The sequence below is a fragment of the Micromonospora sp. U56 genome (assembly GCF_018070095.1).
Lineage (GTDB): Bacteria > Actinomycetota > Actinomycetes > Mycobacteriales > Micromonosporaceae > Micromonospora > Micromonospora purpureochromogenes.
In genome coordinates, this window is the sequence record NZ_JAGPYL010000039.1 from 1 (window position 1) to 48,359 (window position 48,359).

General features: G+C 70.3%; 42 protein-coding genes and 2 pseudogenes. 19 read left to right on the forward strand and 25 right to left on the reverse strand.

From position 1 onward, the window contains the following. Nucleotides 1–662 (reverse strand): hypothetical protein (locus KBX37_RS15390; protein ID WP_374103754.1); only part of this gene is annotated, 662 nt, incomplete at its 3' end. Between the two features lie 203 nt (nucleotides 663–865). Here KBX37_RS15390 and KBX37_RS15395 point away from each other — a divergent pair. From KBX37_RS15395 to KBX37_RS15405, 3 genes are all read left to right on the forward strand, one after another. Beyond that, nucleotides 866–1,594 carry a dienelactone hydrolase family protein gene (locus KBX37_RS15395; protein WP_210776638.1) on the forward strand — a complete coding sequence of 243 codons (729 nt, stop codon included), beginning with the start codon at nucleotides 866–868 and terminating at the stop codon, nucleotides 1,592–1,594. Then, nucleotides 1,591–2,130: a DUF1697 domain-containing protein gene (locus tag KBX37_RS15400; RefSeq protein WP_210776639.1), complete on the forward strand. Its 540-nt coding sequence runs from the start codon at nucleotides 1,591–1,593 to the stop codon at nucleotides 2,128–2,130. The genes KBX37_RS15395 and KBX37_RS15400 overlap by 4 nt, the downstream gene beginning before the upstream one ends. A 133-nt stretch (nucleotides 2,131–2,263) precedes the next feature. Continuing rightward, nucleotides 2,264–2,491: a TM2 domain-containing protein gene (locus KBX37_RS15405; protein ID WP_307849083.1), complete on the forward strand. Its 228-nt coding sequence runs from the start codon at nucleotides 2,264–2,266 to the stop codon at nucleotides 2,489–2,491. Between the two features lie 59 nt (nucleotides 2,492–2,550). Here the strand turns inward: KBX37_RS15405 and KBX37_RS15410 are convergent, their stop codons facing one another. Together KBX37_RS15410 and KBX37_RS15415 are read right to left on the reverse strand one after the other, a co-directional pair. Then, nucleotides 2,551–3,519, reverse strand: a complete 969-nt coding sequence (locus KBX37_RS15410) for an MBL fold metallo-hydrolase (protein ID WP_210776640.1) — start codon at nucleotides 3,517–3,519, stop codon at nucleotides 2,551–2,553. Between the two features lie 154 nt (nucleotides 3,520–3,673). Beyond that, on the reverse strand, nucleotides 3,674–4,561 hold the full coding sequence (locus tag KBX37_RS15415) for a serine hydrolase (protein WP_210776641.1): 888 nt from the start codon (nucleotides 4,559–4,561) through the stop codon (nucleotides 3,674–3,676). A 38-nt stretch (nucleotides 4,562–4,599) separates the two neighbouring features. Here KBX37_RS15415 and KBX37_RS15420 point away from each other — a divergent pair, with 38 nt between their 5' ends. From KBX37_RS15420 to KBX37_RS15430, 3 genes are all read left to right on the forward strand, one after another. Continuing rightward, nucleotides 4,600–5,559: a LysR family transcriptional regulator gene (locus tag KBX37_RS15420; protein ID WP_210776642.1), complete on the forward strand. Its 960-nt coding sequence runs from the start codon at nucleotides 4,600–4,602 to the stop codon at nucleotides 5,557–5,559. Between the two features lie 152 nt (nucleotides 5,560–5,711). Beyond that, nucleotides 5,712–6,563, forward strand: coding sequence for an aldo/keto reductase (locus KBX37_RS15425; protein ID WP_210776643.1), 852 nt, complete (start codon nucleotides 5,712–5,714; stop codon nucleotides 6,561–6,563). A gap of 94 nt (nucleotides 6,564–6,657) precedes the next feature. Beyond that, nucleotides 6,658–7,350 (forward strand): hypothetical protein, encoded by a 693-nt coding sequence (locus tag KBX37_RS15430; protein ID WP_210776644.1) that lies wholly within the window; start codon nucleotides 6,658–6,660, stop codon nucleotides 7,348–7,350. Nucleotides 7,351–7,359: 9 nt separating this feature from the next. On the opposite strand, the gene KBX37_RS15435 is transcribed toward KBX37_RS15430, so the two are convergent. Further along, nucleotides 7,360–8,613: a hypothetical protein gene (locus KBX37_RS15435; RefSeq protein ID WP_247658123.1), complete on the reverse strand. Its 1,254-nt coding sequence runs from the start codon at nucleotides 8,611–8,613 to the stop codon at nucleotides 7,360–7,362. A 224-nt stretch (nucleotides 8,614–8,837) separates the two neighbouring features. On the opposite strand from KBX37_RS15435, the gene KBX37_RS15440 reads away from it, so the two are divergent. Further along, a complete protein-coding gene (locus KBX37_RS15440) occupies nucleotides 8,838–10,373 on the forward strand; it encodes an NAD(P)/FAD-dependent oxidoreductase (RefSeq protein WP_210776645.1) in 1,536 nt (511 codons plus the stop codon). A 3-nt stretch (nucleotides 10,374–10,376) separates the two neighbouring features. Here KBX37_RS15440 and KBX37_RS15445 read toward each other — a convergent pair whose 3' ends face one another. Beyond that, the gene (locus KBX37_RS15445) at nucleotides 10,377–11,204 is read right to left on the reverse strand and encodes a helix-turn-helix transcriptional regulator (RefSeq protein WP_210776646.1); all 828 of its coding nucleotides are present in this window, start codon (nucleotides 11,202–11,204) and stop codon (nucleotides 10,377–10,379) included. A gap of 102 nt (nucleotides 11,205–11,306) precedes the next feature. On the opposite strand from KBX37_RS15445, the gene KBX37_RS15450 reads away from it, so the two are divergent. After that, complete coding sequence (locus tag KBX37_RS15450; RefSeq protein WP_210776647.1) at nucleotides 11,307–12,056, forward strand: SDR family oxidoreductase; 750 nt, start codon at nucleotides 11,307–11,309, stop codon at nucleotides 12,054–12,056. A 63-nt stretch (nucleotides 12,057–12,119) separates the two neighbouring features. Continuing rightward, nucleotides 12,120–13,106 carry an aldo/keto reductase gene (locus KBX37_RS15455; protein ID WP_210776648.1) on the forward strand — a complete coding sequence of 329 codons (987 nt, stop codon included), beginning with the start codon at nucleotides 12,120–12,122 and terminating at the stop codon, nucleotides 13,104–13,106. A gap of 9 nt (nucleotides 13,107–13,115) precedes the next feature. Here the strand turns inward: KBX37_RS15455 and KBX37_RS15460 are convergent, their stop codons facing one another. The 4 genes from KBX37_RS15460 to KBX37_RS15475 all read right to left on the reverse strand — a co-directional run bounded on the left by KBX37_RS15460 (nucleotide 13,116) and on the right by KBX37_RS15475 (nucleotide 17,036). Next, entirely contained in the window at nucleotides 13,116–13,616 is a 501-nt protein-coding gene (locus KBX37_RS15460) for a GNAT family N-acetyltransferase (RefSeq protein WP_210776649.1), read from the reverse strand. Between the two features lie 150 nt (nucleotides 13,617–13,766). Further along, nucleotides 13,767–14,162 carry a GIY-YIG nuclease family protein gene (locus KBX37_RS15465; protein WP_210776650.1) on the reverse strand — a complete coding sequence of 132 codons (396 nt, stop codon included), beginning with the start codon at nucleotides 14,160–14,162 and terminating at the stop codon, nucleotides 13,767–13,769. A 162-nt stretch (nucleotides 14,163–14,324) separates the two neighbouring features. Further along, nucleotides 14,325–15,482 carry a serine hydrolase gene (locus tag KBX37_RS15470; protein ID WP_210776651.1) on the reverse strand — a complete coding sequence of 386 codons (1,158 nt, stop codon included), beginning with the start codon at nucleotides 15,480–15,482 and terminating at the stop codon, nucleotides 14,325–14,327. 240 nt (nucleotides 15,483–15,722) lie between these two features. Beyond that, complete coding sequence (locus tag KBX37_RS15475) at nucleotides 15,723–17,036, reverse strand: AAA domain-containing protein (protein WP_210776652.1); 1,314 nt, start codon at nucleotides 17,034–17,036, stop codon at nucleotides 15,723–15,725. 249 nt (nucleotides 17,037–17,285) lie between these two features. Between KBX37_RS15475 and KBX37_RS15480 the strand changes: the two genes are divergently transcribed. Beyond that, a complete protein-coding gene (locus KBX37_RS15480; protein WP_210776653.1) occupies nucleotides 17,286–20,564 on the forward strand; it encodes an NACHT domain-containing protein in 3,279 nt (1,092 codons plus the stop codon). A 39-nt stretch (nucleotides 20,565–20,603) separates the two neighbouring features. Here KBX37_RS15480 and KBX37_RS15485 read toward each other — a convergent pair whose 3' ends face one another. The 6 genes from KBX37_RS15485 to KBX37_RS15510 all read right to left on the reverse strand — a co-directional run bounded on the left by KBX37_RS15485 (nucleotide 20,604) and on the right by KBX37_RS15510 (nucleotide 26,037). Beyond that, nucleotides 20,604–21,410: a hypothetical protein gene (locus tag KBX37_RS15485; protein WP_210776654.1), complete on the reverse strand. Its 807-nt coding sequence runs from the start codon at nucleotides 21,408–21,410 to the stop codon at nucleotides 20,604–20,606. A gap of 125 nt (nucleotides 21,411–21,535) precedes the next feature. Continuing rightward, complete coding sequence (locus KBX37_RS15490) at nucleotides 21,536–21,859, reverse strand: hypothetical protein (protein WP_210776655.1); 324 nt, start codon at nucleotides 21,857–21,859, stop codon at nucleotides 21,536–21,538. A gap of 101 nt (nucleotides 21,860–21,960) precedes the next feature. Beyond that, nucleotides 21,961–24,204: a hypothetical protein gene (locus tag KBX37_RS15495; RefSeq protein WP_210776656.1), complete on the reverse strand. Its 2,244-nt coding sequence runs from the start codon at nucleotides 24,202–24,204 to the stop codon at nucleotides 21,961–21,963. Between the two features lie 113 nt (nucleotides 24,205–24,317). Next, nucleotides 24,318–24,584 carry a DivIVA domain-containing protein gene (locus KBX37_RS15500; RefSeq protein ID WP_210776657.1) on the reverse strand — a complete coding sequence of 89 codons (267 nt, stop codon included), beginning with the start codon at nucleotides 24,582–24,584 and terminating at the stop codon, nucleotides 24,318–24,320. Then, nucleotides 24,581–25,828, reverse strand: a complete 1,248-nt coding sequence (locus KBX37_RS15505; protein ID WP_210776658.1) for an FAD-binding oxidoreductase — start codon at nucleotides 25,826–25,828, stop codon at nucleotides 24,581–24,583. The genes KBX37_RS15500 and KBX37_RS15505 overlap by 4 nt, the downstream gene beginning before the upstream one ends. Next, nucleotides 25,825–26,037 carry a hypothetical protein gene (locus KBX37_RS15510; RefSeq protein ID WP_210776659.1) on the reverse strand — a complete coding sequence of 71 codons (213 nt, stop codon included), beginning with the start codon at nucleotides 26,035–26,037 and terminating at the stop codon, nucleotides 25,825–25,827. Before KBX37_RS15510 ends, KBX37_RS15505 begins: the two co-directional genes overlap by 4 nt. A 203-nt stretch (nucleotides 26,038–26,240) precedes the next feature. On the opposite strand from KBX37_RS15510, the gene KBX37_RS15515 reads away from it, so the two are divergent. Continuing rightward, the gene (locus KBX37_RS15515) at nucleotides 26,241–27,293 is read left to right on the forward strand and encodes a DUF5919 domain-containing protein (RefSeq protein ID WP_247658124.1); all 1,053 of its coding nucleotides are present in this window, start codon (nucleotides 26,241–26,243) and stop codon (nucleotides 27,291–27,293) included. After that, the gene (locus KBX37_RS15520; protein ID WP_210776660.1) at nucleotides 27,290–28,096 is read left to right on the forward strand and encodes an inositol monophosphatase family protein; all 807 of its coding nucleotides are present in this window, start codon (nucleotides 27,290–27,292) and stop codon (nucleotides 28,094–28,096) included. The genes KBX37_RS15515 and KBX37_RS15520 overlap by 4 nt, the downstream gene beginning before the upstream one ends. A gap of 13 nt (nucleotides 28,097–28,109) precedes the next feature. Here KBX37_RS15520 and KBX37_RS15525 read toward each other — a convergent pair whose 3' ends face one another. The 4 genes and pseudogenes from KBX37_RS15525 to KBX37_RS15540 form a co-directional block, all read right to left on the reverse strand. Further along, on the reverse strand, nucleotides 28,110–28,319 hold the full coding sequence (locus KBX37_RS15525; protein WP_210776661.1) for a hypothetical protein: 210 nt from the start codon (nucleotides 28,317–28,319) through the stop codon (nucleotides 28,110–28,112). 169 nt (nucleotides 28,320–28,488) lie between these two features. Then, nucleotides 28,489–28,722 (reverse strand): annotated as a pseudogene (locus KBX37_RS15530) (hypothetical protein); the annotation flags it as partial. Then, nucleotides 28,719–28,982, reverse strand: coding sequence for a DivIVA domain-containing protein (locus KBX37_RS15535; protein WP_210776663.1), 264 nt, complete (start codon nucleotides 28,980–28,982; stop codon nucleotides 28,719–28,721). The pseudogene KBX37_RS15530 and the gene KBX37_RS15535, both read right to left, overlap by 4 nt. Further along, entirely contained in the window at nucleotides 28,979–29,224 is a 246-nt protein-coding gene (locus KBX37_RS15540) for a hypothetical protein (RefSeq protein ID WP_210776664.1), read from the reverse strand. The genes KBX37_RS15535 and KBX37_RS15540 overlap by 4 nt, the downstream gene beginning before the upstream one ends. Before the next feature lie 365 nt (nucleotides 29,225–29,589). Here KBX37_RS15540 and KBX37_RS15545 point away from each other — a divergent pair, with 365 nt between their 5' ends. Next, entirely contained in the window at nucleotides 29,590–29,820 is a 231-nt protein-coding gene (locus tag KBX37_RS15545; RefSeq protein WP_210776665.1) for a winged helix-turn-helix domain-containing protein, read from the forward strand. 33 nt (nucleotides 29,821–29,853) lie between these two features. Continuing rightward, nucleotides 29,854–30,066 carry a hypothetical protein gene (locus tag KBX37_RS15550; protein ID WP_210776666.1) on the forward strand — a complete coding sequence of 71 codons (213 nt, stop codon included), beginning with the start codon at nucleotides 29,854–29,856 and terminating at the stop codon, nucleotides 30,064–30,066. 319 nt (nucleotides 30,067–30,385) lie between these two features. Here KBX37_RS15550 and KBX37_RS15560 read toward each other — a convergent pair whose 3' ends face one another. Beyond that, the gene (locus tag KBX37_RS15560; protein ID WP_210776667.1) at nucleotides 30,386–33,409 is read right to left on the reverse strand and encodes a TrlF family AAA-like ATPase; all 3,024 of its coding nucleotides are present in this window, start codon (nucleotides 33,407–33,409) and stop codon (nucleotides 30,386–30,388) included. 182 nt (nucleotides 33,410–33,591) lie between these two features. Beyond that, nucleotides 33,592–33,864: pseudogene (locus KBX37_RS15565) on the reverse strand (helicase); the annotation flags it as partial. A 424-nt stretch (nucleotides 33,865–34,288) separates the two neighbouring features. Here KBX37_RS15565 and KBX37_RS15570 point away from each other — a divergent pair. Further along, a complete protein-coding gene (locus tag KBX37_RS15570) occupies nucleotides 34,289–35,887 on the forward strand; it encodes a restriction endonuclease (protein WP_210776668.1) in 1,599 nt (532 codons plus the stop codon). 118 nt (nucleotides 35,888–36,005) lie between these two features. On the opposite strand, the gene KBX37_RS15575 is transcribed toward KBX37_RS15570, so the two are convergent. Next, the gene (locus tag KBX37_RS15575; protein WP_210776669.1) at nucleotides 36,006–37,187 is read right to left on the reverse strand and encodes a DNA sulfur modification protein DndB; all 1,182 of its coding nucleotides are present in this window, start codon (nucleotides 37,185–37,187) and stop codon (nucleotides 36,006–36,008) included. Between the two features lie 256 nt (nucleotides 37,188–37,443). Between KBX37_RS15575 and KBX37_RS15580 the strand changes: the two genes are divergently transcribed. The 3 genes from KBX37_RS15580 to KBX37_RS15590 all read left to right on the forward strand — a co-directional run bounded on the left by KBX37_RS15580 (nucleotide 37,444) and on the right by KBX37_RS15590 (nucleotide 44,001). Then, nucleotides 37,444–40,518: a DUF3427 domain-containing protein gene (locus KBX37_RS15580; RefSeq protein ID WP_210776670.1), complete on the forward strand. Its 3,075-nt coding sequence runs from the start codon at nucleotides 37,444–37,446 to the stop codon at nucleotides 40,516–40,518. 428 nt (nucleotides 40,519–40,946) lie between these two features. After that, the gene (locus KBX37_RS15585) at nucleotides 40,947–42,386 is read left to right on the forward strand and encodes a hypothetical protein (RefSeq protein WP_210776671.1); all 1,440 of its coding nucleotides are present in this window, start codon (nucleotides 40,947–40,949) and stop codon (nucleotides 42,384–42,386) included. A 169-nt stretch (nucleotides 42,387–42,555) separates the two neighbouring features. Continuing rightward, nucleotides 42,556–44,001, forward strand: a complete 1,446-nt coding sequence (locus tag KBX37_RS15590; protein WP_210776672.1) for a SagB family peptide dehydrogenase — start codon at nucleotides 42,556–42,558, stop codon at nucleotides 43,999–44,001. 144 nt (nucleotides 44,002–44,145) lie between these two features. Here the strand turns inward: KBX37_RS15590 and KBX37_RS15595 are convergent, their stop codons facing one another. Beyond that, complete coding sequence (locus KBX37_RS15595; RefSeq protein WP_210776673.1) at nucleotides 44,146–46,299, reverse strand: MMPL family transporter; 2,154 nt, start codon at nucleotides 46,297–46,299, stop codon at nucleotides 44,146–44,148. Between the two features lie 152 nt (nucleotides 46,300–46,451). Beyond that, nucleotides 46,452–47,225 carry a sterol desaturase family protein gene (locus KBX37_RS34505; RefSeq protein WP_210776674.1) on the reverse strand — a complete coding sequence of 258 codons (774 nt, stop codon included), beginning with the start codon at nucleotides 47,223–47,225 and terminating at the stop codon, nucleotides 46,452–46,454. Between the two features lie 125 nt (nucleotides 47,226–47,350). On the opposite strand from KBX37_RS34505, the gene KBX37_RS15605 reads away from it, so the two are divergent. Continuing rightward, nucleotides 47,351–47,704: a nitroreductase/quinone reductase family protein gene (locus tag KBX37_RS15605; protein ID WP_210776675.1), complete on the forward strand. Its 354-nt coding sequence runs from the start codon at nucleotides 47,351–47,353 to the stop codon at nucleotides 47,702–47,704. Nucleotides 47,705–47,712: 8 nt separating this feature from the next. Here the strand turns inward: KBX37_RS15605 and KBX37_RS15610 are convergent, their stop codons facing one another. Then, the gene (locus KBX37_RS15610) at nucleotides 47,713–48,162 is read right to left on the reverse strand and encodes a hypothetical protein (RefSeq protein WP_210776676.1); all 450 of its coding nucleotides are present in this window, start codon (nucleotides 48,160–48,162) and stop codon (nucleotides 47,713–47,715) included. Nucleotides 48,163–48,359: the final 197 nt, after the last annotated feature.

The window sequence follows — 48,359 nt, forward strand, 5'->3', positions numbered from 1 at the left end:
CCGGGTGGGAGAAGCCGGCCGACGGCCAGGCCGACCCCGCCGGCCAGCACGAGGCCGAGCGCCCACCACCGGCGCTCCCGGCCGGGCGCGGGGGCGGCGGCGAGTGCGCAGCCCAACGACGCGGCGAGCGACAGCGCCGCCGCGGCGAGGCAGGCCCAGGTGAGCTCGGGCTCCCGGTCGGTGGGCGACCGCAGCGCGCCGGCCACCACGACCAGCGTCGCGGCGACGGCCGCCGCCATGGCCAAAGCGCGGCGGTGCTGCCAGTGGACCGGCCGGCCGGGTCGCCCGTGCCGGCGGACCAGGAACGCGGTGAGCAGGCCGACCGCCGCCCAACCGCCGGCCACCAGCAGCACGGTCGCCGGGACGCCGGTGACGTCGGCCCGGTCGAGCAGCACGTCCGCCACCACCGCCCCGGCGCCGAGCACCAGCGCGGGGTGGGTCCACCGGCGGTCGCCCCCGCCGGCCAGCACCAGCCCGAGGACGACCAGCAGGATGGCGAGGAAGCGGACGTCCCGCGCCCAGTAGGTGTTGATGCCCGCCAACCGTTCCGGCCACGGCCCGATCGGCTCGGTCAGCGGTTGCAGGACGGTCATGCCGACCGCCCAGAGCACCACGGCGGTGGCCGCGAGGAGCAGGCCGGCGACGGGGCGTAGGGCGCGCATCCTGGCACGGTAGTCCCCTGCCGCCGTGATCGCCGTCCCCGCCCGGGCCGGGCCACGTACCTCCGCCCAAGGCGCTTCCCGGGCGCTCCGCCGCCATCCGCCGACTCTGAGGAGACCCGACGCCAGGGCGGTTCGCGCCTTCACGTGAGTGCAGAGTCTGCCTAGGCTGGGCGGTACCGGACGTCGACAGGTGAGGAGGCTCCGTGGCCGACGTGGAGATCCTGACCGCACAGGGGACGCTGCCCGCGTACCTGAGCGAACCGGAGGGTGGCCGGCCGCGGCCCGGCGTGGTCGTCGTCCACGACGCCTTCGGCCTGACGCCGGATGTCCGCCGCCAGGCGGACTGGCTGGCGGGCGCGGGTTTCCTGGCGGTGGCTCCCGACCTCTACTCGTGGGACAAGCGGGGCCGCTGCGTGCGCGCGACCTTCCGCGCGCTGCTCAGCGGCACCGGCCGCGCGTTCGACGAGCTGGACGCGACCCGCGCCTGGCTCGCCGGACGGCCGGACTGCACCGGCCGGGTCGGGGTCATCGGCTTCTGCATGGGCGGCGGCTTCGCCCTGCAACTCGCGCCCGGGCACGGGTTCGCCGCCGCGAGCATCAACTACGGGCAGGTACCGAAGGACGCCGAGCGGCTGCTGGCCGGGGCGTGCCCGGTGATCGGCAGTTTCGGCGGAAAGGACGTCAGCCTCCGGTCGGCCCCGGCCAGACTGGAGTCGGCGCTGACCACCAATGAGGTCCCGCACGAGGTCACCGTCTACCCGCCGGCGCGGCACGGCTTCCTCAACCACCACCGGCCGGGCGAGCTGCCCCGGATGCAGCAGGTGGTGGCCCGGGTCGGTGGTGGGCCGCACGAGCCGTCGGCGACCCAGGCCCGGCGCCGCATCGTCGCCTTCTTCGACCGGCACCTGAGCACCGCCGGGGAGCCGGCATGATCCGGTACGCGGGGCTGCTGCGCGGCGTCAACGTCGGCACCACCCGGCTGTCCATGGCCGACCTGCGCCGCCTGGTCGCCGACCTGGGGCACGCCGACGTGAAGACCTACCTCCAGTCGGGCAACGTCGTGTTCGGCAGCACCTCCACCGACGCCGCCCGGCTGGCGAAGGGCATCGAGCAGGCGCTCGCCGGCGAGCTGGGGTTGACCGTGCCGGTACTGGTCCGCAGCGGCGCGGAGCTGGCTGCGGTGGTCGACGGCAGCCCGTACGCGGGCCGGCAGGACGACCCGACCCGGTTGCTGGTCGCCTTCCTGGCCACGGCCCCGACGAAGGCGAAGGTCGCGGCGCTGGCCGTGCCCGGCAACGAGAACGTCGAGTTCACCGTGGTCGGTCGGGAGGTCCACCTGCACTTCCCCGACGGCGGGTACGGCCGGTCGAAGTTCACCAACGCCTACCTGGAGAAGCAGCTCGGTGTGGTGGCCACGACCCGCAACTGGAAGTCGGTGCGGGCCCTGCGGGACCTGACCGCGCCCTGACCGGGGCGGCCGGGGCCACCAGATCGGCCCGGAACTGCTCGTCCGTCCGGCTGGTCGGCGGTTTTACGATCTTGCCTCGGGTCGGTGCCTCTCGATACGCTCCCGCGGCTATCTCACCTGAGAAAGGATCGCAGTGACCACTCCCGTTACCGTCGGCACCCAGAAGTCCTGGGTCGTCGCGCTGCTGCTCTGCTTCTTCGTCGGCTTCCTCGGCGTGCACCGCTTCTACGTCGGCAAGGTCGGCACCGGCGTCCTCCAGCTGGTCACCTTCGGTGGCCTCGGGATCTGGACCCTGATCGACTTCATCATGATCCTGGTCGGCTCCTTCAAGGACAAGCAGGGCCAGCCGCTCGCCAAGTGATTCGGGCGTACGCCGGCGGGGCCGGGATCCTCGCGATCCCGGCCCCGCCGCGTCCCCGCTCAGAAGTGGTACGCCGTCCCGTACTCCGGCACCAGCACGCGGGTGCGGGGCGAGGCCCGGCGGACGGCGGCGACCAGGTCGTCGAGGCGCCGCCGGTCGGCGGGGCCGACGACCGGCGGGTTGACCAGCGGGGTCTCGAAGTTGTCCCAGTGCACCGGCACCACGACCTTCGGGTGGTCCAGGGCCGCCATCAGCCGGGGCACGTAGTCCGCGGTCGCGGTGGTGGACTGCAACGCCACCATCGCCACGTCCGGGGCGAGCCCGGTGAGGTTGCGCTCGGCGAAGTCGCTGGCACCCATGAAGAAGACCGACGGACCGCCGTCGACGCGCACCTGGTACGCCAGCGTGTCCCCCTCCGGCAGGTCGGCGATGGTGGCGGGCCGGGTGGGCTGGGTGACCCGTACCCCGGGGAAGGCCATGGACCAGCCGGCGTTGCGGCTGTGCAGGGAGCTGACCACCTCGACGGTGTGGTCGCCGAAGTCGAGCACCTCCCCGCCCTTGACCGGGCTGAGCTGACTCGCCGGCAGCCCGTATGCCAGCCCGAGGTGGTACGCGGTCAACGTGCCGAAGACCCGGGCGCCCGTCTTCCTCGCGATGTGCGGCACGTCGTTGTAGTGGTCCCAGTGGGTGTGGGTGACCAGCACGGTGCTGGCCCGGTCCACGAGGGAGTCGACGACGGCGGTGTCGACGGTCAGCGGGGTGGCCGGGTCGAAGGCGCCGCGGAACAGCCCGGTGTCGTAGCGGCTCAGGTACGGGTCGACCAGGACGGTGCGGTCGCCGATGTCGATCCGCCAGCCGGAGGTGCCCCACCAGCGAAAGCTCACCGCACCCTGGCGGGTGCGGCCGGCGGCGGCGGTCGGCGCGGCCTGCGCCGGCGTCCCGGCGGCGAGTCCGCCGGCAGTCACCACGGCGGCCCCGGCGGCGGTGGTGCGCAGGAAGCGGCGGCGGTCTAGCGGGCGTGCGGACATGGTGGATCCTCCCCGTCTGCGGTGTGCGCGGTCGGTTCCCACCCCACCACCGCGCCCGCCGCCACGTCCAAGATCAAAGGCCGGCGCGGGCGATATCCGCAGCGATATCGGTCCAGCTCACCGCCGCCTAAGTGGCGGGTCGGTGTGCGGAAAATCAGGCCGCCCGCGACGCCTCCACCGCCGTCCGGGCGGCCTCCCCCATGGCCAGGTCGACGTCGATCCGGCGGGTGGCGAGGCGCTCGGTGCGGGCGAAGACCGCCAGCGCGTACCGGCTGCCGTCCGGGTACTCGGCCACCCCGGCTTCCAGGTGCAGCCCCGGCAGGGTGCCGGTCTTCGCGGCGACGCGTACCCCGGCCGGGAAGCCGGAGGCCAGCCGGGTCCAGAAGAGCTGCCGCGACATCAGCTCCCGGACGGTGGCGCAGGCCGCGGCGGGGCCCGCCTCGTCCCGCCAGATCAGGCCGAGCAGCCGGGTGATCTCCCGGGCCGTGCTCGACGTGGTGTGCGCGGGGTCGAAGACCCGCATCGCCCGGACCCGCTCCTCGGGCAGGGTCGGGAAGATGCGGGCGAAGTCCGCCTCGGTGGGGGCGCCCACGTCCGCGAGCATCAGCTCCACCAGCTGCCTCGGTCCACCGAGGATCCGGGTACGCGGCAGGTCCAGCTCGGCGGCGAGCATCGGCAGCACGTCCGCGCCGACCCGGCGCAGCAGCAGGTCGGCGGCGGTGTTGTCGCTGACCGACATCGCGAAGTACGCCAGGTCGCGCAGGGACAGCTCGACGTCGTCGGCGCAGCCGGCCACCCCCCACCCGCCGAGCCGGTCGCCGGCCCGGACCAGCACCCGCTCGCTCGCGTCGAGCTGCCCGGCGGCGACCTGCCGGGCGAACTCCAGCACCAGCAGGATCTTGAACACGGAGGCGATCGGGGTCTGCTCGTCCGCCCGCACGGCGACCTCCCGCCCGGCCGGACCGTCGACGGGTACGACGTGCAGGCTGCCGGTGATGCCGGCCCGGGCGAAGATCTCCTCGACGCGCTGCTCCGCTGCCACCCCGGCACGGTAACCGGTGGCTGCCGTAGGGTCCGGGCGTGGACCTGCTCCGCCACCTGCGGCACTTCGTGGTGGTCGCCCGCGAGCTGCACTTCGGCCGGGCGGCCGAGGCGCTGGGCATGGCGCAGCCGCCGCTGAGCCAGTCGATCCAGCGCCTGGAACGCGAGCTGGCGGTGGAGCTGTTCGACCGGTCCCGGCGACAGGTGCGGCTGACCACCGCCGGGCAGCTGCTGCTCGGCGAGGCCGAGGAGCTGCTGGCCGGCGAGCTTCGGGTACGCCACCTGATGCGTCAGGTCCGCGACGGCGCGCTGGGCGTGTTCCGGGCCGGGGTGCCGCCGGAGACGCCGGCGGTGACGCTGCGCGCCCTGCTGGACCGGCTGGCCGCCGCCGCGCCGGGGCTCGACGTCGACCTGCACGAGCTGACCAGCGCCGAGCAGGTGCGGATGCTCGCCGAGCGGCGGCTGGACGCCGGGCTGCTGCAGTATCCGGAGGAACCGGCCGGGTTGCGCTTCGGCCCGCCGGTGACCGTACCGGTGGGGGTGCTGCTGCCCCGGGCCTCGCCGCTGGCCCGGCCCCGCGAGATGGCGCTGGCCGACCTGGCCGGGCTGGACCTCGTCGCCGCGCCCCGGTCCACCGCCCCCGGCTGGTACGACCACGTGCTGGACGTCTGCCGCCGGCACGGCTTCACGCCGGGCCGGGTGCGGCCGGCCCGTAATCCGGAGTTCGTCTTCGGTCTGCTGCTGGCCGGCGGCGCGGTGGCGCTGGAGCCGGAGTCGCTGGCCCGCCGGGAACCCCGGATCGCCTGGCGACCGCTGGCCGGGCGACCGCTGGTGAAGCGGACCGCGGCGGCCTGGCCGGACCGCGCGCCGCACCCCGCGGCACCGATGTTCGGCCAGTTCGCGGCCGAGGTGCTGGCCACTGTCGAGCCCGCGCCGCCGGCCGCGGTGACGCCGTCGGCCCGGCCCTGGCCGGTGCTGTTCGACGCCACGGCCGACTGAACAGTGGTGGGCTTGTCGCAGATCACCCGGACGGGCGGAGTGAGGGAGCGGCCCGACCGGGTAGGACAGGCGGATGGCACCACTGCGGCGGACGCCGTGGAAGCGCTTCCGGCGCCCGGCCGGGTGCCCCTGACGATGGGAGAGATAGCCGGATGGCGAACACGATTCCCGACATCCCCCTCAACGACGGCAACATGATCCCGCAGCTCGGCTTCGGGGTCTTCCAGATCGAGCCGAAGGACACCGTCGAGGCCGTGGGCCGGGCGCTGGAGATCGGCTACCGGCACATCGACACCGCCGAGATGTACGGCAACGAGGCCGAGGTCGGCGAGGCGGTCCGCATGTCCGGCCTGGACCGCGGCGAGGTCTTCGTGACCAGCAAGCTCAACAACGCCTTCCACCGCCCGGACGACGCCCGCCGGGCGTTCGAGTCGACGCTGTCCGCGCTGAAGATGGACCACATCGACCTGTTCCTGATCCACTGGCCGCTGCCCACCCTGTACGACGGCGACTTCGTCTCCACCTGGAAGGTGCTGGAGGAGTTCCAGCGCGACGGCCGGGCCACCTCGATCGGCGTGTCGAACTTCCAGGTGCCGCACCTGGAGCGGCTCGCCGCCGAGGCGGACGTGGTGCCCGCGGTCAACCAGATCGAGGTGCACCCGTACTTCGGCAACGAGGAGGTGCGCGCGTACGACCGGCGGCACAACATCATCACCCAGGCGTGGTCGCCGATCGCCCAGGGCAAGGTGCTCGACGACCCGACCGTGGTCGACGTCGCCGAGGAGGTCGGCCGCACCCCGGCCCAGGTGGTGCTGCGCTGGCACGTGCAGCGCGGCGACATCGTCTTCCCGAAGTCGACGACTCCGGGCCGGATCGCGGAGAACTTCCAGATCTTCGACTTCGCGCTGGACGACGCGGCGATGGAGCGGATCAGCGGGCTGGACCGGGGCGAGTCCGGCCGGCAGGGTCCCAACCCGGACGAGTTCGACTACCTGCCGAGCTGACGGGTGTAACGCGGCGGGCCGGCACGGCGCACGTAAGAAGGGGCCCCGAACCGGGGGCCCTTCTTACGTTGTACGAGAGGACCGCGTCCGCGCGATGTCGCACCGCCGTACCCCCGCACTCCTGTTGTCGATGCTGGTCGCCCTCGGCGCAGCGGCGTGCGGCCCCGCCGAGGGCGCGCCGCAGGCACGCTGGTCGGCGCCGGTCTCCGCCGCACCGACCCCGCCGCCACCGCCCCGGCCCACCCCGACGTCGACCGCCGAGGTGCGCGGTCAGGTCAAGGCCGCGCTGGTGGAGCTGACCGACTTCCACCCGGCCATCGCGGACGTCACCTCGGAGACCGCCGAGGGGTTCAAGCTGGCCCACCCGTGCCGCGACAACCTCCCGTCGGACCGCAAGCGGACCGCGCACCGGGAGCGGCAGTGGAAGGGCGAGCAGGTCTGGATCCGGCAGTACGTCGTCGGCTACCGCACCGTGCCGGGGCGCAAGCTGACCGGCGAGCTCCGCTCGGCGCTGGCCAAGTGCCGCACCTACCAGGAGCCGGACGGCGTCACCACCACCACCGTGGTACGCCCCAAGGCGCCGCTGGTGCCGGCGGACGCCGACACCGTCTCGTGGTGCGAGCGGCTGGTCAACGACGACACCTCCTACCTCTGCACCGCGCTGGTGTCGCGGGGCAGTTACGTGATGGAACTCAACGCCGCCGAGGCCGGTGACCTGGAAAAGTGCGCGAAGCTGCTGACCAGGCTGCACCGGGAGGCCATCGGGCCGTTCCGGGACGCGACGTAGCCCGGGATCTCAGATGATGAAGTGGGTCCAGTAGGCGAGCCACACCACGAACAGCGCGCCCTGCACCAGGGCGAGCGCGGCGCTCAACCAGGCGTCGGCCGTGGTGTTGCGGGCCCACCTGGCCAGGACCAGGCCGACCGGGAACGCGGCGATCAGGTAGCGCAGCAGGCTCTTGTACACCGGTGGCCCCATCGACAGCGGCGCGAGCACCATCAGGACCGCGTAGACGAGGTAGGGCAGCCCGAGCCGGCGGAAGCCGGCGATCACGATCACCAGCACGGCGACGGCGAACCAGACCCGGACGGCGTCCCGGGTGTCGCCGGTGAGACCGTTCCAGATCACCGGCAGCGGATTCTGCACCTCGATGCCCCAGCCCTTCTCCTGGGCGTGCTTGTAGGCGAACCAGTCCCCGCCCTTCCACCGGCAGAACGCCATGAAGGTGAGCCAGCCGGCGGGGATCAGCAGCACCGGCCAGCCGGTGCGGACGTACGTCCAGAGGCTGCGCGGGTCGAGCCGGTAGCGGTGCTGGCGGAGCAGGACCAGGGCGAGCGGGACGGCCACCAGGAACCCCACCGAGCGGCTGAGCCCGAGGAAGTAGCCCACCACGCCCACCGTCACCCACCGCCCCCGCTCGGCGTAGTGGAAGGTGGCCAGCGCCAGGCAGAGGAACAGCGACTCGGTCAGCGCCGCCTGGAACAGGAACGCGGTGGGCAGCAGCACCAGGTAGCGGGTGAACCGCCGTGCCGCGGCGTCGTCGCCGAGCAGCGTCTCGCCCAGCCGCAGGGCGTAGTAGAGCAGCAGCAGGAACGCGACGTTGCTGATCAGCAGCAGCGCCATGGCGGTGTCGCCGCCGAGCGGGACCGCCACCGCCCGGGCCAGGAACGGGTAGAGCAGGGGAAAGCCGAAGCCCCCCTTCCACTCGCCGCTGAGCGGCTGCCGGCTCAGGCCGTCGTAGATCAACGCGTCCCAGGCGAACCACATCGAGATCCAGCGGTGCGGCGAGATCTCCGTCTGGTCGAGGCGTGTGTTGATCTCGTCCGCCGGGGGCGCGGCGGGCGCCCCCTCCCAGGCGCTCAGGGCGATCACCCCGACCAGGCTGAGGACGACCTTCGCGCCGACGAACACGGCGAGCACGTACCGCCAGCGCTGGGGCACCCGGACGACGAGGTCGCCGGCGTGGCCGAGCACGCGGTCCCAGCGCCCGGGGAGACCGGTCGCGGGCGCGCGGCCGTCCGCTGCGGTGTCCCGCGGCCCGTCGGTCATCTGGCGCTTCCTCACGGAGTCGGTCCGACCCGCGACCCACCCACGGCGGCCGCGAACCTGCCGGCCGGGCATCCCCCGCCTACGCCGGCTGACACCTCCGCGCCCCCCCACCGCCCGGCGCCGAGCGGCATGATCAGGAGTTCCGGGCCGGCGGATGTGAGACAGCGCAGAGAACGGGTAACCGCGCCTGTCCGACGGACCCGAGGGCAGGGAGCGGCGTGAGGATGGACGAGCGTCACGGCACGGTGGTCATCGGCGCGGGCCCGGCGGGCCTGACCGCCGCGTACGAGCTGCTCAGGCACGGCGCGACGGTACGGGTGTTCGAGGCCGACGAGGTGGTCGGCGGGATCAGTCGCACCGTCGAGCGGGACGGCTGGCGCTTCGACATCGGCGGGCACCGGTTCTTCACCAAGGTGGGCCGGGTCGAGGAGTTCTGGCACGAGATCCTGCCCGACGAGGAGTTCCTGCTCCGGCCCCGGATGAGCCGCATCTTCTACCGGGGTGCGCTCTACGACTACCCGCTCAACGCCGGCAACGCCCTGCGCAACCTCGGGGTCCGGGAGGCGGCCCGCTGCATGGGCTCGTACGCCCGGGCGCGGCTGCGCCCGCCGAAGGACCAGTCGCACTTCGAGGGCTGGGTGTCGGCGCGCTTCGGCTGGCGGCTCTACTCGATCTTCTTCAAGACCTACACGGAGAAGGTCTGGGGGATGCCGGCCGACCAGTTGCAGGCCGACTGGGCCGCCCAGCGGATCAAGAACCTGTCGCTGGCCCGCGCGGTGCTCAACGCGCTGCTGCCCCGCCGCAACCGCAAGGACGTGACCAGCCTGATCGAGGAGTTCCAGTACCCGAAGTTCGGCCCCGGCATGATGTGGGAGCGCTGCACGGAGGAGGTCCGCAAGCGCGGCGGCGAGGTCAGCACCGGCACCTGGGTGAAGGCCGTGCACCACGAGGGCAGGCGGGCGGTGGCGGTCACCGTCGACGGGCCGGGCGGGGAACGCCGGATCCCCGTCGACCACGTCATCTCGTCCATGCCGATCTCCGAACTGGTGGCGGCGGTGCGCCCGGCCGCCCCGCCCGAGGTGCTCGAATGCGCCGCCGACCTGCGCTACCGGGACTTCCTGACCGTGGCGCTGGTGGTGCCGGAGGAGTTCTCCTTCCCAGACAACTGGATCTACGTGCACGACCCGGCGGTGAACGTGGGCCGGATCCAGAACTTCGGCTCCTGGTCGCCGTACCTGGTCAAGGACGGCCGCACCTGCCTGGGGCTGGAGTACTTCGTGTTCGAGGACGACGAGACCTGGCGGACCTCCGACGCCGAACTCGTCGCGCGGGCCACCGCCGAGCTGGAGCAGCTCGGCCTGGTGCGGCCCGGCGCGGTGGAGAGCGGGTACGTGGTGCGGATGCCGAAGGCCTACCCGGTGTACGACGACCGCTACCAGCACAACGTCGACACCATCCGGGCGTGGCTGGCGCGGGAGCTGCCCAACGTGCACCCCGTCGGGCGTAACGGGATGCACCGCTACAACAACCAGGACCACTCCATGCTGACCGCCATGCTGACCGCCGAGAACATCGTGCACGGCGCCGGCCACGACGTCTGGACGGTCAACGTCGAGCAGGACTACCACGAGCAGAGCACCGACAAGGGCGGCGACGGGCGGCGGGGCACCGGCCGGGACGCGCCGACCGTGCCGGCACGCACCGTCGCCACGACGACCGCCGACCGCGCGGCGGAGCGTCGACCGACCGGGGTGAACTGACCGTCAGCTGTCCACCCGGTCGGCGAGCCGGCGGAACACCTCCCGGGTGGGCGAGCCGGGCGCGGCGGTGTAGACGATCAGCCGCTGGTCGGTCTCCGGCACCAGCAGCACCCGGCACTCGAACTCCAGCGGCCCCAGCTCGGCGTGCGTCACCCGCTTCACCACCGGACGACGCTCGGCGACGTCGTGCTCGGCCCAGAGCGCGGCGAACCGGGCCGAGACGCCGAGCAGCTCGGTGACCAGCTCGGCCAGGCCCCGGTCGCCGGGATAGCGCCCGTAGGCGGCGCGCAGGTCCGCCACCGAGTCACGCACGAAGCGCAGCATCTCCGGGTCGTCCGGACGCGGGGCGGGCTGGCGGAACATCCAGCGGATCATGTTGCGCTCCCCCGCCGACAGGTCCCCGACGAAGTGCGCGGCCAGCCGGTTCACGGCCAGCACGTCGTACTTGGCGTCCACCACGTACGCCGGGGTCTCGGTCATCGCGTCGATCAGGTGGCGCAGCCCGGCGGTGACCTCCCGGCTCGGCCCGGGCACCGGCGGCGGGCTCTGGCCGGCCACCCGGAACAGGTACTCCCGCTCGTCGCGGCTGAGCACCAGGGCCCGGGCCAGCGCGGCGAGCACCTGCCGGGACGGGTGCGGCCCCCGGCCCTGCTCCAGCCGCACGTAGTAGTCGACGGACAGCCCGGCGAGCTGGGCGACCTCCTGGCGGCGCAGGCCCGGCGTGCGGCGGCGTACCCCGTCGGGGAGGCCGACGTCGGCGGGGCGCAACCGGGCCCGACGGGTGCGCAGGAAGGTGGCCAGTTCGTCGCGGCGCAACCCGGGTGCGGTCATGCCCCCAGCCTGCCGCACGCGCGGACGCCGAGGGTGGTACCGCCGGTCCCAGTCCCGGCCGGTCTCTCCCGGCCGGCGCGGCCCGCCGGCAGGCTCGACGCCATGACCACGACGAACATCGCCCTGATCACCGGGGCCAACAAGGGAATCGGGTACGCCACGGCACGGGAGCTCGCCGCTCGCGGGATGACAGTGCTGGTCGGCGCGCGGGACGCCGGGCGCGGCCGGGAGGCGGTGGCGGCGCTGCGCGCCGGCGGCGCGGACGCCCACCCGGTGCCGCTGGAGGTGACCGACCCGGCGTCGGTCGCCGCCGCCGCGCGGCACGTCGAGGAGGCGTACGGCCGGCTGGACGTGCTGGTGAACAACGCCGGGATCGCCCGGGCGGACGGGTCGGCGCTGCCCAGCGAGACCACCCTCGCCACCCTGCGCGAGGTGTTCGAGACGAACGTCTTCGCGGTGGTGACGGTGACGAACGCGTTCCTGCCGCTGCTGCGCCGCGCCCCCGCCGCGCGAATCGTCAACGTCTCCAGCGAGGTCGGCTCGATCACCGCGATGACCGACCCGGAGAGCTTCCTCTGGCCGCTGACCTCGGTGCCCTACCCGTCGTCGAAGACGGCGCTGAACATGGTCACCGCCATGTACGCCAAGGAGCTGCGGGACACCCCGATCCTGGTCAACGCCGCGAACCCGGGCTACTGCGCGACCGACCTCAACGGCTCCTCCGGCTACCGCACGCCGGAGCAGGGGGCCGAGGTGAGCGTGCATCTGGCGACGCTGCCGGCGGGCGGGCCGAGCGGCCGGCTCTGGGGGCACCTCGCCGCCGACGACTCGTACGGGGTGCTGCCCTGGTGAGCCCTTGACTTCGAGTGCGCTCGAACGTCCAGGGTGGAGGCTCCACGTCGGATGGGAGACCTCATGCGGTACCGCACGATCGGCACGGACCCGCGGACGCGGCGCGAGGTGAGCGTGCTCAGCCTCGGCGCGATGCTCTTCGGCACCGCCACCGACGAAGCCACCTCGTACGCCATCCTCGACCGGTACGTCGAGGCCGGTGGCACCTTCGTCGACACCTCGGACAACTACGCGTTCTGGATGAACGGCGGGCAGGGCGGCGAGAGCGAGGAGCTGCTCGGCCGCTGGCGGCGCAGCCGGGGCGTCGGGGACGAGATCGTCGTCGCCACCAAGCTGGGGGCGCGTCCGCTCGCCCCCGGCACCAGCTACACCGACAACGCCGAGGGGCTGTCGGCCAAGGTGATCCGGGAGTCGGCGGAGCGCAGCCGGGAACGGCTCGGCATGGCGAAGCTGGACCTGCTGTACGCGCACATCGAGGACCGCACGACGCCGCTGGAGGAGACGGTGGCGACCTTCGGCGAGCTGGTCGCCGAGGGCGCCGTCGGGCTGCTGGGGGCGAGCAACCACCGGGCGTGGCGGGTGGAGCGGGCCCGCTCGCTGGCCGCCGCCGCCGGCCTGCCCGGGTACGAGGTGCTCCAGTACCACCACACCTACCTCCAGCGGCGTACCGACCTGCCCAGCGAGCTGGACCCGGACGGCGACCCCGGCTCGGTCGGCGGCGACCTGGCCAGCTACCTGCGGGCGGAGCCGGCGCTGACGCTGGTCGCGTACTCGCCACTGGTGAAGGGCGGCTACACGCGGCCGGGCAAGCCGCTGGGCCCGGAGTACGACCTGCCGAGCGCGCCCGGCCGGCTGGCCGCGCTGCGGGAGGTGGCCGCCGAGACGGGCGCGACGGTCAACCAGGTGGTGCTGGCCTGGCTGATGGGCGGCGAGACGCCGTCGATCCCGCTGGTCGGCGCCTCGTCGGTGGCCCAGCTCGACGAGAGCCTCGAAGCGGTGGAGCTGGAGCTGACCGCCGCGCAGCGGGAACGACTGGAGGCCGCGCGCTGACGGGCTCCGTCAGGCCTTCAGGTCGAGGCGCCAGTCGTTGGAGCGCATCAGGCGCCCGGGCGGGTACTCGAACTCGGTCTCGCCCAGCAGGGTGAACCCGGCCTTGCGGCAGACCGCGTTCGAGGCCGGGTGGTCCACCGACGGGTACGCGTGCGCCCACCGGTGCCGGCCGTGGGCGCGGGCCTCGGCCACCACGGCGCGTACGGCGGCGGTGGCCAGGCCCCGCCCCTGGTGCTCGGGGAGGATCGCCCAGCCCATCTCGTAGACGGGCTCGTCGTGCCAGACGCGTTCCCAGTAGCCGACACTGCCGACCTTCACCCCGTCGGGCAGCACCACGGTGAACATCGAGCCGCTGCGGGGACCGGGCCCCTGCAGGTACCGCTCGTGCCGGGCGAGCACCTGCTCGTCGGTCTCCGGGCCGCCGGTGTGATGCCGGACCTCCGGCGCGTTGAGGCGACGCAGCAGATCCAGGTCGTCCTCGTCCCACCGCGCGATGCGCACCTCGGTCATCCGTCTCCCCCGTCCGTTGTGGGCGCTCATTGAAGCAACCCCCACCGACGGTCCGGCGTCACGAGCCGGCTGACGTGCGCGGCCGGCCGGCGGTGCGTGGTGCGGTCGCTGTGGAGCTGATGTCGCAAACGATTCAGCGCGACGATCGGTTCAGGGGGTGGGGCGCTGCCGGGGGACCTGCCGGTTGAAGCGCGGCTTCAGCGCCGCCACCAGGGCGTCCTCGTCGGCCTCTGGGTGGTCGCTTTCCCGCCAGCGGACGATGCACCGGCCGAGCCAGCTCGCGATGTCGGCGGCCGACGCCACCGGCCCGGACCGGTCGAGCAGCTGGCCGACCTGGTCGTGCAGCACGGAGGAAGCGCGGCTGCCGGTCAGGTGCTGGCGCAGCCGGTCCTTCAGATTCGAGGTCTGCCCCACATAGATGACCGTGTCGCCGGCGACCACCACGTGCACGCCGGCGGCGCGGGGCGCGTCCGCGACAACATCCATCGTGTACGGGCGGGAAACGGTGAAGCCCGTCAGCAGGTCCTCGTGGGTGATCTCGGTCATCCCCGGACGGTACCGAGGCGGGGCCACGGTCGGCAGCCTCGGCGAAAGTTCGCGGAGACGCCGCAGGTCTCTTCATGCATCGGGCCGCCACGTCTTCGTGCAGGCGAGCCGGACCAGCCAGCGGGCGATCCGGCAGAACACGAGGTCCACACGCGGGTAATCTCACCCCGAGCCGCACCCCGGGGTGACGTGGTCGGAGACGGTACGGGCGAGTTGTCGAACCGTCTCGCTGCCGCTGCGGAACGGGCCGGTGGTGAGGAACGCGACGGCTGTCTCCGCGCCCGGGGTGAGGCAGTAGCCGACGTCGTGGGAGGCGTCGGTATCGTCGCCGGTCTTGTGCGCGAGGGGGGTACCGGGCGGCAGGGCGGCGGGGATCTTGGAGTTCCGGGTCTGGTTGCGCATGAAGCCGATCATCAGGTCACGGGACGACTCGATGAGGATCCGGGCGTCCCAGACCGCGCCGAGCAGCGAGATGATGTCGTCCGGGCTGGTGTAGTTCTCCTTGCCGGGGTCGGCGCCGCCGTCGAAGAGCTTGTGGGCCAGGACGGTGTCGCGCTGGTTCATCGAGTCGATCAGGGCGTTGACGGGCGCGAACCCGCCGAGCTGGTCGATCAGCACGTTGGCGGCGGTGTTGTCGCTGTACTCGATCATGTATTCGGCCAGCCGATGAGTGGTCACCACCTGCGGGATCGGCTCGGACTTCAGCTTGCCCGCGCCGCCGACCACGTCGGCGCGGGTGACCCGCACCCCCCGATCGAGCGACAGCTGCCCGCAGTCGACCCGGCGCAGCAGCTCGACCAGGATCCACAGCTTGATCACGCTGGCCGCCTTCGGCCGGAACGTGCCGTTGACCGCGATCTGCTGGTTGCCGTACCGGCCCGAAAGGTCGCGCACCGTGACGCCGGCCCGGTTGTCGGTCGCGGCGGCCACGACCCGGGCGAGCTGCCCGGTCAGCGGGGACAGCCGGCGGCCGGCGGCGGGGTCGGTGGGCGGCTGCGGATCGGTGACCACCTCGCCGACCAGCCGGTGGGGTTGCTGACGTGGGCGGACCACTTCGACAAAGCCCCGGGTGCGGCCGACCAGCGGCACCCGGTAGGTGTAGGTCCTGCCTGCGGCGGTGACCAGGCCGCTCGCCGTGCCGCCGGCGACCCGCATCCTCGGGTCGGCGATCCGGCCGGTGTCGCCGTCACAGGCCCGGTAGCGGACGGTGCGGCCGGCCGTGTCGACCGAGAAGACCCCGCTGGGGAAGGCCAGCCACGCCGCAGCGCTGCCCGGCGCCCGCACCGGCCCCCACGCGGGCGCCGGCCCGCTGCCGTCCACGGGGGTCGACCCCGACGTGCCGACCAGCGCGAGCAACGCGGCGGCCCCGACCGCCGTCCATCGCCGCCTTTTCGGTGGTACGCGAACAGCCCCCTCCCGTGACGGCGAAGACGAGTGCCCGGATCGCATCTTCGTCATTTCCGTACGATATGTAGCTCGCCGTCCCGTCGGCGGCGGCGGTGCCGGTGTCACCCGTCCGGACCGAGGAGTTCCAGGAACGGGCCGGGGCGCTGGATCCGGCTACGTTGCGCCCAGGTGCGTGAGCATGGTCTGGTTCGCCACCCAGCCGTCGGGGAACTTGACCGGCACGTCGAGGTGCACCGACTCGGTTGACGGATGGGCGTCCAGCAGCTGCCCGATGCCGGCCCGGGCCACCACGATGCAGGCGTGCCGGTGCCGGGACGCCAGCACGCAGAGCCGCCCCGACTCCAGGTGGAAGGCCGTGGCGTCCCGCCGCCCCGACAGCGGGTGCAGCACGATCGTCACGTCGTACTCGCGGCCCTGGAGCCGGTTGGCGGTGTCGACGGTGACGCCCGCCCCGGCCTCGCCGAGGTGGGCGCGGATGGCCGCGACCTGGTCGCGGTGCGCGGCCCCGACGGCGATCCGGTCCGCGGTGACCGGCGCGCCGGCCGGCGCGTGCTCGGAGACGGCGACCGCGCCGCGTTGCAACACGCGCAGCGCCAGCGCGGCGCACGCCGAGGCCGCCTCCGCGTCGGTGCGCAGGGTGTGCCGGGCCGGCAGTTCGTGCAGCGCCCACCCGGTGGTGGCGGCCAACTCGACCGCCGCGTCGAGCGCATCGCCCGGTCCGGATTCGGTGAGCGACAGCGCCCGGTCGCCCGCGCCGGTGCCGGCGCGGAAGCCGGTGAACGGATAGAAGGCCGCCGCGACCACCGGCGCCGCGGACGCCGGCAGCCGCCACGACACGGGCAGACGGTGGACGGGCAGGTCGGGGTTGTGCCGCAGCAGCACCGCCACCGCCGACTGCATCGGGTCCCAGGTCAGGCCGGTCCAGCGCGCGATGTCGACGGTGGAGAACGGGTCGAGCTGGCCCGGATCGCCCACGAACAGCGCCCGCTCGAACCGGCGGGCCACGCGCAGCAGGGCGTCCGACCGCATCTGGTACGCCTCGTCGACGATCGCCCACGGCCAGGAGCCCTCGGTGACCGTGGCCCACTTCGCGGCCGTACCGATGATGACGGCTGGCCCGCCGAGGTCGGCGACCTTGGCGGCCACCCGGACCGTTTCGTGCTCCTTCACCCGCTCGGACGGCCGGTAGTCGGCGGCGGAGAGGCGGCCGATGCGCAGCTCGGGGGCCTTGCGGGCGAGGCGGTCGATGAGGTCGTCGACCTGTTCGTTGGTCTGGGCGATGATGATCAGCGGCTCGCCGGCGGCGGCGAGGTCGACGGCGGCGCGGACGACGAGGGTGGACTTGCCGGCGCCCGGCGGGGAGTCGACGACCACGCCGCGGTGGGCGCCGGAGCGCAGGTCGGCCAGCACGGCGATGATCACGCGCTCCGCTTCGACGGCGGGCGGCACCTCCAGCCCAGCAAGCATCGACCACACCTCCCGACAAGGGTCTCCGGGACCCTACCGGCAATCCGCCGGCTACCTCACGCCCGCTCCTGTTCTCGGCACGGCGCCGTCCGGGGCTCCACGGCGGCTGACCCCGCCCGTTGCCGCCGCCCCGCCGTGAGAATGCCGGAAGCGGGCACTGACCTGCAGGAGCGGGCACTAGCGTGGGCGTAGGCGAGTAGGTACGGCACCTCCGCCCGGTAGCCGGCCATGTCGATCATGGGGGTGTCCATGCGCGGGCCGAGACGTGGTCCGGTCTGGGCGGCCAAGCTGTGGTTACGCCAGCGCCGGCGCAGGTGGCGTACCCGACAGGAACGCCAGGCCGAGCGGAGCCGCCGCCGAAGGAGCGAGCGGCCCGACCACAGGATGAGCTGGCGGCACCACCGCGGGCTGCGGTGGGCGATCATCGGCACCGCCGGGGTGCTCGTGGTGTGGACCCTCTTCTCCCTGGTCCTGACGGTCCTCAACACCGAGCCCGCTTTCCTGCCGATGTCGAAGTGGTGCGCGGCGCAACCGCCCCGGTCGTACTACTGCGGGCAGGTGGAGGGCTTCGTCAAGGGGCCGCTGATCCTGGCGCTGGGCCTCGCGGTCTTCCTGTTCTGGCGGTATGTTCCGGTCCGTCGCTGGTACGACCGCAACGCCCTGCGCAATCTCCGGATGGTGCTACCCACCGCCGAACGTGACATCAGGGCCAGCTACGTCGTCGGCCGGGACGAACTGTGTGAGCTGATGATCCAGCGGCTCCGGAGCGAGCCCACCCGACGACCGCTGCTGCTGGTGGGCGGCATCGGCAGCGGCAAGACCGCGACTCTGGTCCGCCTCGCGGAGATGCTGATGGCCACCGACGTCGTACCCGTCGGGATCGACCTGCGCACCGTCACGAACCCGGAGAAGCTGAACTTCCACCAGCTCGCCCTGGAACAGTTCCAGAAGACCATCGACACCCAGTTGCACGCCGCCGGCGAGGCCGACAAGGTGTGGCGGCGGCTCTGGCTGGAAAACCGGATCGTGGTGCTCGCCGACGGCCTGGAGGAGGTCCTCGCCGACTCCGCGCAACCCGCTGATCGGGACAGCCTGCTCCGGGAGGCCGTCCGGGGCGCGGTCCGCCAGCGGCTCCCCCTGGTGGTCGCGTCGCGGCCCGACGATCCGCTGCGCGGGTTGGACGCGATGCTGCTGCAACTGGAGCCGCTCTCCATCGGCGCCGCGTTGGAGTACGTGCAGGCCCGCAGCCACCGCTCGGACCCGGGGCACCAGTGGGACCGGATCACCGACCTGGTCAAGGCTGCCGACGTCCCCGACTCACCGTTCTACCTGCGGGTCATCAGCCAGCTCCACGAGGTGGACCGCCTGGATCGGGTCGGGCCGACGGACCAGGGCAGATCGGCGCTGCGCTGGTGTCTGCTGGAGGAGTGGTGGGCCGCCGTCGTCGCCGGGGACCTGTACGAGGACTACGGCATGCCGCAGACCGAACGGGCCGACGCGATCGAGGTGCTCTCCGCGCTCGCCTGCATCGGGATGCGCGACAACCGGCTGTCGGTCCGTACCAGCGAACTCACCGGCGGCAACGGCGCGAAGGCCGCCGGCCGCCAGTGGATCCTGGCCGAGCTCCGGGCCCGGCTGCGCAAGCTCAGCGCCGACAACCCGCAGGACCTCGGACTCGCCGAGACCACCGGGGACGCGCTGAACATCGTGGTGAAGCGGCAGGACGGGGTCCGTTTCCAGAACGGGGTGATCCAGGCCTACCTCGGCTCCCGCTACCTCACCGCCGCCCTGCGCGACGACGACTTCCTGAAGCAGGCCTTCACCCGCAACCACGGCCCCGGACGGGAGCTGCTCTCCGCCCTCACGCTTTACAGCCGCAGCGCGGGCGCGTTCGAACGGCTGGACGGGCGGCGGAAGCCACCGGTGCGGCGCGGCACCCTGCTCCGCCTCGGCGACGCCGTCCGGCAGACGGTGGGACTGTCCGTGGCTGCCCGGGACGCGAAGGCCACCCGGACCCGGTCGATCGCTCTCGTACACCGGCTCTGCGACGCCGCGACCCGGACGCCCAACCGCACCCGGGCCCTGGAGATGTTCGCCGCCGCGCTCGAGATGGACGCCGCCAGCGGGCACACGACCCACCAGAAACTGGCCGACGCCATCCGCCAGGCCTGGCCGCAGTACCAGGGGGACGGCTCCGTCACCGACCGCCCCCTCGAGGACGCCAAGATCGCTCTGGTGCACCGGTACGGCGACGCCGCGCGGCAACTGCGGGACCGACCCCCGGAACCCGCCGAGCTGCGGGGACAGCGACCCACCCCGCAGTACCGGCAGCTGTTCCAGATGATGGCGTACGAGACGTCGTACCTGCCCCGACTGACCGCGGCCCGCCAGATCGCCAGCGGCGGCAACGCGGCCGTCCGCGCGCTGCGCGACCTCCTCGACCAGCCACCGCAGGCGGCCAACACGCAGGGCCGGGAGCGCCTGGAGGAGCTGCGGACCTGGATGGCGCCGTCGCTGTTCCTCTTCGCCGACGTCGCACACGCCCCCGGAGAGCCGGACTGGCAGGGCGTGGCCCGAGAGACCCTGCGGCGCTGGGTCGACCGCTTGGCCACCGACTTCCGCGAGGGGGCCCGCGTCTACGAAATCACGCTGGCGCAGGGGTTCCGGACGGCGGCCAACTGCCGGACCTACCCGGCGCACCGCAGCATGCTGATCGAGGAAGCCGAGAAGGCACTGCGGCACTCCCGTTTCTGGTACTCCCACCTGGTGCTCATCCAGGCGCTCACCCTCCTCGCCCTCCCCCGCGATCCCGGTGAGACGCTGCGCGAGCGGGGTCACGGCTCGGACCCGCGCGGTCTGGTCAGCTTCTGGACCTCCATCGCCGGGGGTGGAAACCCCGCCCCGCAGGCCGGCAGCGGTACCGCCCACCCGCTCGTCCTGGAGGTCGCGGACCTGTGCGTCGAGGCACTCATCGACCGCCATCCCGAGCGGCACTGCTGGCTGGACGAGCGGGAGATCGTCGGACGCATCGGGTCGGTCAGCCCCCACCCGGGCATCCGCCGGGTCCAGGCCTCCTGGCTGCCGCCCTGGCACGGCTGGGCCGTCCTGGAACCGCGGGCCCAACGGCTGCTGGCCGACGTGATGCTGCTGCTCAACCTCGCCGACCGGGGACGGGACAACGACCAGCGCGCGCGCCGGCTCAGCCGGGCCAGCCGCGCCGAGCTGCCCCCGTGCCTCACCATCGACCGCAGCGCCATGCGGGTCACCCTGAGCCGCCGCCAGGCCCACGACGTCCAACCGGGCGCCACCTGCATCGACGACTGCCCGTTCCGGCTGTGCCCGCTGCCGCCGAAGGGCGACGAGTTGCCGTACCAGATGGACGAGGCCTTCTGCGCCCACCAGATCGACCTCGTCGGGCACTGGCTGCGGTCCCCGGGGCGGGCGGACTGGCAGGCGGTCAACCGGAACGATTTGCGCACGTTCTGGCGGGAGATGTCCGAGCGGATGGCCCCCGCCTGGCGGAAGTGACCAGAAGCGGCGGGCAGGCCGGCCACGACCGGTCGACGGTCAGCCATCCTCCGCAGTAGCGCGATCGCAGCCGTCGACGGGCTGGCCCGAGAGCACCGACAACACCCCGGCAAGGGCATCGGCATCCGTGCAGAAGGCGCGGATGATCGACAGGTGCAGGTGCCAGAGATGGCTGATGTGCCGGCCCGGGTCGGGGCCGGCATCGGCACCGACGCCCAGCGGACAGCCGCCCATGAGGACGTAGCAGTACACGACGCTCCCGTCCTTCGTGCCAATGAATTCGCGCAACACCGGCCCATCGGGGGTGTAGAGGCGCGGATCACGGGCGCGTGCGGCGTCGTCGAGGCGCTTGGTGTACTTCATCATGGCGGCGGTCGACATGGTCAGGTCGATCGCGCTGGCCTTGTCGCCCGGACCCCGCTTGTCGGCAGCCACGTCGCGGCCGGTGGAGTAGTCGGTGCTGGGCAGCCTGTCGCGGTAGGAGTGGTAGCCGGGTTTGACCGCGTAGACGCCCCCGAACAGGACGCTGGGCTCGAGGGCCTTGGAGCCGAGCCAGAACCGCCAGATCGCGTCGGTGATCCGCAGCGGGTCCGGGTTGCCCGCCCCATCCGCCATCCCCGCGTCCGGCAGGGCCATCACGTCCCAACCCTCGCTCAGCGCCGTGGTGACGGCGCGGTCGGGGTCGAGCTGGCGGGCTTGCTGATCGCGTGCGTGGAACTCGCCCTCGCGACGGTCGTAGAGCCACGCCCGGCCGGTGGGCCGGTCAGCCACCAGCACCCCATCGGGGCAGCGGACGGTGATGGTGTGGCCGTCCAGCGGCCCACCAACGCAGGTGCCCTCGTACACCTAGGTCTCCTTTCGGGATGCGGGAACGCACACCGCGCCCCCGCGGGTGCTGATGGTCGGATCGGCAGAGTCCTGCTGGGGCCCCTGCCCAGATGTCTCGCCGCCGCCCGCCTGAACCGCGCCGGTCAGAAGACTGGCCCACCGGTAGCGGGCCCGAGGTGGAGATCGCCGTGCGGATCGAGGTTGGCTCGTAGCCGTACTCGACCGCCGCCGCTGGCATCCACGCGGAGGACCGCTGCCGCACCGCGTGCCCGGACCTCGACGGTGGGCGAGCCGGAGGCCGGCGCGGTTACCCGCACGACGGCGGCGATGCCCACCGACCAGTTTGTCGAGACGTTGTCCTGCCGCCAGAGCTCCTGCCCGTCGACGAGAACCGTGACATCGTCGTCGGCAAATCCCTCGCCGAGCTCGATCTCCACCTCGCTCGGCCCATTCATCGAGGCCGTCATGGGTGACACCCCACTTTCATCCGCCGGCCGTCCCGCCGCGGGCATGGGGAAGCCGGGTGGGGGCGTCTTCCATCCTCCCCCCGTGACGGCCGAGAGCCCCATCACGCGCCGGGCGTCTCGGTCTGGATCGACTCCAGCACGGCGGCGGGGGCGTTCTTCTCACGCGCCAGCCCGAGAGCTTCCTGGCGCAGCGACCGGGCACCGAACTGGTCGTCCTCCGCGGCGTGCTGGTTGGCCAGGTAGGCCAGGGCTTGGAACACCGTGAGGTCGTCGAGGCCCTCGGTGCCGCGGGAGGCGTCAACCGCCTCGCGCAGCAACGTATCGGCCTCCTGGAGGTTCCGGTTGCGGATGCCCACCGACCCGTCGGGCCGTACGCCCGTGAACAGGCGTGCCGCACTCATCCCGAGGGCGAGTCGCGCGTAGACGGCGTTCGAGTGGTCGGCGTACTCGGTCTGGATCGTCCGCAGGGCCTCGGTGCCCTCGCGCAGGTAGCCCGAGTCGCTGCCGAGCAGGGTGAGCACCATGCCGGTCTGGTCCTTGAGCATCAGGTCGGCCACCCGCTCGTCCCGGTCGTCGTGGGGCCCGCCGATCCGCACCTTGGCGATGTTGGACAGCACGATTGTGCCCTCTGGGGCGACGTAGGAGACGCGGATCCGGTAAGTCCCCACGTCCTCGAAGATCTGCCCCACCACCGCGTCGTATCCGATGTAGGCGCTGACCGGGTAGACCTGCTCTCGCCCGCCGGGTACAAGGTCGGGCACCGCGCAGTGGCGGACCGGCGGGCGGTGCACGACCACGTCGCCGCGCGGCCGGCCGATCACGACCTCGACGAAGCCGTACTTCGGGTGGAGCTGCTCGGGCCGGTGCACGAACTGCTGCCGATCGACGGCGAGCTCAATGGTCAGCACGACCGGCGTGCCCAGGATCGGCCGCTCGGGGGAAGTCGAGATGCGCAGCCTCAGCCCGCTGCGGTCCGACACCGGGTCGGAGAACGCGTCGGCTACTTTCAGCGCGGCGTCGGTGCCGAACGGGTTCCCGCCCATGACGATGGCGTCGCGGAACCCGTGCCGCAGGTGCGCCAGCTCAAGATCGTCGAACTGAAACGGGAACGCCTCCCAGAACGCCGCCTCGCCGCCTGGCGCCCCGCTACCGGGCTCATAGTTGCGGGGGTAGTTCATCCAGGACAGTGCGTCCAAGCGGTTGGGCATGGGCGGGGTCATGTGCGACTTGTGGAAGGAATGGAACAGGTTGAAGCAGTGGCCCAACTCGTGGACGTTGACGTACAGCTGGTTGCGCAGATCCACCGCCGACCCGGACGAGATGCTCTGGTAGAAACTGGCACACCCCTGCCGTTGCGGTCCCTTCCGGTCGAACATTATGCCGCGCAGGTCCGGGCCGAACTCGTGCGCATTCGCGTGCAGCAGCCACGCCTTGAACTGCGGCCGGTCGGCCCAGCGCGAAAAGTGGGCCTCCATCGCGTGGTGCAGGCTGTCATCCGTCCACACCCCGCCGGCGGGCGTCGGTACGACGTTCCCCGCCCCGGTGTCGAGCATCTGGATGCCGGCTTCCCGGTATGCCGCACCGACGGTGAGCAACCGGCCCGGGCCGCCGCTGGGCAGCGACGACGTGTCGTACGAGTTGAACGGGGTGACACCCTGTTCGAAGTCCTGCTCGAGTTCCACCGTGCGGTAGGCAGACGACGCGAAGGCGCACACGTAGGTGGCGCCCTGGGCGCCGCTCGGCGTGGACCACGTGATGGTGGCCGGCGCGGACGGCTGGGACGGCGACCGGCGACCCACAGTGACGGTGGCGACCGTGAAGGTGCTCAACCAGGTGGTACGGGCGGTACCCACAATGACGATCTTCGTTGGGGACCGCGTGACTGTCACCGCGTCCACGGTCCACGAACCGTAGTAGGTGGTCGTCCCGCCGACCACCGAGTGGTAGTCCCCGCTCAGCCGGCCCAGCGGTCGGCTGCCGTCGACATCCACCCGCAGCTCAAGCTGGAAGCCGATCGCGGGCGACCGGTAGCGGCCGCTCACCGTGCCCAGGCGGGTGGCGAAGACCCCCGGTACCGGTGCCGGTGGGGCCGCAGGCGGTGCGGCCCGCGGTGCCGCCCTCCCCCCGTCCCGCGCGGCCGGCTCCGCGGTGGCCACATACGCCGCCGTCGTCTCCATCGTCGCCGCCCCGGACATCGGTGCGCTCGGATCCATTCCCGGCGCGAACCCGGCCGACTCGAACGCGTATCCGCCTGCCTGGACCTCCGCCAGGGCGTGCGGTTCCGTGTCGATGCCGCCGTCGAGCCCGAGAACCGGCACGCCGGCGTTCGGTTCGGTGATGGTCATGCCTACTCAACCCTTCGACGAGGAGAACGTAGCGATTCTGTCACGCTGCGTAGTTGTCTCTGTCGTGAACGCGCGACATCGCCTCCCTCGACCGCCAGGTGCAGGCACCGCGGTCACGGTCGTGCTCCGGTGCGGCGGTCAGCGTCACGGCGTGCTCGGTCGGCCTGCCAGGCCCGCAGGGCGTCCTTGACGCGCTGGGCCTCCGCGTACGCCTCGTCCCGCTCGCGGATCATGCGATGCAACTCGAAGGCGAGCCGGTGCAGCAGCGCGTCGACATCCTCGGTCCGGTAGCCGCGCCGGGCGGTCGGCAGCCGGAGCGCGGCGATCCGGTCCGGGGTGAGCGGGCCGCGCAGGGCGTGCCGGCTGCGGTAGACGGTCATCGCCACGGGATCCGTTCCGGCAGGTGGATCCGCTCCGCCGGCACCCCGGCGGCGAGCAGTCGCAGCCGCGACCCGGCCAGCATCGGCGGCGGCCCGCACACGTACACCTCCCGGTCGGGGCGCAGGTGGTCGAGGGCGACGGTGAGCGCGTCGCCCCGTTCCCCCGGCTCGGCGAGGGGATCGTGGGAGAACACGGGCACGATCCGCAGCCAGTCGTGGGCGCACTGGAGCTTGTCGAGGCTGACCGCGTCGTACAGGTCGGCGACCGTGCGGGCCCCGACGACCAGGGTCACCCGCCGGCCGTCCGGGGCGGCGGCGACCTGCTCGATCAGGGCGCGCAGCGGCGCCAGCCCGGTGCCGCCCGCAACCAGGAGCAGGTCCCGCTCGTCGCTCAGGTGCAGGCCAGTGTCCATGGGCGGACCGAGGTGGAGCAGCTCTCCGGGGCTCACCTCGTGGACCAGGCTGGTGGAGACGGCGCCGGCGGGGACCGCGCGGACGTGCAGCTCGACGGTGCCGTCCGGGCGCGGCGCGTTCGCCGGGCAGTACCAGCGCCACCGGCCGGGCCGGCGCGGCGTGCAGACCGGCACCGCCTGGCCGGGCCGATGCGGCAGCCGCCGCCACGGCCGTACCGTGAGGATGGCGACGCCGTCGCAGGCCCGGTCGTGGTCGAGCACCTCGGCCGGCCACCAGGCCGGGCCGTCGCCCATCCGCGCGGCGGCCCACTCGACCAGCCGCCACGCCTTTGTCCACCCTTTGCTGGTTCCCAACGCCTCTTGGAGGGTCGCGGCGTGCGTCGGGCGCAGGCCATAGTGACGGTACGCGCGGCCGAGCACCGCCAGCAGCGCCAACCGCCGGGCGCGGTCGTCGCCACCGGTCATGAGGCGGTCCAGCGCGGCGTGGACCAGGGGTGCCTCCCGCTCCGGCAGTAGGCCCGGGCAGCGGTCCTCCACCGCCGCCCAGAACTGGTCGGCGCTCGCGGCCGGAATTGCGGCTGTCGGCTCACCACGCTCTTCCCACAGCCGAGCCAGGTAGTTAAGTGCTCGCCGGTGCTGCGCCTCGGACCAGCCCAGGCCGCCCCACCCGTCGAGCAAAGCTCCGCCGCCGGGCGCGGTGGTGAGCGACCGCGCCAGGTGCGCCGTCAGCCGGTCCCGGTTCACCCCGATCAGGTACGGGGACAGCTCCGCGTCCGCCGCGAGCAGGCTCAGCCAGTGGGCGACCGCCTCGCGTACCTCCGACTCGGTCACGCCATCTCCTCCTCGGTGAGGCCGGCGGCGGCGAGGGTGGCGCGGCCCCAGCGGGCCAGGCGGCACGGGTACGGAACGCGTTCGCTGCGGCAGAGCAGGCCGTGCGGCCAGCTCTCCGGGACGTGGACGCGGACCGCCCGTGCGGCGAGGAGCAGGTCCTCGTCGGTGACCGGGGTGAGGACGGGGAAATCGGCGAGTACGGCGGACATGGGTGGGCGCCTCCGGCGTCGTGGTGCGTGGAGTGGCGCCGGGGCGGGCGGGGACGGTCGTCGTCGTTCGGGTCGACGCGGCCGGAGCCCGGCACCCGCCCCGGGCCATGCATCCACCCTGGTCAGGCGGCCGGGAAGGCAACATGACCACGGAATGCACCTCCGCGGTAACTGCACTGCACCTGCCGGCGCTAGGCTGCCCAATGACCGATCTCGACGTGATCGAAGGCGGCACGATGACGACCGTGCACCGGTGGACCGGCCGGGAAACACGAGCGCTGCGCCAAGCCCTACGGATGAGCATCCGGGACTTCTCGGCGCACCTGGGCGTTGCTGAGCGGACCGTGTCAAAGTGGGAGGCCGGGCAGGATGGCGTTCGTCCGCGTCCGGAGATGCAGGCCGCACTCGACACGGCGCTAGGCAAGGCGGGCACTGACGTTCGCGACCGGTTCGTCGCGGCGCTCCACGTCGGCGAGGCACTGCCGCCGGCCGGCGCGACTCGGTCGGACCTGGGGGCGGTGGCGCGTCAGCGGGTGGGTGTGGTCCGGGCCGCTGCCGGGCTGAGCCCTGACAGCTTCGCCGATGTGCTGGCCTCGCCCCTCGGCTGGCGACCCAGCGCCGAGGTGGTGCTGCGTTGGGAGACCAGCGAGACGCCACCGGGGGATGTGATGCTCGCGCTCGATGCGCTGAGCGAGGGCCCAGTCCCGCCAGCCTCTGATGGCCTCGCCGGCCTGACGGCGGTCTACCCCAGCCGGTCTCAGCTCTCCGCGCGCCTTCCGGCTGACCAGCTCCTCGACGGCGCCCAGGACATTCGGGCGGTCGGCCTGTCCCTCAACATGCTCTGCCAGGACTACGCCGACCGGCGCTGGAACGGTCTGCTGGAAAACGGTGCCCACGTTCGCTGCCTGTTCCTCGACCCCGCCGGCTCCGCTATCCAGGCTCGGGAGGTGGAGGAAGGCTTCGCGCCCGGGCAACTGTCGGCGCTGACCAAGCTCAACGTCGAGACGCTGCTTCGGGTCCGCGACCGGCTTCCCGCCGACCTCCAGGACAGCATGGGGTTGGCGACGTACGACGAGACGCTTCGCTTCAATATCGTGCTCGTGGACGATCTGTGTGTGGCGCAGCCCTACCTGACGGAGAGCCGTGGAGTGGACTCCCCCGCCTTCGTCATCCGCCGAGACCCGCAAGGCACTGGGCTGTACCCGGTGTTCGAGCAGGTCTTCGAGTCGCAGTGGCAGCGCGGGCGGCGGCTGTGAGCGAATACCGGGAGCTGCTGCCGATCGCAGTCGAGGCCGTGAATCGCGCCGCGGAGGCGATGCGGCACCGGTCCCCAGGCGCGTTGACGGTGAAGGGCGACCGCGACTTCGCCTCGGAGCTGGACTTCGCGATCGAACGCGACCTGCGGGCGTTCCTGAGCGCTGAAACGCCTGAGATCGGATTCCTCGGCGAGGAGGAAGGGTTTACGGGCTCGACTGATATGCAGTGGGTCCTCGATCCGATCGACGGCACGGCGAACTTCGTTCGGCGTCTGCCCTTGTGCGCCGTCTCGCTCGCGCTCGTCCACAGGAGCGAGGCCGTACTCGGCGTTATCGATTTGCCCTTCCTGGCATCGCGGTACACCGCGGCCAAGGGCGATGGCGCCGCCGCGAACGGACAGGAGATCAGGGCCAGCAGCACCAGGGATCTTGGCATGGCGATCGTTGCCATCGGGGACTACGCCGTAGGTTCGGACGCCGAGGCAAGAAACCGGTTGCGCCTCGCCCTAACCGCCCAGCTCGCCGCCGAAGTACAGCGCGTACGCATGACTGGGAGCGCAGCACTCGATTTGGCATGGCTGGCGGAGGGCCGGCTCGACGCGGCGCTGACCTTGTCCAATCATGCGTGGGACATGGCGGCCGGGGTCGTCATTGCGCGGGAATCGGGAGCCGCTGTCATCGATCAAGACGGTGCCGACCACGACGTCAGCTCCGCCGTCACGCTCGCGGCAACTCCTGCGCTCGCCGGGGCTATGCTCGCTACCTACCGAAAGGCGGCCTCGACGGTCGAGGTCGTTCAGTGATCCGCCCGACGGTCTAGGCTTCCTTCCTGCCCTCCGGGTTGTCGGTTTCCTGCCAGCGGACCTCGCACCGACCGAGCCAGCCGGCGATGTCCTTGGTCGATGCCACGGGACCGAGCTTGTCGAGCTCCTGGCCGACCTGCTCGTGCAGCACCGACGACTCGCTGTCGCCGGGTGGGGTGCTGCCGGAGGCGATGCCGCAGACCCCGCCTGGTCCGACCGACATAGATGACCACGCCGCCATCGAGGACAACGTGCACGCCGGGTGCGCGGGGAGCGCCGGCGCCGGCCTCCATGGTGTACGGCTGGGGAGCCGTGAAGCCGGCCAGCAGGTCGTCGTGGGTGGCGTCGGGCATCCCTGGAGGCTACCGGGGTGGGCCCTCATCCATGGCCACGCACGGGCCGTCGTGCTCATCGCGACGTCGGCAGCGGTCGACCCCGTCGAGCTTGGCGTCGCACCAGACTCGGCTACGCAGGAACTGGCGATCCTCCTCGCTGAGGGTGGTCTCGCCGAAGTCGATGGCGGTGACGTGGCCGAGCGAGTCGCGCAGGGCCACGGCGAGGGTGATGGCCCCGTCGAGGCTGGCCAGGGTGGTGGGAAGGTGGATGATCCAGCGGGGTGAGGTCATCGTTGCCACCGGCTGTTCGGTGAACCTGGATCTGTCTGGCGGCAGCTGGTGTGCCGGGACTGCCACTGCCGCAGCGCTTGGCGTATGCGTTCCGCCTCGGTGTTTGCCGTGGTCAGCTCGCGGTGCAGGCGTTCGAGTTCGTCGGCTACTCGGTTGAGGTAGTCGTGCACCTGGGCGGGGTCGAGGCCGCGCCAGCGGGTGTCGAAGGAGGCAACGCGGGCGTGATGCGGGTGCAGGCGTTCCCCGGTCACGTAGATCATCGCTGCGGCGCCTTCTGCTCGTCGATCAGCGCGCGGATCTGTCGGTTGGTGAGGCCGCGTTGGCGGCGGCCCCAGCGGCGCAGCCGACAAGGGTTGGGTGCACGGTCGTTGCGACACCGCGGACCGTCGGGCCCCTGCTCGGCGAATTGCACGGTGACCGCCTTGACGGCGAAGCCGATGTCTTCGACCGTGACGTAGGGCGGTAAGGGTAGTTCGCCGAGGATCTCTTCGATCGAGTCCATGGCCCTCCTTAAACGGCTGTTGCGGCGCCGAGGCGGGCGGGGTCGGTCGGTGCAACCGCGCGTCCGTACCGACCGGAGCCCAGCACCCACCCCGGGCCTGCTGATGCGCCGCGACCGGTGCCGCGGCGGTTCTTCCTTCTGCCACACGTGTCGCTGGGTGCGCCGGTGGACGCGGCGCGCTTGCTTCGCGTGCCGGGGCAGCGTCGCCGCGCCGCCCCGGCACTGATCGGGCATAGGTGCCCGGACGAGCCGTTCTGGTGCCAACCCGATCGACTCAAGGGCAACCTATGTCACTAGGCGCTATAGGTCAACCACGAGGACGAGGTGAGAGGATCGGACTGAGGTGCCAGCCCGAAAGGATCTACGTGTCCCCGATCCCGCTCAGCTATACCGACATCGCCGCCGACATCGCGGAAAGGATCAGCACTGGCGAGTACGAGCCCGGCGCCAAGTTGCCGTCGTACTCGCAGCTCGCCGACCTCTACTCCGTCTCCTTCTCGACGGCGGCTCGCGCGATCGCCCTCTTGCGCGATCGCGGAATCGTCGTTGGCGCACCCGGCCGCGGCGTCTTCGTCGCCGATCGAGCCGGCAGATAATCCGAAGGGTGGCGCGCGAGCGCCTCCGGGCTCATGGCTGCTTCGGTCAGCTACCTCGAACGCAGAGCTGCTCTGCCCTTCCTCGGCGGCCGGTACACCGCCACTAAGGGCGACAGCGCGCAGGCGAACGGGAAGCCGATCACGGTCAGCGGCACCAGCAGTCCGGGCAAGGCCATCGTCGCGATCGGCGATCACGCCGTCGGTGCGGACGCGGCGCCCAGGAACCGGCTAGGTGGCTTGCGCTGACAGCCCGGCTCCAGTGCAGCGAGTGCGAATGACCGGCACGGCAGCGCTTGACCTGGCGTAGCTCGCCGCAGGATCGACGCGGCGCTCACCCTGTCAAACCACACCTGGGACATGACCACGGGCGTGGCAATCGCCCGTGAGGCGGGCGCGATTGCCCCCCGCTGGGATGGCGCGAGCGACCACCATGACTCATCCGTGACCCTCACTGTCGCGCCCGCCTGGCGAACGAAGTACTGGGCTTGATAGAGCAGGCGGAAGCCGCAGCGATGGCTGGGAGATGATCTATTGCCTTAGCCAACCCGTCAGTAAGTTCGGGCACTTACGTCCGACCGACTACTCTATCGTACTTTTCTTCTCGATTATCAAAAGCCGCTCTCGTGCCCTCAAGTACGTCGATTGACTGGGTGCCGATCGACCTTTGAGCAAGCGACCCTGACTCATATGAGAAGGCGCCACTATTCAGCGCAGCCACTACGAGTTGGTCAGCATCCCCAACGACGGCCAGATTTGGGTTGTGCGTAACAACGACAACCTGGCGACGCTCGACTGCGGCACGCAACGCAGGAATAAGTAACTCCCTAACGGTCTGATTGTCGAGGTTCTCTTCAGGCTGATCCAACAGCAAAGGCCTATCGGACTTATCTATCAGCAGATAGAACATAAGCAACACCAAGCCTCGCTGTCCGGGAGAAAGTTCGGATAGCTCGGCCCTAAACGATCGAATCACATACTCACCTTCAAGCCATTTGAGATCATAAAGAGCCGCCAGCAAATCAGAGACAGAATAGCTGGAACGAACTACAGATGACAGTCGTCGAACAGCTCCAGCTTTTTGGCCTTTTTCGCGACCAATGCGGTCTTGTAGGTGCAGGAGAGCCAAAAACAGCTCATCCGCAGAAGCAAGGTTTACACCTTCAAGGATGCTCTCTTTACCTGGCGACTCAAATACCTCATGAAGATCCGACAGGCGCTGCTTGTTCACTATATCGCTCCACGATGACGTAAAGCCCTTTACGCGCAACTCGACTGCGAATTCAAGACCGACTTGGTTAGCAAGATCATGCGTCGAGACGAAGTTAGTCGCGTCAGCATAGGCTGCCCTCTGGATTGCAAATATTGACATCGCAGCATTGTGAGCTTCGAAGAACGCTGCTTTGAGCGCGTCCCGGGCGCGCTTATCCTCAGCTGGAATTCCACGGAGTTCGTCAGCAAGCGCTTCGACTCCCCGCAAGGAGTTGGGGTTGGCGACATCGCCGAGCAGGTGCTCTCGACGTTGAGCGAGATCGTCGACGCTCCTCGAGAGATCTTCCGAACCCTGAGCTCGCTGCTGCAGCTCGTGGCTGATTTCGCGGATCTTCGATTCGACCCCTTCTATGCGGACGTCGACTCCATTTGAAGGATCAGTAACTGCGTTACGTGCGTCATGCACCGCCTTACTTTCCCTTGCGCGCCAATCCTCGATCTCCTCATCGCGAAAATCAACACTAAAGAGAGCGGTTTCCCCTAATCCCATCCTTCGGGATAGCTCTTGAGCCGTGGCAAGCGCGGTTTCCAGGTGTTCCAAAAATTTCGACTCTAAACGAAATACGTCCTCGATGCTACTCTCGTGCTCGCGAATATCCTGAAGTTTGAGCCTCTTCTGTTCAACCAGTGTTTCTCGAGTCTCCTTCAAGCCGTCAAGCTCAGCTTGCAGATCCTCAGCGCCTGCCGCTGTACGAAGCGCCACCAACTCGCCTTCGCGCACCGTCAGCTCCTGCTCAATTTCAGCTACCTGAAGCCTCAACATTTGGAGGCGAGCGTCTAGATCAAGGCCCTCAAGCTCTGCCCTTCGGTCCTCATAATGCATCAACTGCCTGGCCGCTTCTGCGATCTTCGCTCTAGCCCCACCAAGGTCGTGATACGCCTCTCCCGAACGCTCCAAGAGAAACTGTTTCAGAGAGGTGGCATTACCGCGATCACCCGGAGAGATGTGGCCGAATACTACACGCTCAATTTCTGCCTCAAACTGCCGCTCCTGCTTACTATAGGGATCGGCTAGGCACACTCTCTCGATAAGAGATTGGGGTAGGTAGTCCACCCTTACTGGCTCTTTGGAAGTGAATGGTTCACTCAAACGGACGGTGGCAGTATGACCATCTGCCCACGTTATCTCTGATTCGTAATGCTGTGCTTCTCCGCTTTTGCGCCGGAACCTTGCCGGAGTCAAGAAGGAGTAATCCTCGTATCGATCACTGTTGGCTGCGGCCGCGATAATGTCCAACAGAGCCGACTTGCCTTGCCCTTTGTTGCCCAAAATAACAACAAAACCCGGATTTAGCGCCACGTCACAGTTGAAGAGCCGATGGTCGGCGTTAGTTGCCGGGTTCGGACGGATAACAACCTTGTCGATCACAGTTGTAGGTCGAGTTGCGCGTCTTTCCAGAATCACAGGGCGAGGATCTACCGTAACGCGGTGATCGTACTCTTGGATGGCGTGCTGCAAACCCTTGAAGACGGGGTCAGCATTGATCCATGTTAGCGTATTGCCCAATCGGTCCTTTTCTTCCGCATCCTTCCACGTGTGCGCGTCGCTGCAATCTAATAGCCGGGAGTTTACCTTAGCCTCCCGAAGGGCATTGCATGATTTTGCGAACTCTTCGCGACTTCCGGCCGCCGTGAAAACGACGTCGGCCGAGTTTAGTAGAGTCTTCTTTGTAGCAATTGACTGGTCGTTCCACTTCAGCGCTGCCCATTCCGTCTTGCCTACGGCAATAAGTACGTGGTCAGATAGTGCGCTATTCTCGCGCACGGATCTCACAGAGTCATGGAAAGATACGCAAACGTTGTTGAAACCTTCGATTAAATCGGAACCATACTTATGCAATTCGGCCGGTGGCGCTTGACTCTTGATACTCCCTCCGAGGTCAGAGAGTGATTCACGAGTTACCACTTGGCTCCATGTCTCATACGGGTCGTCGCTCTTAAGGCGATACGTAGGCTTGAGCGAAGCAATCAGCTGTCGTTCAATTACATCTGCCGATAACGCGGGGTCGCAGATAAAGTGTAAGTTGATGCGCCTCAGCTTCCCGTCAACTCCACCAAAGTTTTCGGTGCGAACCTCGACGACAGGGAAGACTTCATCGATGTTCGGCAAACGCCCGCTTTCAAACTCAGCGCGAACCCGTCTGTAGCCATCCAAGAACCAGTAATCGTTAATCCCAAGAACGGTTACTTCCGGGGGGAGCTGAGTAAGTTCTGTCAGAAATCTGTCCCATGGATCAGCACCGGAATAGTTGTGCCGAATCGAGTCAGGCGTATGGACGTGTAAATCCCATTTCCGCCATTCGGCTCCGCGGTTGTACATTTCTGAAGCTCCCCCCACTCGTGCCCACTACCGCCGGGGTTGGCAGGTCACCGAGTGCCCGCAACCCGTCGCAAATGACTTGCCTTCGACTAACCTCGGTGACTGATTGCAGCCGGTTTGCTTGTAGCACCTTCAAGTCCCGGAACGGGAGTTTGGGGACCAGCGGGAGCGCTACTTTGCCGTCGGCCGATGCGTAGCTCGGGCGCCTTGCGCGCCAGGCGGTCGATCAGGTCGTCGACCTGCTCGTTGGTCTGCGCAATTGTGACCAGCGGCTCGCCGGTGGCGGCCAGTTCGACGGCGGTACGCACCACCAGGGTCGACTTGCCGGCCCCGGGCGGCGAGTCGACCACCACCCCACGATGGCTGCCAGAGCGCAGGTCTGCCAGCACGGCCGTGATCACCCGCTCCGCTTCAACCGCGGGCGGTACTTCCAACCCAGCAAGCACCGACCCCACCTCCCCACAAGGCGTCCCCGGACACTACCGGGAAGAGTCCTGCCGGCGGGACCCCGAGTGTTTGGCCGTTCAGATGCCAGGCATTGGACTGTTGCGCCTTGTCAAGGGCCTTGACCGCCAGAATTGCCTAAGGCAACGACCGACGGGCTGGGCAGGGTTAGCCCAGCTCAGGGGCAAGGTCTTGCTTCCGCCGGCAGCTTGAGGTTTCGCCCGGTGCCTCAGCCAGGCGGCGGACGCCCACTTCACACGTTCCATCGATTGATGGTCGATGTGTCTTGGATCTGACATCGAAAGCAACCTCAGCTAGGGCAAGACGGTCATCAACTGGCGGCCAGGCCGTCAGCCCGGAGTTGCGCAGGGTGTCGGGCTGGTCGATCGCTGGCTATGGTGTCGGCTCCGCATCCCTCGCGACTCAAGGACTGACGTGGGCATCCTCAAGGAGATGCAGCGGGCGCACGCGCGACAGGTACGCGCCCAGAAGCAGGCTCAAGCCGCGGCGTACCGGCATCATCAGCAACTGCGCCGCGAAGCGGAGCGTGCCATGAAGGCGGCACAGCGCGCGAGTGCCGCCGACGAGCGGGAGCGGAAACGGCTGTATGTCGAAGCGCGCCTCGCCGAGGTGGCGGCGGACAACTCCGATCTCCAGGCCCACCTCGAGGAGCTGGACAACCTCCTGGCGGCGACCCTCGACGTCGACGACCACATTGACTTTCGACGCCTGCGGAAGTCGGTGACGCATCCACCATTCAACCCTGGGGCCCTCGGCACTCCCCTCCCACCGCCGGATTGGCGGGCCCTCGAGCCTCCTGCCCCCAGCGGCCTGGGCAAGATGTTCGGCGGGCAGGCCAGGTATCAGCAGCAGCTCGCAGGAGCGCAGGAGGCATTCGGGCAGGCTCAGGCTCAGCATGCCGCCGCCGAAGCCGATCGCCAACGGCGCCTGTCGGGCGCCTACCAGAGCTATCAGCAGCACTGCGCCAAACTCGACGCCGAGATCAGCGCGCACAACGCCGAGATCGACCGGTTCGCAGGTGCCGTGGCCGCCGCCGACCCGGCCGCAGTGGTGGAGTACTTCGGCATGGTGCTGGGCAACTCGGTCTACCCCGACGACTTCCCGCAGCGCTATCGCCTGGCCTACGTCCCGGAGTCTCGTCAGCTGGTGGTGGAGTACCACTTGCCGACGCTGGACGTGGTTCCCGCCGTGCGGGAGTACCGCTACGTCAAGGCGCGGGACGAGGTCACCACCGCCGCCCGCCCCGTCAAGGAGATCAAGGAACGGTACGCGAACCTCGTCGCCCAGGTCACGCTGCGGACAGTGCACGAGTTGTTCGAGGCCGACCGTTCCGGGCTGGTGGAGACGGTCGTCTTCAACGGCATCGTCGACACGACCGATCCTCGGACCGGCGCCGCCGTCCAGCCGTGCCTGGTGACACTGCGGACCACCCGCGACGTCTTCACCGACCTGAATCTGAACCTCGTCGAACCCCTCGCCTGCCTTCAGCACCTCAACGCCTCGGTGTCGAAGCGTCCTGCGGAGTTGGCGCCGGTGCGGCCGGTGCTGGAGTTCGACATGGTCGACAAGCGGTTCGTCGACGAGGTCGACGTGCTGGCCGACCTCGACCAGCGGCCCAACCTGCTCAAGCTCACGCCGACGGAGTTCGAGAGCCTGATCCAGAACCTCTTCGCCAAGATGGGCCTGGACACCAAGCAGACGCGCCCGTCACGGGACGGTGGTGTCGACTGCGTCGCCTTCGATCCTCGGCCGATCTTCGGTGGCAAGGTCGTCATCCAGGCCAAGCGGTACCGCAACACGGTCGACGTGTCCTCGGTCCGTGACCTCTTCGGCACTCTGCAGAACGAGGGTGCGTCCAAGGGCATCCTCGTGACCACGAGCGGCTACGGCCCGGCCTCCTACGAGTTCGCCTCCGGCAAACCCCTGGAGCTGATCGATGGCTCCAACCTGCTCTATCTGCTGGCCGAGCACGCGGAGGTGAAGGCCCGGATCGATCCTAGTGAATTGGACTGATCCATGACCGAACCAAATCCCCCACCCGACCGCGCCCGCAGCAAGCTACCCGCCCTCGCCAGACGGCCAGGACGGGTAGTCGTAGGACAAGGGGCCGACGCATTTCGCGCCTTCCTTGCTACCGACCCCGGATACGCTTGCCGAGTTCAGAGTCTGGGTTAATGATGGCATCGCAGACGCGGTGACCCGAATCCTTCGCGCCGCCAGCGAACGAGAGGCCTCCACTCGCGGTCCGCTTAGCTGCCACGCCCTCCCAGTACTTCTCTTCACGCTCCCATCGAACCTGGCGAAGGAGTGAGTGGAGTTGTTCACTCGTGAGCCGCGGCTCTTCCCTCGTCCAGCTGGTCGTTCGGTGGGCGGCTGCACCGACACCGGCGAGCACCGCGGGCGCCGTCAAGGCAGACCTTGTGGCAAGGTCATCCGAGAAGGTTCGCACGAGATTAGAGACAGCGGTAGAAACCTCATTGAGTGCTGTCTGCGGATCGAGGCCGGGCAGATCCGCCTTTTCGATCGTGCCTGATGTCGCCTCGATGCCCGGCTTACCGAGGAGGACCGTTACACAGAGGGAGCGGAGTGCGGAGAGGGTCATCCACTCCGAATCGCTTTGTCCCAGCTGTCGTTTGCGCGAATTTACGAAGTGACTAAAGCTTTCAGTCTTGCCACCGACCGAGACCTCGGTAATCGACAAAACGCGCTGAGCGATGGTGGTGCCGAAGTCGCGCTGGTCCATCGAAAGCGCAAGGGTCTTGGCAACCGATACCCCGAACAGATTGCGATCATGGAAGATCTGCCGGGCATCGCTAGTGGTGATATTCCAGTAGATCTCGAAGGCCACTGGCGTCTTGCCGATCGTCGCCTCGTCCAGGTCGAACGCTGCTGGATCATTCATGATCGCGTGCATCGCTGCGACCTGCGTCTCACCATCAATGGCCACGATGGGGACCCCTAGAGGTAGCGACGCCACCCCGTCTACCGGTTCCAGGGTGCGAGAGGACCACAGGCAGATGGGAGGCGACGACCATGCCTTATTGAGTTCGCCGCGAAGCCCTGCAGCGATGTAGGCCGCATACGGCTTGACGTTCTTGCCCTTCGCCGTCCCCTTCAGCAGACGCTGCACTTCAGACCGGAGCTCCGCGTGTTCACGCAGCTTGCGATCGCTCCGGAGCGCGGTCGCGTTCTCCTCCCTGACCGGGTCCGGCACAAGAGTCAAGAGCGTGCCCCAGGTCATCACGCCCACTGCCGCGTAGGGGCGGAACGGCATCAGCTGGATGGGAACGCCCTCCGATACCACAAAAGTCACCTTCATACCTCCATCAGCTGGGTTACGCGCTCACACTACGCATGGGTTCATTGGTCCAGCAACCCCGCAGTTGGGGTTTCTTCAACTGCGGGAGCTGTTCATCCGAAATTTCGCTCCCGCTTCTGAGGTTTTGCGAGCCGCGGGCAGCGGGGACAGCGTGAGAAGGAAGCAAGTGGCGAACCATCCAGAGCCCGGGTAACCGCAGATGGATCCCACGGGGCAGCGCAGTGGGTTGTCGGCTGGTTAGCTTCACGGGGTGACGGATCTTGAGCAGGGTATCTACGAGCACCTGATCACCCAGCAAATCGCCGAACGGCTCCAGCACCTCGACCCCGCCCTGGTCCAGCACGACAAGCTCGACCCGGCCGAAGCGCATGACGTCCTCGCCCGGCACATCGCGACCCTCGCCCGCCGGGCGCTGCTCGCAGTGCCCGGCGGCGACGACAAGCTCGCCCGGCAGGTCGAGGTGGCCAACCGGATCGCCGAGAGCATCGCGGCGGTCGAGCCGCGCGCGGTCGGTGCCGACGACCAGGTCGCCGACGCCAAGCACCTGCTCCACGCCATCGCGGCCCCGCCGGCGCCGCCCGCCACCGCCACGTTCCCGACACGCCCCACCACCCCGCTCTCCACCGGCGCCCTGTTGGTTAACGGTCGCCATCAGCCACGCATCGGCCACGAGGTCACCCACGAGATGGCCTCCGCCGACGAGGTCGACCTGCTCTGCGCATTCATCAAGTGGCACGGCCTGCGCATCGTCGAGCCCGCGATCCGCGACCTGATCGCCCGCGGCGGCCGGCTGCGGGTCATCACCACGACATACATGGGCGCCACCGACCAGCGGGCCCTCGACCGGCTCGCCGAGCTGGGCGCCGAGATCAAGGTCTCGTACGAGACCAGGACCACTCGGCTGCACGCCAAAGCGTGGCTGTTCCGCCGCACCAACGGCACCACCACCGCGTACGTCGGCTCGTCGAACCTGTCCAAGGCCGCGCTGGTGGACGGCGTGGAGTGGAACGTCAGGATCTCCAACCTTGAGCAGCCGCACGTCATCGACACCTTCGATGCGACGTTCACCGACTACTGGAACGACTCGGCCTTCGAGGCGTACGACCCGGCAAAGGATGCCGAGCGGCTGCGCATCGCGCTGCGCGGCGAGCGCCCCGACGAGGCGCCAACCGAGATCGCGAACCTGGACGTCCGGCCGTTCCCGTACCAGCAGGAAATCCTCGACGACCTGGACGCCGAGCGGCTCGTACACGGCCGCTGGCGGAACCTGGTGGTGATGGCGACCGGCACCGGCAAGACCGTGGTGGCCGGCCTGGACTACCGGCGGCTGCGCAAGGCAGGCCACGTCGACTCGCTGCTGTTCGTCGCCCATCAGGAGCAGATTCTGCGGCAGAGCCGCTCGGTGTTCCGGCAGGTGATGGGAGACGGGAGCTTTGGCGAGACCCTCGTCGGCGGCGATAGGCCAAAGGGCTGGAAGTACGTCTTCGCCTCGATCCAGTCGCTGCACCGGCACGAAATCGACCCCGAGGCGTACGACATGGTGATCGTGGACGAGTTCCACCACGCCGAGGCGCCGACGTACGCGCGGCTGCTGGAGCGGCTGCGGCCGCGCGTACTGCTGGGGCTGACGGCGACCCCCGACCGGAGCGACGGCGGCGACGTGCGCCGGTGGTTCGACGGCCGCGCCTCCGTGGAGCTGCACCTGTGGGAGGCGTTGGAGCGGCAGCTGCTGGCGCCGTTCCAGTATTTCGGGCTGCATGACGACGTCGACCTGTCGCAGCTGCGGTGGAAGCGCGGGCAGGGGTACGACCCGGCCGAGCTGGACGACGTCTACACCGGCAACCACGCCCGGGCCCGGATGATCCTGCGGGCGGTCCGCGACACCGCCGACGTAGGGCGGATGCGGGCGCTCGGCTTCTGCGTAAGCATCGGGCACGCCGAGTTCATGGCGGACTGGTTCACCAAGCACGGCGTACCATCGGCGGCGGTGACCTCGCGGGTCGACGCCGCGGGTCGGCAGGCCCTGCTAACCGCGTTCCGCAACCGTGAGCTGCGGGTGCTCTTTACTGTCGACCTGTTCAACGAGGGCGTCGACCTGCCGATGGTCGACACGATCCTCATGCTGCGGCCCACCGAGAGCGCCACGATCTTCCTGCAGCAGCTCGGTCGTGGTCTGCGCCTGGACGACGACAAGCCCTGCCTGACCGTGCTCGATTTCATCGGCGGCCAGAACGCCAACTTCCGGTTCGACCTGCGCTGGCGGGCGCTGACCGGGGTGAGCCGTCGGGCCGTCGAGGCGGCCGTGCGGGATGGCTTCCCGTCGCTACCGAGCGGCTGCCACGTCGAGCTGGACCGGGTGGCGAAGGAGGTCGTGCTCGCCAACCTGAAGTCGGCCCTGCCGACCTCGAAGAACGGCCTGGTGGCGGAGCTGCGGCAGCTCGGGGACGTGAGCCTGGCCGAGTTCCTGCGGGAGAGCGGTCTGGAGATCGAGGACGTCTACCGGTCGGCGAGCATCGGCGGGTGGGCCGGGCTGCGGCGCCTGGCGGGCATCGACACCTCGACCGCCGGGCCGGACGACCGCGAGCTCGGACGGGCCATCGGGCGGATGCTCCACATCGACGACGTGGACCGGCTGGACCTGCTGGCTCGGGTCGCGAGCGGCGAACACACGGGCGGCGGACGGCTGCTGGACATGCTGCACTTCAGTCTCTGGGGGCCGTCGGTGCCGCTGACCGAGCGCGATGCCCGGCTCAAGCGGCTCTGGGCGGAGCCAGCGCGCTGCACGGAGATGCGCCAGGTCGCCGAGGTGCTGCGAGACCGCATCCACCGGGTCACGGTGAAGCCGGAGTCGGCGCGGGTGCCGCTGCGGGTGCACGCGCGCTACAGCCGCAACGAGGCGTGCGCGGCCTTCGGGATGGCGAACCCGGGGTCGCTGCGCGAAGGCGTGAAGTGGCTGCCGGACGAGCAGTCCGACCTCTTCTTCGTCACTCTGGTTAAGTCCGAGGAGCACTACTCCCCCACGACGATGTACGCCGACCGGGCCATCACCGACAGCCTGTTCCAGTGGGAGTCGCAGAGCACCACGTCGTCGGCGTCGGGGACCGGACAGCGCTACATCCAGCACGCCGAGCGCGGGTCGACGGTGCACCTCTTCGTTCGGGAGAGCAAGGTGGCCGACCGCGACCTGGGCGCGCCGCCGTACCTGTACGCCGGGCCAATGACGTACCAGGAGCACACCGGCGACCGGCCGATGCGGATCCTCTGGCGGCTGCACCACCCGCTCCCCGCCGACACGTACGCCGCCGCCCGGGCCATCGCCGCATGAGCATCCGCTAGGAAGTTCTGGACCGGCTGACCTCGCTGCGCCTGCATCAGCAGAACGGCCGGCGGCACGCACAAGCCGCTGCTGGCCCTCCTCGCCTTCCGGCTCAGCGCCACCGGTTCCAGCGAGCGGTGAGCCGGGCCCGCAGCGCGTCGCCGGTCTCCGGTCGGGGACCTACTGGCTGTTTGCGGCCCTTGATTCACGTGACGCCCGAGAGCGCCGTGCCCCACTCGGCATCGGCTCCCCCGAGCAGATCACCGGCTTACGGACCGATCAAGGTCTGACCGACGGCCGATTCGCGGAGAAGACCCAGGACTCGCGGATAAGACCCAGTAGGTCCCGTTTCCCACTAAAGTGAGGACTGCTCGGGCAATCCCCACCCGCCTCGCTGGGCGCGGCCTGGCGTGACTCGTCGAGCGAGGTGCGCATCCGTGACATCCCGGTCCGGCGCGCGACCCCTGGTCGCGGTGTGCGTGATCTTCGCCGCCGCGTCGCTGGTCGCGGTGCCGGCCAGTCTCGACCTCGGCTGGGACGAGGTCGTCTATGTGAGCCAGCACGGCAACCATGCGCCGCCGGCATTCATGAGCGCACCGCGCGCCCGGGGCGTGACCCTGCTGGTGTGGCCCGTGGCGTCCTGGCTCGATTCCACCGTCGCCCTCCGGCTGTTCCTCACCGTCACCGCGACGGCGTCGCTCGGGCTGGCGTTCTGGGTGTGGTCGCGAGTGTCCCGGCGGCCCGGCACCGTCGCGATCGCCGCCGGGCTGTACGCGAGCCTCTGGACCGCCCTGTTCTACGCGAACGCCGCAATGCCCAACCACTACACGGCGATGGCGGCGGTGACAGCGGTCGGGTGTTTCCTGCTGGCCGTGGCCGAGCCAGCCCGGCCCGGGGCGTACCTCGGGCTCGTCGCCGCCCTGGCCGTGGCCGCCCTGATGCGTCCGGCCGACGCCTTCTGGCTCGGGCTCCCGCTGCTCGCCGCCACCGTCGCGGTGCCCGCGTTCCGGCGGTGGCGGCTGACCGCGGCAGTGGTCGCGGGCCTCGTGCTCGGCGGCGCACCGTGGGCGGTCGAGGCCGAGCTGCGCTACGGCGGGCTCCTGGAGCGCGTCCGTCAGGCCGGTCACGTGCAGGGCGGCACGAAGCTGCAGTTCTCCCTCGGGCACGTGATCAGCACCCTGGACGGGCCGATCCTGTGCCGCCCGTGCGGCAGCCCGGTGCGGTGGCCGGCGGTGCTGTGGTGGCTGGCGCTGGCGGTGCTGGTGCCACTGGCTGTCCGGGCGGCCCACCGGGCGGGCGTGGCACGGACGGCCTGGCTGCCATTCGTGGTCGCCGCCGCCATGGCCTTCCCCTACCTGTTCCTGATCGGATACTCCGCACCCCGGTTCCTGCTGCCGACCTACGCCGTTGCTCTGGTCGGCACCATCCCGGGGCTCGCCGCGTTGTTCTCCACGGCCGTCGGTCAGCGGCGGCGGGTCGTCGCCGCCGTGGTGGCGGTGGGCTTCGCCGGCCACCTCGCCATCCAGGCCGGCATCCTGCACCACGTCGTGGCGGAGCAGGTCCGCAGTCGCGGCGACTGGGCCCGCCTCGTCCAGACCCTGCGGTCGCACGGGGTGCGACCGCCGTGTGTGATCTCCGGCCACGAGGCCATCCCGATCGCCTACTACGCGGGGTGCCGGGCGCTGGAGGACCGGGGATACAACCGCAACGCGAGCACCGCGCAGCTGCGGCAGGCCGCGGCGACCGGACGCTTCGCCCTGGTGGTCAGGAACTCCGCACCGCCCGGCTGGGCCAGGGACTGGCACCGGATCCCGGTACCGGACCTCACCACCTCCGGCTGGGAGGTGTACCTGCCGCCGACGGCAGCACCGAACTGAGACGGCTGCGCGCCGGGTGGGGGACCCGGCACCGCGCTCGTTCGGGCATACGGCGGGTGCCGGCGGGTATGTGCGGCGGATGCGCACCGGCGAGGTGACCCGGCTCTACCACCAACAGACGAACCAGTGTCGCGACGCCCGGCCGCCGGGTGTCCCGGGGTTCGTCCCGATGGACCCGAGTAACCGTCCCCAGCCCTTCAAACGCCACCTCGGGGCACCGGTGCACCCCCTCCCCCGCGACCTGCCGCCGACCGGGGCGCCGGCCGCGGTGACCCTGTCCGGACGGGTACCGCCCAGCGACCCGACCATCGACGGCGAACTCCTCGCCCGGCTGCTGTTCTACTCGGCCGGCGTCACCCGAACCGCCGGAGACGACCTCTGGTTCCGGGCCGCCGCCTCCGCCGGCAACCTTCACCCCCTCGAGATGTACGCGGTGGCCGGCGAGGTGGCCGGGCTCGACGCCGGGCTGTACCACTTCGCGCCGGAGGTGTTCGGCCTGGAGGCACTCGCGGCCGGGGACCACCGCCGGGCGCTGGCCGACGCCGCCGCCGACCCGGACGTCGCGGCCAGCCCGCTCGCCCTCGTCGTCACCGGCCTCCCGTGGCGCACCGCGTGGAAGTACGCCGAGCGGGGCTGGCGGCACGTCTACTGGGACGCCGGGACGATGGTGGCGAATCTGCTCGCCGTCGCCGAAGGCCACGGGCTGCCCGTGCGGGTACGGCTGGGCTTCGTCGACGCCGCCGTGTCTCGCCTGCTCGGCGTCGACGGCGTGACGGAGTTCCCGGTGGCGGTGATCACCTGCGGCCGGCCCACCGCGACCGCCGCCGCCGAACCGGTCGAGCCCCCTCCGCCGCAGTTCCCGCCGACGCCGCTCTCCCCCGCGCCGGTCGACTTCCCGCTGGTCATCCGGGTGCAGCAGGCCGGTGAGCTCACCACGGGCGACGACGTGACCCGCTGGCGGGCGGCCGCCGTCGCGGGCCTGCCCCGCGCCACCGACACCGTCGACGCACCGGTGGCGGCCGGCAGCGAGCCGATCGAGTCGGTCATCCTGCGCCGCGGCTCCACTCGGCGCATGCGCCGCCAGGTCGCCCCCGCCGAACTGCTGCACTGGGCGATGGCCGTCGCGACCCGAACGGTCCCCGCCGACGCGACCCCGACCGGGACCACCCTGCTCTCCCACGAGGTCGCGGTCCACGCGGTGCACGGCACGGAGCCGGGCCTGTACCAGCAGGTCGACGGCCCGCCGCAGCTGCGCCGGCCGGCGCCGGAGCCCGAGGTACGAACGTTGAGCCAGGGGCTCTGCCTCGACCAGCCGCTCGGCGGCGACTCGGCGTACACCGACTTCGCCTGCGCCGATCTCGACCAGGTGCTCGACGGGTACGGCGAGCGCGGGTACCGGGTCGCTCAGTTCGAGGCGGGGGTGGCTGCCGGCCGCCTGCAACTGGCCGCCTTCACCCTCGGTCACGGCGGCACCGGCCTGACGTTCTGCGACCAGGACGTCTCGGATGCGTTCGACACCCGTGCGGCCTGCATGCTCGCCATCGCCATCGGGCTACCCGCCTACCGGCCGAAGCCGGGCGGCCCGCCCGGCCGGCCCCGGCGGCTCACCCGCTGACGGGTCCCGCTGGGTGCCGGGTGAGCGCCGGCAGCACGGACGGCCCGTCGGCGACCGCCTCGACGACCTTGAATCGGTACGCGTCGAGGATGCGCGTCAGCCCGTCCCGGAGGAGGGCGAGATCCTCCGGGATGAAAACTCGCGCTACGCCTTCGTCACGCTCGCCGGCTCCGGCGACGCGTGCCGTCCCCTGGCCGGCCGCTCGTCCCCATGCCCCGGCCACCACGCCTTGTGCCCGATCAGCGCGGTCAGCGCCGGAACGAAGAACATCGACATGACGAACGCCGACAGCACGATGCCGATCGCCACCGCGAAGCCCATCTGCTGCAGGAACGAGATCGGCGCGAGCATCAGCACCCCGAACGTCCCGGCAAGGATCAGGCCCGCCGCCGCGACCGTCGGCCCGGCGTGTTCGACTCCGATAGCTGCGGCCTCGTGCGGCTCGTTGCCCTCCCGCGCCTCCTCACGCAGTCGGGCGATCATCAGGATGTTGTAGTCGGTCCCGATCGCCACCACGAAGAGGTAGAGGATGATCGGCAGCTGGAAGGTGATCCCGGGCTTGTCCTGCAGCCCTTGGAAGAGGTAGACCGTGGCGCCCAGCGTGGCGGCGAAGTTGAGCAGCACCGCTATCACGAGGTAGATCGGCGCGACCAGGCTGCGCAGCAGCAGCGCGAGGATGAGCGCGATCAGGCCGGCCGCCACCGGCAGGATCACCGACAGGTCGCGGTTGTTCGCCGAGTTGATGTCCGCGAAGATCGCCGTCGGTCCGCCGACCACCGCCCGGGTGCCGGGTGGGGCTGCCGCGTGCAGGGCGTCGCGCAGTTCGTCGCGGACGAGCGTGATCGCCTCGTTGGAGACCGGGTTTTCGTCGAGCAACAGGTTGACCCGGGCCACACTCGGGTCGTTGCTGCGCTCCGGGGGCTGCGCCCGGCCCACTCCCGGGGCGCCGGCCGCGGCCGCCGCGAAGTCGCTGACCTGTTGCTCGGTCAGCGGCGACCCGTTGGAGGTGGTCAGGTAGACCTCGGTCGGGGCGAGCGCGCCGGCGGCGAACCCGCGCTGCAGGTCTGCGGCCGCTTTCGCCGACTCGGTGTCCTGGGGGAAGCCGGAGCTGAAGTCGTAGTCGGCCTTGTAGGCCAGGGATCCGGCGGCGAGCGCGACCAGCAGGGCGCCGGATGCCGCCGCGACGAGCGCCGGACGGCGACCGATGGCCGCCCCGAGGCGGCGCGCCATGGTGGCCTTGGGGGCACGCTGCCACGCCTTGGACGGCCAGAAGACGTACCGGCCGAGCAACGAGACGATCGCCGGGATGAGCGTGAGCGAGGTGACCAGCATGACGCCGACGGCGATCGCGAGCGCCGGGCCGAGCGAGCCGAAGAAGCCCAGGGAAGCGAGGAGCAGCACGAGGAAGGCGACGATGACCGCTCCCGCGGCCGACGTGATGACCTCGCCGACCCGCTCGACGGAGACCATCATCGCGGTGCGCTTGTCGTCCCCGGCACGCAGCCGCTCGCGATAGCGGAAGAGCAGGAACAGGATGTAGTCGGTGCCGATGCCGAACAGCACGATCAGCAGCACCGTCTGCAGGTCCTGGCTGACGTTGAGGTCGAACGCCTTACCCGCCGCGGCGACCAGTCCGCTCGTGACGGCCATGACCACGCCGATGACCACCACGGGCAGCAGCGCGGCAATGGGGCTGCGGAAGATGATCAGGATCAGTCCGATGATCAGGATGATCGTGGCGATGCCGACCACGGCGAAGGCCTGGTTGAAGGTGTCCTCGTTGTCGACGAAGCTCGCCACGTCGCCGGCCACGCCCGCGGTCAGTCCGCTGCCCGCCAGCTCCGGACCGATGGCCGCCCGCAGATCGCGTACGGCGTCGAGCAGCGCCGGGTCGTCCGGGGCGACCGCGTCGAGCCCGACGTTCACCACCTGCACCGACTTGTCCGGCGCGACGGCCTGCGGGCCGGTCAGGTAGCCGGACGTGTGCGAGATGTTCTTGGCCTTGAGCGACTGGGCGAGCTGGCCCACCTTCGCCTCGTCGGCCGGCGTGAGCGGCTGCCCGTCGGCGCGCTTGACCACGATGGTCGCCGTCGCCGTGGCCTGCTGCGGAAACGTCCTCTTGGCGAGCTCGATGGCCTGCACCGACTCATAGGAGCGGGGCAGGAAGCTGCCCTGATCGGCGGAGGTGATGTCGCTCAACGACGGCGTGGTGACGACGATGGCGACTGCCGCGAGCACCCAGCCGGCAATCACCCACCAGGCCCTGCGTACGACGAATCTGCCCAGCCGCTCGAACATGGTTTCCCCCGTTTGTTCGGCACCACCGATATCTGAGGCGTGGGGCACCTCCGGGCGCCCGCCCGTCACTCTGCCGGGCAGCCCTCGCTACCCCGTGTGCATCCTACCTACGGTGGGCAATCCTTTTCGGACGCGTGGGAGCGCGGGGCGTGTTAGCCCGTAACTGGTAGCGCGTACGGCTCGGGCTCGGTTGACCGGCGGCGCTCGTCGTAGTCGGCGGCGAGCGTACCGAAGAGCCGGTCCCAGATCGACGTGTAGAAGCCGAGGTTGACCGACGGCTCGACGTGGTGCCCGGCGTGCAGGGTCGGGGTGGCGACCCAGCGGAACACCGGGCTGCGCCGGGCTGCCGGCGGGAGCACCTCCACGCCGAGGTGGCCGAAGATGCCGAAGACGAGGTTCACCGCGGTGTAGGCGACGATCGCCCAGACCGAGAACGTGTGTGCGGCGAGCGCCGCCAGCCAGAGCCCACCGAATCCGAGGATCTCCAGCGGATGCAGCGCGTACAGCGTCGCGGGCTGGGCGTCGACGAAGCGGTGGTGCAGCGCGTGGGCCAGCGGGAAGAGCCGGGGCCGGTGCGCCACCGCGTGACCGGCGTACATCAGCAGGTCCATCAGCAGGAGCAGCAGGACGAAATCGGCCAGGGCGCGGAGGCCCAGGTCCGCGTTCAGGTGGATGATGCCGGCCTTCCACAGTGCCCAGCCGGCGACGGTGACCAGGGAGTTCATCAGGATCGCCCCGCTGGCGAGCCAGAGCTGCAGGCGGCTGATCCGGCCCGGGTCGGGCAGCAGCCGTACGACCGTCGGAAGCCGCAGCATGGCGTTGCCGACGCCGACGGCGATCAGGAAGAGACCCATGTTCTCGAGCAGGGCGAACCCGACCACCTGGCCGACATCGAGTCGCCACGCCCAGTCGAGCACACCATCCACGTCCTTCAGTATGCGCCCGTCGGAGAGGCTCGGGACCGACCTGATTCGCGGATCCCGCAACGGGCCGGCGCGAACGTCCATAGCCTGGCAGGCGGGAGCACTTCGAGACGTTGACGGAGGACACCGTGACCAAGGCCGTCAGGGAAGCGCTTGAGGGCGTCAGCGAGATCGAGCTGACCGTGACCGGCCGAAAGACCGGACGGCAGATCACCCACCCCGTCTGGTTCGTCCAGGAGGAGGAGAGCGCCTTCCTGGTCCCGATAACGGGCTCGGACAGCGACTGGTACAAGAACGTACGGCAGACACCGTTCGTGCAGCTGGCCGTCAACGGGACGGCGGTGAGCTCGACCGCGACCCCGATCACCGAACCGGACCGGGTCGATCACGTGGTGGAGATGTTCCGCGAGAAGTACGGCTCGGATCAGGTGGACCAGCACTACCCGAAGCGTGACGTCGCCGTCCAGGTCTCACTCACGTAGCCCGTGGGTCAGCCGGTGATCGTCAGCGCGACCGGCAGGCCCTGCTGCACCTCGAGCACCGCCCGCTCCCCCAGCGGTCGCGCCAGCTCGGCCGCGGCGGTGCGCCGTGCTCCGACATCTCCGCACGACTCGTCGTCGCCGTGGCGGTGCTCGATGACGATCACGACGACGGCGTTGGCCGACTCGGCGGCCTCCGCGCTGTAGTCGGCGCCGCACGGCTGGCTCCCGGGGGCCGGGGAGCCGGTGAAGGCGACGACCAGCCGCCGGCTCGTCGTGCTCCCGGTCGCCGACTCGATCGCCAGCCCGCCGTGCGGGTACTCGGGACCCCAGGCCGGTGGCGTCACCACGACGGCACCCGCGCGGGCGACCGCGATCCGGGTCAGCCGCACCCCGGTCCCCTTGAGGGTGTACTCCCAGGCCGGGACCGCCGCCGGGCCGCGCGTGGTGGGAATCCGCACCGTGGTCAGGCGCGCGGCGGTGACCTCCAGGGGTACGCACCCGGAGCAGTCCCCGACGCCCGCCCCTCTCAGAGACCGTCGGGTAACCGAGTGGTTACGCTGCAATAAGTCGTTCGGCGTCGATGCGTAGTGCGGCTTCGCGTTCGGTGGCGTTGGTCCAGCGGACCGCCTGGCCGGCCAGACGTATCGTCATGAGT

Coding starts and splice junctions, on each gene's coding strand:
- KBX37_RS15550 (WP_210776666.1), top strand. CDS start 29,854: ATGGCTGCTTCGGTCAGCTACCTCGAACGCAGAGCTGCTCTGCCCTTC.
- KBX37_RS15490 (WP_210776655.1), bottom strand. CDS start 21,859: ATGACGGCCTCGATGAATGGGCCGAGCGAGGTGGAGATCGAGCTCGGC.
- KBX37_RS15515 (WP_247658124.1), top strand. CDS start 26,241: ATGACCGATCTCGACGTGATCGAAGGCGGCACGATGACGACCGTGCAC.
- KBX37_RS15525 (WP_210776661.1), bottom strand. CDS start 28,319: ATGTCGGTCGGACCAGGCGGGGTCTGCGGCATCGCCTCCGGCAGCACC.
- KBX37_RS15450 (WP_210776647.1), top strand. CDS start 11,307: ATGACCACGACGAACATCGCCCTGATCACCGGGGCCAACAAGGGAATC.
- KBX37_RS15510 (WP_210776659.1), bottom strand. CDS start 26,037: ATGTCCGCCGTACTCGCCGATTTCCCCGTCCTCACCCCGGTCACCGAC.
- KBX37_RS15425 (WP_210776643.1), top strand. CDS start 5,712: ATGGCGAACACGATTCCCGACATCCCCCTCAACGACGGCAACATGATC.
- KBX37_RS15445 (WP_210776646.1), bottom strand. CDS start 11,204: ATGACCGCACCCGGGTTGCGCCGCGACGAACTGGCCACCTTCCTGCGC.
- KBX37_RS15410 (WP_210776640.1), bottom strand. CDS start 3,519: ATGTCCGCACGCCCGCTAGACCGCCGCCGCTTCCTGCGCACCACCGCC.
- KBX37_RS15430 (WP_210776644.1), top strand. CDS start 6,658: ATGTCGCACCGCCGTACCCCCGCACTCCTGTTGTCGATGCTGGTCGCC.
- KBX37_RS15435 (WP_247658123.1), bottom strand. CDS start 8,613: ATGACCGACGGGCCGCGGGACACCGCAGCGGACGGCCGCGCGCCCGCG.
- KBX37_RS15595 (WP_210776673.1), bottom strand. CDS start 46,299: ATGTTCGAGCGGCTGGGCAGATTCGTCGTACGCAGGGCCTGGTGGGTG.
- KBX37_RS15500 (WP_210776657.1), bottom strand. CDS start 24,584: ATGACCGTCTACCGCAGCCGGCACGCCCTGCGCGGCCCGCTCACCCCG.
- KBX37_RS15475 (WP_210776652.1), bottom strand. CDS start 17,036: ATGCTTGCTGGGCTGGAGGTGCCGCCCGCCGTCGAAGCGGAGCGCGTG.
- KBX37_RS15460 (WP_210776649.1), bottom strand. CDS start 13,616: ATGACCGAGGTGCGCATCGCGCGGTGGGACGAGGACGACCTGGATCTG.
- KBX37_RS15480 (WP_210776653.1), top strand. CDS start 17,286: ATGCGCGGGCCGAGACGTGGTCCGGTCTGGGCGGCCAAGCTGTGGTTA.
- KBX37_RS15440 (WP_210776645.1), top strand. CDS start 8,838: ATGGACGAGCGTCACGGCACGGTGGTCATCGGCGCGGGCCCGGCGGGC.
- KBX37_RS15400 (WP_210776639.1), top strand. CDS start 1,591: ATGATCCGGTACGCGGGGCTGCTGCGCGGCGTCAACGTCGGCACCACC.
- KBX37_RS15495 (WP_210776656.1), bottom strand. CDS start 24,204: ATGACCATCACCGAACCGAACGCCGGCGTGCCGGTTCTCGGGCTCGAC.
- KBX37_RS15455 (WP_210776648.1), top strand. CDS start 12,120: ATGCGGTACCGCACGATCGGCACGGACCCGCGGACGCGGCGCGAGGTG.
- KBX37_RS15540 (WP_210776664.1), bottom strand. CDS start 29,224: ATGGACTCGATCGAAGAGATCCTCGGCGAACTACCCTTACCGCCCTAC.
- KBX37_RS15465 (WP_210776650.1), bottom strand. CDS start 14,162: ATGACCGAGATCACCCACGAGGACCTGCTGACGGGCTTCACCGTTTCC.
- KBX37_RS15560 (WP_210776667.1), bottom strand. CDS start 33,409: ATGTACAACCGCGGAGCCGAATGGCGGAAATGGGATTTACACGTCCAT.
- KBX37_RS15590 (WP_210776672.1), top strand. CDS start 42,556: ATGGACCCGAGTAACCGTCCCCAGCCCTTCAAACGCCACCTCGGGGCA.
- KBX37_RS15535 (WP_210776663.1), bottom strand. CDS start 28,982: ATGATCTACGTGACCGGGGAACGCCTGCACCCGCATCACGCCCGCGTT.